Origin of the sequence: Erythrobacter sp. HI0063 (assembly GCF_001635685.1) — a bacterium.
In the GTDB taxonomy this organism is placed as follows: Bacteria; Pseudomonadota; Alphaproteobacteria; order Sphingomonadales; family Sphingomonadaceae; genus Qipengyuania.
In genome coordinates this window covers 1-54,395 of the sequence record NZ_LWFF01000002.1, presented here as the reverse complement: position 1 = coordinate 54,395, position 54,395 = coordinate 1, and the positions used below count along the sequence as shown (strand labels likewise).

Below are 54,395 nucleotides of genomic sequence, written 5' to 3'. Positions count from 1 at the left end.
TGGCGGCGAGCTCGATCCCAGCTTCACCGCGATCGAGGAAGATGCCGTCGCGCCGCCGCTCGAATGGACCGCTCCCCCGCCCGGAGCGCAGGAGATCGTTCTGATCGTGGAGGATGCGGACGCCCCAGCGGACAAGCCGCTTTTGCATTGGCTGGCATGGGGCTTCCCCGGCCAGCGCGGCAAGCTGTTCGAAGGCGAGGTGCCGCCGCGCGCTGGCAAGAATGCGCGCGGCAATTCCGAATGGCTGCTGCCCGATCCGCCGATCGGCAAGGAGCATCGCTATGTGTTCCAGCTGTTTGCGCTCGATCTGCCGATGACGCTGATGCCCGGCGCCAGCCGCGAAGACGTCGAAGCGTCGATCGAAGGCCATATCACCGCCTGCGCGGTGCTGACGGGGCGGTTCGAGGGGCACGAGCGCGAAAAACTCGATCTCGAAGAGGATCTCGGCATCGATCCGGACGATCTCGATCTCGACTGACCATTACCCAATGGTGCGCGCTCCGTGCCGGGGCCGCATCTCGATAATACAAGCCTGACAGGAAAGGACATATCATGGCTGGCAAGAACAACGCATTGCAGAAGCCGGTGAATCTCTCGCCGGAACTCGAAAACGTCGTGGGCAAGGGCCCGATGACGCGCGCTCAGGTCACTTCCAAAGTGTGGGACCACATCAAGGCGAACGATCTGCAGGATTCCAAGGATCGCCGCATGATCAATCCGGACGACAAGCTGGGCGCGGTGATCGGCAAGGAACAGATCTCGATGTTCAAGATGACCGGTGCCGTTTCCAAGCACATGAGCTGATTACAACCGCGTGATCAGTGTGGTCGGCGGCGGAACGGCCAGTCCGTTACGCCGCCGGCCCACAGCGCCCACCAGACGATGATCGGTTGTGCGATCATGCGCGGAACATGATAGGCCAGGCCTAGCCCCTGGTCGGGCCGCGCCATTTCGAGCGCGAAGTGATTGATATTGGCTGGGAAGACGCAGACGGCGTAGAGTCCGAGCCCGATCGCGCCCGCTTTCCGTAACGATGTCGACCACCCCTGCGCCAGCGCGGCAGCTCCAAGAATTTCGGCGATTCCGGTCAGGAAGACGATCTCGGTCGGGAAGGGAAGGCCGCCCGGCATGATCTCCAGAAACGGGCGCGGCGCAACCAGATGGAGCACCCCCGCAATCGCATAGAGCAGCGCGAGGACGAGGCGAAGGACGGTACGGATCATGTCCTCGCTCTCTTAAGACGTGCGAACGCTATCCGGTAGGGGCCTTGGCGTTCGCGAAGCGCTTGGTCCTTCCAGCGCAATCGTTATTCAGGATGGCCGCTCGTCTTTTTCGTCGATGACGGCAGGCTACAGGCGCTCCAACGTCAACGGGTCGCGTTCCCCGTCGTAAAACTGTTCGAGCGCCGCGATGAAAGCGTCCGCATCGGCCGCCGACGCTTCGAACAGGGTCATGGAACTGCGAAACTTCATCGCGTCGACCGTTCCGAGAATATCTTGCGCCGACAAAGTCCCGGCCCAGTCGAGCATGGCTTCGGTCGCCTGCTCCAGCCGGTCCCCCAGAACGGGGTGATCGGCGAAACGACGCGCCTCGCTTCGACCGGACAGGGCATACCGCGCCGCCATCGCGCTCGAACCGAGGCCAGCGATCTGGGGAAAGACGAACCACATCCAGTGGCCCTGTTTCCTGCCCGCCTGCAATTCTTCCAGAGCCGTGTCGAAAACATCGTCCTGTGCGGCGAGAAAATGGTCGAAGCGATCGGCGTCGGCCATGCCCGTCAGTCCGGTTTGAGCGGATCGTGGCCCCAATTCATCAGGCTGTACCGCCAATCCGTATCCTCGACATCGCCGTCCGGCCTCTGGGCGAGGTGGCGGTGAATATAGCCGACCACTTTGTCCATGTGGTCCCACTGGCTGTCGGTGAGATCCTCCTTGTTGGTGCGCTTGATCTCGACGATCCTTCGCCCGGATGTGTGGCCGGTGCTCTCGCCTCCATCACTATCGCCGACCGACTTGGATTCCTCGGTATCCAACCAGTCTTCCAGCTCCTTGGGCGCCATATTGACGCAGTCCCGAAATTCGGACCAGGTCTCTTCGCGATCGTCTTCGGTGTCGGAGGCCATCAGCTGTCGTCCTCATCGACATGCTCGGGCAGACCGTCCAGGTCGGTGGAGGCGTAGTCCTCCAGCTCCTCTTCGCTCATGCTGTCATACATCTGCTTGGAGGCGCCCTGAAGGTCGCCCACCTTGGTCTCGCCGCGCTTGGCCGACAAAGCGGCTCCAGCGGCTTTCTGCTGCGCCTTGCTCTGAGCGGGCATCAGTTCTTCGCCGACAATTCGCTGCCGCGCTTCAGCACCTCGTCACCGTCTTCCTGCTTGATCAGATAGGCGGGATTGTCTTCCGTGCCGTCCTTGGTGACTTCGCTACCCTTGAGGGTGCGCGTCACTTCGCGTTCGAAACGCTCCTTGATCTGGCCGCTCGCCGTGCCGTTGCCCCATTCCCATTCGACATACTGGTCGGTCTGGTAGCTATTGGAATTGCTCACGGAAATTCTCCTCGTACAATGTCGAGGAGTTCAATCCGTCAGAGCGAAGGGCGTTCCTGAAGCTGCGGCGGAGCGGGCCGTCAGTTTTCGACCGTTTGCAGCGGCGTGCCGTCTGTCGCGTCGTTGCCAGTGCCTTCGATATTGTCGGCATCGTCGATTTCGATGCCATCGATACCGGCCTCTTCGTCCTGCGCCTCAATCCGATCGGAAACGTTGACTTCGGATTCGACTTCGCCCTGCGAAGCCGCGCCGAAAATCCAGACGGCGGAAAGCAGGATGACGGCCAGCACGGTGCCGATGATCAGGACCCAGCGAACCACGCCTTCTTTCGAGCCGCCGCTGGCTTCGGTTTCGGAGACGTGGGTTTCGTTGCCTTCGCTACGCATGTGTCGCTTCTTCCCTTAAGATCAGGCGCGGTCGGTGTCGGATCGTTACCGCCTGCAGTCCCTAATGTTCCCTCTCGCGCGGCGCGTCAATCGCGCAGCAGCTCGTTGATGCCGGTCTTTTCGCGCGTTTGGGCATCCACCGTCTTCACGATCACCGCGCAGGCGAGCGAGGGGCCGCCGTTGGGATCGGGCAGAGTGCCGGGCACCACGACCGAAAACGGCGGAATTTCCCCACGCGTGACCTTGCCGCTCGCGCGCTCGACGATCTTGGTCGATTGGGTGATGAAGACGCCCATCGCCACCACCGATCCTTCGCCCACGATAACGCCTTCGACGATTTCGGAGCGGGCGCCGATGAAGCAATTGTCGCCGATGATCGTGGGATTGGCCTGCATCGGTTCCAGAACGCCGCCGATCCCGGCACCGGCCGAGATGTGGCAGTTCGCGCCGATCTGGGCGCAGCTGCCTATGCTGGCAAAAGTATCGACCATCGTGCCCTTGCCGACATAGGCGCCGATATTGACGAAGCTGGGCATAAGCACGCAGCCAGGCGCGATATAGGCACCTTCCCGCGCCACGGCGCCCGGCACCACGCGGAAGCCCGCCTCGTGAAAGCGCGCATCGTCCCATCCGGCAAACTTGCTCGGCACCTTGTCGAAAGCCGGATGGCCGGCGCTGCCGCCTTCCATCACGCGGTTGTCGTTGAGGCGGAAGCTAAGGAGAACGGCCTTTTTAAGCCACTGATTGACCTGCCAGCCGCCATTACCATCGGGCTGTGCCACGCGCGCCTCGCCGCTGTCGAGCATGGCGAGCGCGCGTTCGACGGCATCGCGCACGTCACGGCTGTCGGGCGTGACCGAGGCCCGGTCATCCCAGGCAGCTTCGATGGCTTGGGCGAGCTGTGCGGTCATTGAGACAATCCTTGAACGAGTGATCGAAACGAGTGGTCGAGGCGCTGTTAGTTATATGGGTGCGAACGGGCAAGCGCAGGGCGAAACAGCGTTAACAATCGCGACATCAGCTTGGTGTATGAAAGGCGGGCAAAGAGGGTTCGCCATGGCATCGAGAAACACGGTTCGCAATTATCGCCTCATGCTGCGCAGCGGCGCGGCGTCGGGTGCGCTCGCCCTGCTGGCCGCCTGCGGGGGAGGGGGCGGGGGAGGCCCCGTTATCAGCACGCCCACGCCGCAACCGGCTCCCGCACCGACACCCACGCCAACCCCGGCGCCTGCGCCTGCGCCCGCTCCGGCGCCTACACCCACACCTACTCCATCTTCATTCGACACGGCAGAGTTTCGCATGTCGGACGGGCCCGAACAGCATAAGGCGGTCAGCGCCTGGCAGCGTGGCGCCACCGGAACGGGCCGGACGATCGCGGTCATCGATACCGGCATCGACCTCGACAGCCCCGAATTTGCAGGCCGTATCCATCCCGATTCGCGCGATGTCGCAGGTGGCCGCAGCGTCGACGGCGAGGACGATCACGGTACGAACGTTTCGCTCGTCGCTGCGGCGGCGCGCAACAATCAGGGCATTCTCGGTATCGCGTTCGACGCGCGGGTTCTGGCCTTGCGTGCGGACAGGCCGGGTTCGTGCGGCAGCGACACGCCCGAGAACACCAATCTGACCTGCAGCTTCGGCGATGGCGATATTGCGCGCGGGATCGATCAGGCGGTCAGCTCGGGCGCGACGGTCATCAATCTCAGCCTTGGTGGAGGCGCCGCCGGACAGGCGACACTCGCCGCAGTTCGCCGCGCGGCAAGCGCTGGCGTGGTTATCGTCGTTGCCGCCGGCAATGGCGGCGACGGTAGCAAGGCCGATATCGATCCAAATCAACCGACACCGTTCGCGAGCAACATCCGCGACGCGGGCGGTGCCAATGTCATCATCGTCGGCTCGGTCGACGAGGGATCGCAGATTTCGAGCTTCAGCCAGCGGGCCGGAGCCCAGGCCAATTTCTTCCTGACGGCGCGCGGAGAACGGATCTGCTGCGTCTACGAAAACGGTCAAATCTTCGTCGGAACGGACGAGAGGGGCAGTTTCCGCCTGCTGTTTTCGGGCACCAGCTTCGCCGCGCCGCAAGTGTCCGGAGCCGTCGCCCTGATGGCTCAGGCCTTTCCCAATCTTACCGGCGCGCAGATCGTGCAGATCCTGCTCGAAACGGCGCGCGATCTCGGTGAGACAGGTATCGATACGACCTATGGGCGCGGCGTGCTCGACATCGCGGCGGCCTTCGCGCCGCGCGGTGCGACCACCGTGGCGGGCAGCACCAGCGTGATGCGGATCGGCGAGACGGCAGTGATCGGTTCCGCGCCGATGGGCGATGCGCTGGCGGGTTCGCAGGGACTGTCCGGTATTCTGCTCGACGAGTACAAGCGCGCTTACGAATACGATCTCACCAGCGGATCGCGCGGCGCGGTGCCCGAATATCGCCTCCACAATGCGCTTGCAGGTGGACAGCGCCAGATCGGCGGCGGCAGCGATGCGCTTTCGCTGGGCTTCACCGTTGGCGATGCGCGGTTCGCGGCGCAGACCACGGTCGAAGGCGCGATGGCGCGCCAGATGCAGCTCACGACGCACGAAGCCGACGGGGCCGAGGTGCTGGCCGCAAGGATGATCGCGCGCATCGCACCCGACATGAAGATCGGCTTCGCCATGCGCGAGGACGCATTCGGGCTCGCCAGCCGGATGCAGGCACAGGATCGCCCGGCTTTCCTCATTGCAAGCGATGCGGGCGGCGATGTCGGCTTCGCGCGCAGCACCGATGCGAGCGTGGCCGTAAGGCGAGAGTTCGGCAGTCTCGGCCTCACCGCCAGCGCCGAAAGCGGCGAGGCCTGGATCGGCAATCGCCGCCAGGGCGAAGATGTGTTCAGAGGCGTGCGCGACCGGCGCAAGACGCACAGTTTCGCGCTCGCCGCCGATCGCCGCTTCGGCGCGCTCGATACCACGCTCGGCCTGTCCTGGTTGCAGGAGGAGGAGACGATCCTCGGCGCCTATCTGGCGCAGGGTTTCGGTGCGGGCGGGGCGGATACGCTGTTTGTCGATGCATCCGGCCGGTGGGATATCGCACGCGGCTGGGCACTGGGTGCCGCCTATCGCCATGGCTTCAGTCGCGCCGATGCGAGCGGACTTATTTCGAGCGGATCGCGTTTCGAAAGCCAGGCTTGGTCGCTCGATCTGACGCGCGCGGGCGTGTTCGGAAATGCGGATACGCTCGGTTTCAGAGTGTCGCAGCCGCTGCGCGTCACGCGCGGCGGGATCGATCTGACGCTGCCTGTGAGCTACGATTATGCAAGCGAGACCGCCGGCTTTGCCACGCGCCGCCTCTCGCTTGCGCCATCCGGCCGTGAGACCGTGGGCGAGATCGCGTGGCGCGGTCCGCTGGCAAAGGGCTGGGCCTCGGCCAGTCTCTATTACCGCACCGATCCGGGGCATTACGCACAGGCACCAGCAGATGCGGGCGTGGCGGTGACGTGGAGCCGCGGCTTTTAGTCGGCCGCGGCGTCCAGATCAGGCAGGCATCCCCGCATCCAGCGCGAACTGGTGGGCGCGCTGGACCAGCGGGACCACGCGCTCGCTCATCGCCTTGGCGTGGGCGGAGCTGGCCGTACCGTCGATCACGCGCTTCTTGATGCCCTGCATGATCCCGGCGAGCCGGAACAGATTATAGGCGAAATACCAGTCCATCGGCGGGACCGGATAGCCGGTGCGCGCGACATAGCGTTCGACTGCCTCGTCCTGCGACGGGATGCCCAGCTCCTCGAGATCGAGCCCAAGCAGGCCCGCGCGCCCGTCCGCCGGATTGTGCCAGTTGAGCATGAGATAGGCGAAATCCGCGACCGGATCGCCGAGTGTGGAAAGCTCCCAATCGAGCACGGCGAGGACACGATTGGCGTCCTTTTCGAAGATCAGATTGTCGAGCCGGTAATCGCCGTGGACGACCGAGCTTTCGTGCTGCGGCGGGATCGTCTCGGGCAGCCATTCGATCAGCCGGTCCATTTCCGGAATCGTCTCGGTTTCGGACAGGCGGTATTGCTTGGTCCAGCGCGCGATCTGGCGGGCGCAGTAATCCTGCGGCTTGCCGAAATCGTCCATGCCGATCTTTGCCGGGTTCGTCGTGTGGAGATCGGCCATCGTATCGATCATCGCGTGATAGATCGCGCGGCGATCCTCCTTCGCGATGCCGGGGAGGGCCCCGTTCCACAGGGACCGCCCATCGGCGAGGCCCATGACGAAGAACATCGATCCGATGACGTCCGTATCCTCGCACAGGCCGTAGGTCTTCGGCACCGGAAACCCCGTCGGCCCCAGCGCCGACATCGCCTTGTATTCGCGGTCCACCGCATGCGCGCTGGGCAGCAATTTGCCGAAGGGCTGGCGGCGCAGGACATAGCTGCGAAAAGGTGTGTCGATCCTATAGGTCGGGTTGGACTGGCCGCCCTTGAACTTCGAATAGGAAATCGGCCCTTGGAAGCCTTCGACATTGGCTTCGAACCATGTCGTCAGCCGGTCGAGGTCGAGCGTGTCGGCATCCGGCACTGCGACCGTGCCGACCATCTCCTTGTCGAAATCGATCGTTTCGTCCGCCATCAGTCGAACACCACCACGCTGCGGGCGGAATGGCCATCGCGCATCGTATCGAAGCCCTTGTTGATGTCTTCCAGCGGAATACGCTCGGCAATGATGGTGTCGAGATCGAGCAGACCGCGCATATAGAAATCGACGAGGCGGGGGAGATCGACCGGGAAGTGGTTCATCCCCATGATCGCGCCCTGAAGCTTCTTGCCCGAAAGCAGGTCCATCGCGCCAAGGCCCACTTTGCAGTCCAGCGGCATCATACCGAGGATCGTGGCGGTCCCGCCGCGGCGCAGCAGCTTGACCGCGAGCTTGGCCGAGGCGTCGCGCCCCACCGCCTCGATCGCATGATGGACGCCGCCGCCGGTGATTTTCATCACCTGTTCGACAGCATCGTCCGCCATCGCGTCCACCGTGTGCGTGGCGCCGAGCGCTTCGGCGAGATCGCGTTTCTCCTTCAGCGGATCGATCGCAATGACCTTGCCCGCGCCCGCGATTTTGGCCGCGTTGACCACGGCAAGGCCGACCCCGCCGCAGCCGACGACCGCGACCGCTTCGCCCGGCACGACCGAGCAGGCGTTGAACACCGCGCCCGCACCCGTCGTCACCGCGCAGCCGATGATGGCGGCGCGATCCAGCGGCATGTCCTTGTCGATGGCGACGCAGGCGTGTTCGTGGATCAGCATCTGTTCGCAGAAGGCCGAAAGGTTCAGCATCTGCGCGACAGGGGCGCTGCCGTCGGCGCGCATGATGCGGGGATCGGCGGTCTGCGGGCGGCGGGTATCCGCCCCCATGCACAGCGCCATTCGTCCGGTGACGCAAAATTCGCAATGGCCGCAAAAGGCGGAAAGGCAGGTGACGACGTGATCGCCCGGCTTCACCGTCTTCACTTCGGAGCCGACCGCGCGCACCACGCCCGCCGCCTCGTGCCCCGGAATGGCGGGCATGGGGTGGGGGTAGGTGCCGTCGATGAAGTGAAGGTCGGAATGGCACAGGCCACACGCCTTGGTGTCGATCAGGACTTCGTGCGGCAGCGGATCGGCGAGTTTTACCTCGCCGATCGTGAGACTACCGGTCTGTTCGAGAATTGCGGCCTTTGCCATCAGCGCGAAGCTCCCACGTCACCGCTGCTCATGCCCGCGCTGGCTCCGGCGCTTCCCGCGCTTGCGGAATGAGCGTTGCCGCCCCGCAGCGCGTTCGACCCCGGCCCTTCATTGGGCGCGTGCTTGGCGAATTCCATGCGCGCGATGGAGCGGGCATGGACCTCGTCCGGACCGTCCGCCAGGCGAAGCGTGCGCTGGTGGGCATAGGCGTTTGCGAGCCCGTAATCGTTGGACACGCCGCCGCCGCCATGGGCCTGGATCGCATCGTCGATGATCTTGAGCGCCATGTTGGGCGCCTGCACCTTGATCATGGCGATTTCCTGCTTTGCGGACTTGTTACCGACCTTGTCCATCATGTCCGCCGCCTTGAGGCAGAGCAGGCGCGTCATATCAATGTCGATCCGGGCGCGTGCCACGCGCTCTTCCCAGACCGAATGCTTGTAGATCGGCTTGCCGAACGCTTCGCGCTCCTGAAGACGGCGGCACATCTTTTCGAGCGATTCCTCGGCGACGCCGATGGTGCGCATGCAGTGGTGGATACGGCCCGGGCCGAGGCGGCCCTGCGCGATCTCGAAGCCGCGCCCTTCGCCCAGAAGCATGTTCGAGGCGGGCACGCGCACGTCCTTCAATTCGACTTCCATGTGCCCGTGCGGCGCATCGTCATAGCCGAATACGGGCAGATGGCGCAGCACCGTCACGCCCTCTGCGTCGAGCGGCATCAGGATCATCGATTGCTGCGCGTGGCGCTGAGCGGAAAAGTCCGTCTTGCCCATCACGATCGCCACCTTGCAGCGCGGATCGCCCACGCCGGAAGACCACCATTTGCGACCGTTGATGACGTATTCGTCGCCATCCTTTTCGATCCGCGTCTCGATATTGGTGGCGTCCGAACTGGCGGTGTAGGGCTCGGTCATGAGGAAGGCGGAGCGGATCTCGCCATTCATCAGCGGATTGAGCCACTGGTCCTTCTGCTCGCGCGTGCCGTAGCGATGGAAGACTTCCATATTGCCGGTATCGGGCGCGGAGCAGTTGAAGACTTCGCTGGCGAAGCCGATGCGGCCCATTTCTTCCGCGCACATGGCGTATTCGAGATTGGTGAGGCCGGGGCCTTCGAATTCGAAGCTTTCATCGACATGATGATGGCTGTCATTGCGCGGCGGCATGAAGAGGTTCCAAAGGCCTTGTGCCTTGGCCTTGGCCTTCAGCTCCTCGACCACCGGGATCACCTTCCAGCGTTCCCCTTCCGCATCCTGTTCGAGATAGGTCGGCACGGCGGGGCGGATGTGATCGGCGATGAAGCTTTTCACGCGATCGCGCCAATAGGCCTGCCGTTCGGTGGGTTCGAAATCCATGTCTGAAGGTCCTCTCTCTCGTCTCGTTCAATCGGTTCGCGGCGCGAAACTGGCAGAGCAAAATAGCCGCGCCAACCCCTATTCGCCGCGCAATATTCAGGGTGGGGTGATCTGTGCGTCGCGATCGGCGCGTGCCGTAGCGTCGAGCGCGGCAAGCCTCGCTTCATGTTCGGCACGCGTAATCGGAAACCGAGCCAGCCAGAACGCCGCAATGGCCGCCAGAGCCGCCGAAAGCCCGCCGAACAGCAGCACCATCGTCGCGATGACGTCGCTCGCGATGGCCCCCTGAACGGCATCGTTGGGCAGGTCGGACAAAGCGATGACCTGACCGGTCACGAGGATGCCCGCGCCGGTTGCACATTTCTGGACGAACCAATTGCCGGAATAAAAAGTCGCTTCCGCCCGGCGTCCGGTTCGCTCTTCGAAGGCCTCTACTATTTCCGCAATCATCGAACTGGCCGAAATCAGCGCGACGATCCCGAACGCGTTCGCGACCAGGATAAAGGCGTAGAAGCCAGCGGTGGAGGCGATGCCGCCGACCTGCGGCCATGCTCCCAGCAGGAACAAGACATATGGCGCGAAGCCCAATGCGAAGGACCCCAGCATACCGATCGCCGCCGATTTCGGTTTGCCCCAGCGGGCATGCATCGGGCCGACGATGAAGAACATCAGCACAACGCTCGCGAACAAAACCACGGGATAAAGGATCAGGGCCAGACGATCGAACTGCCATACGAACAGGTTCAGATAATTGCTGATCGAGAAGGTCATGCCCTGCGAGACATAGGCCGCGAGCGCGCCTGCCGCGAAGATCAGGAAGGCACGCTCTCGAAACGCTTCTGCGATCTCGGCGAAGGCCAGCCGCAACGCAAAGGGCGCAGGCTTTGTCTCGGGCAGATGGGCGACCAGACGGTGCTGGCCGATTGCCGAACCGACCACCGAGACAAAGATGAGACACGCCCCGAAGATGCCGAACAGGCTGTAGCCGCCGGGCTCCAACATCCCTTCGGGGCCGGGCATAAAGACCGTGTAGGCAAGGAACATCATCGCGATCCCGCCGACCCAGCCGAACAAATAGCGATAACGGAATAGCGTGGTGCGCTCGTCGTAATCCTGCGTAATCTCGGGCAGCAGGCTGACAGAGGGCACCTCGCAGGCGGACAACAGGACGCGCACGACGATCGCGATGCCGAGCAATTCCCAGAAAGTGGGCGGGCCGTCGGTCGCCGGGTTCCAGAGCACTGCCCATGCCAAGGCCAAAGGCAACGCGGCGGCATAGAGCCAGGGGAGGCGGCGGCCCCAGCGCGTGTAGGTGCGATCGGACAGATAGCCGAGGATCGGATCGATAACCGCATCGACCAGCAGCGCGCAGGCGAGCGCCGCACTGACGAGCGCCGCATTCATGCCCAGAACCTGATTGTAGAAGATCAGCAGGAAGAAACTGAACCCGCTATCTTTCACGCCGAAGGCGACCGCACCGAACCCATGCACGATCTTGAGGCGCTGCGGCAGCGGGCCGGTGGTGAACGCCGTCAAGACGACACCCCGGAACCGCGACGAATTCGCGCATTGGTGGCCATTTCTCGCTCCTCTTTCCCGGCTTCGAGCCTAGGCTTGCAGCCACCGGCGTCAATCGAAACCGCTCGACGCTACGGCATGGCGGCTCGGCGCGATGGCCCTTGCGGAAGGGGTGCGAATCGACTTAACGTTTACGTCAACACGAAGAGTCGAAAACGAGAGAGAGGCCCGAAAATGTCCGATCCGGAAAGCTTCCGCGCCGAAGTGCGCGACTGGCTCGAAGCCAACTGCCCGCCCGAAATGCGCCAGCCCGTGCGGGACGAGGAAGACGTCTATTGGGGTGGCCGCAACGCCAGCTTCAAAAACGATGCGCAGAAGGCATGGTTCGAAGCGTGTCGCGACAAGGGTTACACCGTGCCCGAATGGCCCAAGGAATATGGCGGCGCGGGCCTGACGCCTGCGGAAGGCAAGATCCTGCGCCAGGAAATGGCCAGCATCGGGGCACGCCCGCCGCTGTCGAGCTTCGGCATCTGGATGCTTGGCCCGGCGCTGCTCCATTTCGGGACCGAAGGGCAGAAGCGGCGCTTCCTCAACGAAATCGCGCGGGGCGAAATCCGCTGGTGCCAGGGCTATTCCGAGCCGGGCAGCGGGTCGGACCTCGTCTCGATGCAGACCTATGGCGAAGACAAGGGCGATCATTGGATCGTCAACGGCCAGAAGATCTGGACCAGCTATGCCGACGAGGCGGACTGGATCTTCTGCCTGGTCCGCACCGACAAGCAGAACAAGTATCAGGGCATCACCTTCATGCTGTTCGACATGGCGAATGAGGGCGTTTCGACCAAGCCGATCAAGCTGATCAGCGGCAACAGCCCGTTCTGCGAAACCTTTATGGACGATGTGAAGGTGCCGAAAAGCTATGGCGAGGACATCCCCGGCTATGTCGGCGAGATCAATCGCGGCTGGGACGTCGCCAAATATCTGCTCGGCCACGAGCGTGAGATGATCTCGGCGACGGGCGGCGGCGATCGCGCCTCCTCGCTCGGTGCGGCGACCAGCCGTCAGGGCGAACTCGATCCGGTGCTGCGCGCGGAAATGGCGATGTTCGATGTCGATGCGCTGTCTTTCACCGCGATGAGCGAGAAGTTCATGGACGAGCTCAAGGTCAATAAGGGCCATCCCGCACAGCCGAACATGCTCAAATATGCCGGGACCGAGCTCAACAAGCGTCGTCACGAATTGCTGATGGCGGCAGGCGGCAGCCGCGCTCTGGAATGGGAGAGCGAAGAGACGAGCGGCGGCAAGACTGCCCGCAGCTGGCTGCGCACCAAGGCGAACAGCATCGAAGGCGGCACCAGCGAAGTGATGCTGAACGTCATTTCGAAGCGCATCCTCGACCTGCCGGGGGCCTGAGACTTCTTTTCAATCGCGTCGCCCCGGCGAAGGCCGGGGCGTTGTCGGCATCGCCCGACATGCCCGCACCCGATCCCGGTCTGCACCGGGATGACGATATAAAAGGCTGAATTATGCCCCTTTATCACGACGAAGATCAGGCGATGCTTGCCGAAACCGCCGAACAGTTCATGGCCGAACAGGGCGGCATCCAGAAACAATTGCGCCATTGGCGCGATCGCAATTGCAAGGACGGTTTCGGCCACGAATTGTGGAAGCAGTTCGCCGAAATGGGCTTCACCGGCATTCTGGTGGGCGAAGATCACGGCGGGCTCGACATGGGCCATGTCGAAGCCGGGATCGTGCTCGAAGAGATCGGCCGCAATCTGACGCCGTCGCCCTTCCTGTCCTCTTCCGTGCTCGCTGCAACGGCACTGCAACACGGTAGCGACGACGTCAAAACCCGCTGGTTGCCCGACATGGTCGCCGGCGAAAAGGTCTATGCCGTCGCCATAGACGAAGGCCCCAAGCACCGCCCCGAACGGATCGCCTGCAAGGCCGAAAAATCGGGCAACGGCTTCCGCCTGTCGGGCAAGAAGGATTTCGTGGTCTACGGTGCCAGCGCCGAGATGATCGTAGTCGCCGCCCGCACTTCGGGCAGCGATAGCGACGAGGACGGCGTGACGCTGTTCGCCGTTCCGCAGGACGCCAACGGCATGAGCCATGACAGCGTGCGCCTGGTCGACAGCTCGATGGCCAGCCACATCACGTTCGATGGCGTCGAACTGGACGGCGATGCGGTGATCGGCGAGGTCGATGGCGGGCGTTCGGTCCTGAACGCCATGCTCACTGCCGGTCGCGTCGGCGCGGCGGCCGAAGGCGTCGGCGTGGCGCGCGGGGCGATGGACATGACCGTCGATTATCTGAAGCAGCGCAAGCAGTTCGGCAAATTGATCGGCGAGTTCCAGGCGCTTCAGCACCGGGCCGCGCATCTCTATTCCGAAGTCGAGATCGCCCGCGCGGTGACGATCAAGGCGGCGCAGCTGCTCGACGGCGAAAGCGAAAAGGCCGAGCTGATGGCCAGCGTCGCCAAGGCCAAGGTCGCCAAGGCGGCGGGCCTTGCCGTGCGCGAAGGCGTGCAGATGCATGGCGGCATCGGCATGACCGACGAATACGATATCGGCCTCTATATGAAGCGCGACCGCGCGCTGCAGGAGTTCCTCGGCGACCAGTATTACCACGCCAACCGCGTGGCGGAACTGAGCGGATACTAAGAGACAGGCCCCGCCCGACGGGGCAAGGAGACAAGACATGACCCTCGAAGACCTATTCAGCCTCAAGGGGCGCGTCGCGCTCGTGACCGGCGGGAGCCGCGGGATCGGCCGCATGATCGTCGAAGGCTTCCTCGCCGCCGGTATCGACCGCGTCTACATCACCGCGCGCAAGGGCGGCGAATTGCATGAAACGGCCGAGGAACTGGGCGACCGGGTCGTCCCGATCCAGGGCGACATCTCGACCATGGAAGGCATTGAGGAACTGGTTTCCGAGCTGTCCGGCAAGGAAGACAAGCTCGATATCCTCGTCAACAATGCCGGGGCCGCCTGGGGTGCGGACTATACCGATTTCCCCGAAGCGGGCTGGGACAAGGTGATGGACCTGAACGTCAAGACGCCGTTCTTCCTGACCCAGAAGCTTCACACGCTCCTCACCGCCGCCGCCAGCGCGGATCGGCCAGCCAAGGTCATCAACATCACCTCGGTCGATGGGCAGCGCGTCAATCCGTGGGAAACCTACAGCTACCAGGCTTCGAAGGCCGCGCTGATCCATCTGACCCGGCGCATGGCCGCGCGTCTGGTGGACGATCACATCTACGTGACCAGCCTTGCTCCCGGCGCCTTCCCGTCGAACATGAACAAGGTCGCGCGCGACATGGAAGAGGAAAGCGCCAAGCGCATTCCGAACAAGCGCGTGGGCGACAAGTTCGATATGGGCGGCACCGCGGTCTACCTCGCCAGCCGGGCGGGCGACTACACGATCGGCGAAACGGTCACCGTGGATGGCGGCATCGTCAACGCCCATCTGCCGACCCATTTCGCGGATCCGGCTGCCGGACGCTGATCGAGAACTGCAACGGGCCGGGACGATCCCGGCCCGTTTCATTCAAACGATAAACTTGCGCGCCCGCATGCTGGTGATGGCGTCCTTGCCGATGATCAGATGATCCTCCAGCGCGATCCCCAGGCTGGCGGCGAACTGGTTCAACCGTCTGGTGCTGGCGATATCGCTGTCGCTCGGCTCGGCCGAGCCGGACGGATGGTTGTGCGCCAGCACCATCCGCCGCGCATCGCGGGATAGCGCCTTGGTGAAAATCTGCCGCAGCGACAGGCGCAGACCGGTGTGATCCCCTTCCGCCACCAATTCGTGCGCCAGCATGCGACCGTGGGTATCGGCGAAGATGGCGACCATCCGTTCGGTGTGCATGTCGCGCATGGCCAGCAGCAGCCCATCGGGTATAGAAATCCCGGTCATAGGTCGTCTCCGCGAAGTAGGTGCCTGCTTGCGACTGCGGCGAAGGAGAGTGCGGGCGCGAACCGTCGCTGCGGCCCAGCCACCCGCCGTCACGCCGCCACCGTTCGGGGTTTGGTCCGGATCGGGCCGCAGAGCGGTCACCGATCCGTAGGGAGCAAGCAGCTTGCGCGCAGCGGAAGCGGGATCGGGATGCTTGCCCCGAAGCCGAAAGATCAGTTCCGCGAGGCGATCCGTTCCCTGCGGGCGTGCAAGTACGTTCCCAGACCCGTAATAACCGTCGCGATCATAAAGGGCCACCGCTCCATAATTGCGTAAACGAGAGGCGGTATCTCCGCGTGGACGATCCGCAGCAGATGGGCGAGAACGGAAAGGAGCAGAACGGACCCTACCCATAGCGGCCACCATCGATCGGCGCGAAGAGCGATCGCAAGAACGATTGCGAAAGCCACGACATCGATCGCAACGCGGAACCACGGAATATCGTCATATTGAGTCCAGTGCCCTCGGATGAGCGCTTGGCCGATGACGGCGGCCAACATTCCAAAAAGTACGATCGCAACATGGCGCTCAGGTCTCCCTCCCTTTTTCAGGGCAAAAAAGACGACGAGGAACACAATGGTCACTTGGATAGCAAATCGTACCATCCCGGAACGCTGGATGATCCCGCCGCCGAAAGCAATCAGGCGACTTGCGACGCGCTCGCGGTCGTAAAGATTTCCTGGTCGGGGCAAGTCGGTTCGTCGGGTGCGTTCACCACACGCGACACGTCACGCAGCTGTCCGTGGACGCGCAGCGTATCGCCCTGGGCGGACACGAGGCCTTCGACCATCTTGCTCATCCGCTGCATCGCGGCCTGCGTCTTGGCGACGGGTGCGGCCACATCGCGCTGCGCGATGGCGGCGGTGTGCATCAGGCCGAGCGCTTCGATCAGCGCGTTCGAAACGGCGCTTTCGGTCGATTTCATCTGGCGCACGAGGCGTGCGGTGGCGGAATGGCTATCGAGCATGCTGGGTCTCCCACAGGCGGTTGAAGCGCCGGGGAGCAGGCCAGCCTAACTGAGCAGATCGATCAGAACATTGCCCGAAGCAGCGACCAGCACGAAAGCCGCCGCCACCAGGAACGCTCCGGCCACGACGAACAGTAAACGTCCGCCAACACCCAGATCGGAAGGTTTGACACCCCGGTGCAGCCATCCGGTCTGGCGATCCCATTCGGAAGACCGCTCGAAGATGAGAGCGTCGTCGAACGGGAGCGTTTCGCCCTCCGGCTGCGGTTCCAGTGATGCCGTGTCGGGAGCGGGGTGGGTGAGGGGGGATCGATCACCGGTGATCGGTTCACCGGTCCGATCGCTCCATGCGCGGTAGTCGCGCACGATCTGGCTGCGCGGCCGGGCGTCGAGCCGGCCTCGCACCGCATCGATGCGTTTGTCGACCGAATGCGGCGAGATATCGAGTTCGCGGGCGATTTCCTTGGACGTGAGGCCATCGGCAGCAAGCGCCATGGCTTGGCGTTGCTTCGCAGTGAGCGTTTCGAAGACAGAGGCTGTGGCTGCGTCGATCATCGGCGCAAGCCTAGGTTCGAATCGCGACACGCGCAAACGGGATGGGCGCATCGGGCCGGACCAAGGGGGTTCCTACCAAGTTTTAATCCGCTGGGCACTTGCCACGAGGCGGGGCCGAATTTCCAGGGCAGGCGAACTCAAAGGACTGCGGGCCGCAGACGGAATGTCCGCGGCCCGCATTTTCTTATCGGAGGAAAGCCTCAGCGGATGAAATAGCCCACCACGCTCCAGCGACCGTTTTCCTTGTGCATCACCACAGTCTCGACGCGCTCGGGCGAGGCGGAATAGGCAGTGTCGAAGGAAATCATGCGATAATCGCCAGCCGGCGCGCCGGGCAGGTCGCTACGGGCTTCGATCGATTTCTCCGTTCGGCTGACGAGCGATCCCAGCGGTTCGCGGATCGGTGCGACCTGCGCCGCCCAGCTGTCGGCGGTTACCGCCTGTTTGAACATCGATCCCGCTTCCGACCAGCTTTCGGTATATTCGCCCGCATCGATCAGGCGCACCCAATTGCGGGCGGCTTCGGTCGCGACGGCGTTTTCCTGAACGACGTTTTCCATCGTCTCTTCCCCCTTTTCGGAAGCGACCTGACCGGGTGCGATGGGATCGGACGGGGTGCTGGCGGTGAAAGCGAGAGTTGCGGCGATAAGGGCGGCTAGCATTGCGAAAGCTCCTATGATCCAGGGGCGATAGGATCGCGGTCCCGGGGTTGCTGATGGCTTCGCATGATCGCCGAGCGGTGCGGTCTCGCCCATCCCGGTTTGTTCGGGTGCGCTCTTTTGGGGGGCGGCGCTCTCCTTATCCCCCAAGATTCGTGCGGCCTCCCGGCTGCTCGACACCCCTAATTTCTTGCGGGCTTCGCGCAGGTAATCGTTGATCGTGTGGACCGACAGATCGAGCTCGGACGCGGCGGACTTCGCAGTGTGGCCTGCGAGCAGGAGGCGCAACACCTCCCTTTCGCGCTCGGTCAGATCCTGGACCCCCTCCGCCACCGGATCAGCTCATCAATTCGCGCACGAAGGGGATGAGGCCGGTCTGCCGCTGGCGCTTCATCCGCTCGGCATGGAGGATTTCACGCACCTTGGCGAAGCAGGCTTCGACATCGTCATTGATGACGACATAGTCGTAGGCGTCCCAGTGGCTGATCTCGCTGCGCGCGCGATCCATCCGAGCGTTGATCGTATCGGCATCGTCCGTCGCGCGGCCTTCCAGCCTGCGGCGCAGTTCGGCGATGCTGGGGGGAAGGATGAAGACGCGCACCACATCCTGCTGGTCTTTCTGATAAAGCTGCTGGGTGCCCTGCCAGTCGATGTCGAACAGGAAATCCTGCCCGTCCTTCAACGCGTTGCGGATCCTGCCCTTGGGCGTGCCGTAGCGGTTGCCGAAGACGGGGGCCCATTCGTAGAAATCGTCCTCTTCGATCATCGCGTCGAATTCGGCATCGCTGACGAAGTGGTAGTGAACGCCCTCGATCTCGCCGGGGCGCGGATGGCGGGTCGTCACGCTGACCGAGAGGCGGATTTCCTCATCCGCGTCGAGCAGCATGCGGCTGATCGTCGTCTTGCCCGCCCCGCTGGGGGAGGACAGGATGAACATCAAACCACGGCGATGGAGATTGGTGTCGGCGTCGGACGACGGGGTGGGAGAAGATTCGGCCATGCGGGCCTATGGGACGGCCCGCGGCTGCGAATCAAGTCCGCAGCCTATCGATCGGGTGACACGCCTGCCGGCTATCAGTCCTCGCCGCGGGCCTGTTCGATCAGTTCGCGATCGCCCTCGCGGCGTTGTCCGCCACGGCTCTTGCGGCGATCGTAAAGGGTTTTGACCAGCGCGCCGCCGCCTACGATGACGGCGCCGGGCAGGTTCTTCGTCGCGAGCTTGGCGAGGCCGAAGCTGACGAGCGACTGGCCCAGCGTCTTGCTCTGCACGATATCCTTCGCGACATCCTTGCCGTAGCGGCCTCGCAATATGCCTTTTTCGATCGCGCGGCGGGCGACATAGGAACCGGCGCGGATCACCACGTCGGCCATCATGAGATTGGTTGCGGGATTGTCGGTAGGGCCGGGCATGCCGTCGGTCCGGCCCGGCGTTTTCGTTCGCGCCTTCGCGATTGCCTTCGCGCCGTAAGTGCTGACGTGTTTTACCATGATACTGCCCCTGTCCGGCGCAGCGATGCTGCGCCTATTTCTTGCGACCGAAATCGACCGTGACGACGTTCGATCCGTCTTCGCTCTTCTCAACGAGCGGCGCATCGCCCTGTTCCGCGCCATCGTTTTCCGGATCTTCGGTCTCGGTCGGGTCCATATCCTCGACCGTCGCCTGGAACTGCAGGCCGAAATCGACTGCCGGATCCACAAATTGGGTGATCGCGGCATAGGGAATCACCAGTTCGGCGGGAATCTGGTTGAAGCTGAGGCCCACGCTGAAATGGTCCTCTTCCACCTTCAGATCCCAGAACTTGTTCTGGAGCACGATCGTCATCTCGTCGGGGAAACGTTCGCGCAGGGACGGCGGAACGCTGACACCCGCAGCATGCGTCTTGAACGTGATGTAGAAGTGGTGGGCCCCGGGCAATTCGCTGCCCCCGGCGACGATTTCGCCGAGGACGCGGCCGACCACGGCGCGCAGGGCTTCCTGCACGATGGCGTCATAGGGGATCAGGCTGTCGGGCGTTTCGTCGCTCATGGCCCGCTAGGTGGAGCGGCCTCGCGCGCCGGTCAAGCCGGAATGCTTGCGAAGCCGTGCACAGCTTCTATAGCGCGCCCCATGCGCACCGGCCGGATAGAGCGGAATACCGCGGAAACGAAAATCCTCGTCGAGGTCGATCTCGACGGGACGGGCAGTTACGACATCGCGACGGGAATCGGCTTTCTCGACCATATGGTCGAACAGTTCAGCCGCCATTCGCTGATCGACGTGACGTTGAAAGTGGATGGCGATCTCCATGTCGACCAGCACCATACGACCGAGGACAGCGCGCTGGCGCTGGGCCAGGCGCTCAGTCAGGCACTGGGCGACAAGGGTGGGATCGCGCGGTACGGCACGGCCTATTCGCCCATGGACGAGACGCTGGCGCGCGTGGCGCTCGATATTTCGGGCCGTCCGTGGCTGGTCTGGAAAGCCGGTTTCACCCAGACCAAACTGGGCGAGTGGGATACCGAGCTGATCGAACACTGGTTCCACTCGGTCGCGCAGACGGCAGGCATCACGCTGCATTGCGAGTTGATCTACGGCAGCAACAATCACCATATCTGCGAAGCGATGTACAAGGGCTTCGCACGCGCCATGCGCCAGGCGGTCGAGATCGATCCGCGCAAGGGCGGCGCGATCCCGAGCACGAAAGGCCAGCTCGGTGGGTAATTTCCAGACATCGGCTGCGCAGCAGCCGCAAGGCCGGAAGCGCAGTCTAAGACGCAGCTGGCCGAAGGCCACCTGCAGGGCCGCCCGCAGCGCCGCAAGGCGCGAGGATTTCGCGCGCCCGGATTGGCGTGCGGAGACGAAAAATGGCTGAAAGCGTCGCGCTCGTCGATTACGGCGCGGGCAATCTTCATTCGGTCGAGAATGCTCTGCGCAAGGTCGGGGCGGAGGTGGCCGTCACCGCCGATCCGGACGTGTTGCGCAGCGCCGACCGGATCGTGCTGCCCGGCGTCGGCTCGTTCCGTGCCTGCGCCGAAGGCTTGCGGGCGCAGACTGGCGCTGTCGAGGCGATGACCGAACGGGTTCGCGTCGGCGGCGCGCCCTTTCTCGGCATCTGCGTCGGCATGCAATTGCTCGCGACGCGCGGACTCGAACACGGGACCACGCCCGGCCTCGACTGGATCGCGGGCGAAGTGCGCGCGATCAAACCGATCGATGCGAGCGTAAAGGTGCCGCATATGGGGTGGAACGACGTTGCGCTGACCCCGCATGCCCAAAGCGATCCGGTGATCGAGATGGGCGAGGCCTATTTCCTCCATTCCTACCATTTCCACGTAGATAACGGGCGCGACGTGATCGCCATGACCGATCATGGTGGCGGTCTCGTTGCGGCGGTCGGGCGGGACAATCTGCTCGGCGTCCAGTTCCATCCCGAAAAGAGCCAAGCCTACGGGCTGGCATTGCTCGAAAGGTTTCTCGCATGGCGGCCCTGACCCGATGATCGTCTTTCCTGCCATCGATTTGAAGAACGGCCAGGTGGTACGCCTCGCCGAAGGCGATATGGATCGCGCGACCGTCTATGGCGACGATCCCGCCGCGCAGGCGCTGCTGTTCGCCGAGGCGGGGGCCGAGCACCTGCATGTGGTCGATCTCGACGGAGCCTTCGCGGGCGAGAGCCGCAATCGCGCGGCGGTGGAGCGGATCGTCGAGGCGTTTCCCGGCCATGTCCAATTGGGCGGAGGCATTCGCAAACCCGCCGATGTCGAGGGCTGGTTCGCGCTTGGCGTATCGCGACTGGTGATCGGATCGGCGGCCCTGAAAGACCCGCAATTCGTCAAGGACATGGCAAAGGAATGGGAGAACGGCATCGTCGTCGCAGTGGATGCGCGCGACGGGATGGTGGCGACCGAGGGCTGGGCGGAAGTGTCCGACGTGCCCGTCCATGACATGGCCCGCCGGTTCGAGGATGCGGGCGTCGCCTCGCTCCTGTTCACCGATATCGGGCGCGACGGGCTGCTGAAGGGCTGCAATATCGACGCCACGCTCGACCTTGCGCGCCGCACCGATATGCCGGTGATCGCAAGCGGCGGAGTGAAGGGGCTGGACGATATCCATGTCCTGTCGTTGCACGCTCACGAGGGGATCGAGGGCGTAATCACCGGGCGGGCGCTGTATGACGGGCGGCTGGATCTGGCGGCGGCACTGGCGATGGCGCGAAAATGACCGTCCGCGTCCGCGTGATCCCCTGTCTCGACGTGGCGAATGGCCGCGTGGTCAAGGGCGTCAATTTCGTCGACTTGAAGGACGCGGGCGACCCGGTCGAGCAGGCGCAGGCCTACGATGCGGCGGGCGCCGACGAATTGTGCTTCCTCGATATCTCCGCCAGCCACGAAGGGCGCGGGACGCTGCTCGACATCGTCCGGCGCACTGCCGCGGTCTGCTTCATGCCGCTGACCGTGGGTGGCGGCGTGCGCAGCGCCGAGGATGCGCGCGCGCTGCTGCTGGCAGGCGCGGACAAGGTCGCTGTCAACAGCGCGGCGGTCGAACGGCCCGAACTGGTCGCCGAGATCGCCCAGCGTTTCGGCAGCCAGTGCGTCGTGGCGAGCGTGGATGCCCGCCGCTCGGGAGATGGGTGGGAGATCTTCACCCATGGCGGGCGCCGCGCGACCGGGATCGATGCGGTCGAACACGCCGTCCGGCTCGCCGAACTGGGCGCGGGCGAATTGCTGGTGACCTCCATGGACGGAGATGGGACGAAAGCGGGCTACGACCTCGCTCTGACGCGCACCATCGCCGATGCCGTGCGCGTCCCGGTGATCGCCAGCGGCGGCGTCGGCACGCTCGATCATCTCGTCGAAGGCGTGACCGAGGGCCATGCGAGCGCCGTGCTCGCCGCCTCGATTTTCCATTTCGGCCAGCATTCGATTGCCGAGGCGCACGACGCGCTGCGCGCAGCGGGCCTGCCGGTGCGCGTCTAGAAACTGCAATTAGCCTGTCGAAGCCGTCTCGCCTGGAGACAGCGCGTGCGCGATGCCGCTTGCGCCCGATGTCGTGAATTAAAGGCCACCCATGACGAATCACCTTGCCGCTCTCGCTTCCCAGGTCGCGGACTTGCCGTTGGTGCATGCTATGTCGCAAGCCGTCGGCGAGCCGAGCGCACTTGCCGTGATCCTGACTGCGTCCGGCGCCTTGGTGGCCGGGCGCCTGATCGGTATCCGTTCGGGCACGCCGAGCGAGGATTGAGGCGACATCCGCGCGCGATGTTGATTTCGAAACCGTCGCGCCGCATGGATGCGCGGCCATGGAAACTCTCGCTCGCCTAGAAGCCACGATCGCCGACCGCCGCCGGGCGGACCCCGACACCAGCTATGTCGCCAGCCTCGCGGCGCGCGGCCTGCCGGTGATCGCGCGCAAATTCGGCGAGGAAGCGGTCGAGGCGGTCGTCGCCGCGTTGGCGCAAGACCGCGAGGAACTGGTCGGTGAAGCGGCCGACGTGCTGTTCCATCTGCTGGTCATGCTGGCGGAAAAGAACGTGACCTTGACCGAGGTGATGGCCGAACTCGATCGCCGCGAAGGCGTTTCCGGGCTCGAGGAAAAAGCGAACAGGAGCCGTTGATGCCGATCGATGCGACCCAGCCCTATGACGACGACAATGTCTTCGCCAAGATCCTGCGCGGCGAGATCCCTTCGACCAAGGCCTATGAGGACGATTGGGCCTACGCCTTCGAGGATATCAACGCGCAGGCCGAAATCCACACGCTGGTCGTGCCCAAGGGGCGCTATGTCAGCTGGGACGATTTCTCGGCCCGCGCTTCGGATGAAGAGATCGCGGGTTTCGTCCGCGCCGTGGGCACGGTGGCGCGGCAGAAGGGGCTGGTCGAGCCGGGCTATCGCCTGCTTGCGAATATCGGAGCGCATGGCGGGCAGGAAGTGCCGCATCTCCACGTCCACCTGTTCGGCGGCGAACCGCTGGGGCCGATGATCGCACGGCGCTAGGCCCTTCGTTTCGGGAGCCCGTCGTCCCGCACCAACGCTTCGTCGGTTTCGATTGCCGGGGGAGTCCGGTCTCGGCTAACGCGCCGCAATGGCTCGACCTTCCTTTCCCGATGGCACGATAGACGGCGCGTCGCATTTCTATGCGGTGCGCGTCTATTACGAGGATACGGACCTTTCGGGCATCACCTACCATGCCAATTACCTGCGCTGGTTCGAACGGGCTCGGTCGGACCTGTTGCGGCGCCTCGATATCGACCAGCGCGCCGCGATCGAGGCGGGGGTGGGGGCCTACGCCGTTTCCGAAGTGCGTCTGAAATATCTGCGCCCCGCTAAGCTCGACGATGACGTCATGATCGAAACGCGCTGCACCGAAATGCGCGCGGCGAGTTGCCGGATGCACCAGACTGCCCGCCGCGGCGACGAAGTGCTGGCGGAAGCGGAATTGCGGGTCGGCTTCGTCGCGCCCGATGGCCGCCCGCGCCGCCAGCCCGAAGAATGGCGCGACGCCTTTGCCCGTTTTATGGAAAACTCAGGACCGTAAATGACCACTATTTCCCTCCTTGCTGCCGCAGGGCCGACCCGGCTCGATCCGGTGGAACTGTTTCTTGACGCCGATATCGTCGTCCAGCTCGTTATGGCCGGGCTGCTGCTCGCCAGCATCTGGGTGTGGATGATCATCGTCGGCTTCGGCCTCAGGATGGGGCGGCTGAATGGTCAGACCAAATCCTACGAGGAGGATTTCTGGCAGGCGGAGAATTTCGACCGCTTCATGTCCGAACGCGGGCGCAAGGATCTTCCGCCCGCCCGCGTCGCCAATGCGGGCGTCGCCGAATGGCGCCGTTCGACACGCGACGGGGTTAAGGATCGCGACGGGGTGCGGCAGCGGCTCGCTTCGGCGATGGAAAGCCAGGTCGCGAACGAGGCGGATATTCTGGCGGACCGGCTGAACTTCCTCGCCACGGTCGGATCGGTCGCGCCCTTCGTGGGGCTGTTCGGGACGGTCTGGGGCATCATGAACAGCTTCTTCCAGATCGGCGCGCAGGAAAACTCCTCGCTGGCCGTGGTGGCGCCGGGTATTTCCGAAGCGCTCTTCGCCACCGCGATCGGGCTCTTCGCCGCCATCCCGGCGGTTATCGCCTATAACCGCTTCAGCCATTCGGTGAATCGCTACGAAGCGCGGCTGACGCGCTTTTCCGACCGCCTGCACTCCAGCTTCAGCCGCCAACTGGAGCTTAATTAATGGCGATGTCGCTCGGCTCGTCCTCCAGCCGGAGGCGGCGCGGCGGCTCGCGGCGCGCGCCCATGGCGGAGATCAACGTCACGCCCTTCGTCGACGTGATGCTGGTGCTGCTGATCATCTTCATGGTGACCGCGCCGCTGCTGAATTCGGGCGTCCCGCTCGACCTTCCCGACAGCCGCGCCAACGCCATGGATAACGAGGCGCAGTCGATCACGATCAGCCTGGATGCTGAGGGCAACGCCTTTATCGACGATACGCCCGTGCCTGCCGGCGGCTTCGCCGAGGCGCTCGAAGGAATTGACCAGAGCGCAGACGGTCCCGATGTCGTGCTGCGCGCCGATCGTGCGCTCGATTACGGCCGCGTTATGGCGATCATGGGCGAACTGAACCGCGCGGGGCTTAACCGCATCTCGCTGGTCACCGGTCGTTCATCGGACGCGCCATAGCCGCGTGATGATGGAGAGAACGGGTCTTGTAGGGGAAGAGCGCGTCGGCCTGTTCGTGGCCATCGCACTGCATGTCCTGCTGCTGATCGTGCTCCTGCTTCAGCCGACGAAGCGTGAGAGCGTGCAGCCGATCGAGCGGATGACGGTCAATCTGACGGACGAGGTCGGCCTGACGTCGACCGCGCCCGATCCGGTCAGCGAGAGCGCCGCGTCGACGGCGCCCGTCCTGAGCGACACACCCGCGCCACCGTCCGAGATCCTCCCACTACCGATCGAGCGACCGGTGGAACGGCCCGTCGAAAGACCGGTCGAGCGGCCCGTAACCCGTCCAGTGGAACGCCCGGCACCGCGTGCGGCAGAGCGCCCCACGCCCCGCCGGACGGAACGTGCGCGCACGCCCGCACCTGCGCCTGCCCCGTCGCGCCGTGCCGAGGCGCCTACCCGCACTGCCGAACGCCCGGCGCAACCCGCTGCCCGGACCGGAGGCGCTTCGCGCATCGGCGACAATTTCCTCGCCGGAGCAGGCGACAGCGCCACCAGCACCGAAACCCGCACGCCCGCCTCGCAGATCGGGGCAAGCGCCAAGGCCTCGATCGCGTCCGCCGTCGCGCGCCAGATCAAGCCGCACTGGCAGCCGCCGAACGGCCCGGAGGTCGAGAAGATCGTCACCTATGTGCGCTTCCAGCTCGACACGGACGGCAAATTGCGCGGGCGCCCCACCGTGGCGCGTCAGACCGGCGTCAACGACACCAACCGCGCCCAGGCCGACCGCCACGCCGAACAGGCGATCCGCGCCGTGCAACTGGCCGCGCCGTTCGACCTGCCGGAAGAATATTACGAGGCCTGGAAGACCATCACCGCCAACCTCGACTGGAGGCTCGCCCAATGATTTCGCGTATTCTCGCCCCGCTGCTGGCCACCGCAGCGCTCATCGCCACGCCGCTCAGCGCCCAAAATCAGGATTTGGGTGAAGCGCCTCCCGAAGGTGGGGTGATCGAAACCGTGGACGAGGGCGAAGGCCTGAATGTCTCGGTCAGCTACGAAGGCCGGCTCGACGATCTCGGCATCGCCATTCCCGCCTTCGCGACCGACCGCAACGTGCCGACGCCTGCGAACCAGTCGGGCACGTCCGCGCTCGGGATCGAGCTGGCGCGCGTCATTACATCGGACCTGCGCAATAACGGCCTGTTCAAGCCGACCGGCCCGGATTCGCTCCCGACGCCCAGCTATGCCGAGATCACCGCGCCCGCCTGGGCCACGTGGGACAATCGCCGCGCCGAAATGTTGGTGCATGGCTATGTGCGCGGGCGCAGCGACGGCAGGCTGACGGTCGGCTGCTATCTCTACGACATGGCTTTGCGTGACGAGCTGGTGCGCGAAGGCTGGGTGGTTCCGGCCGCCGACTGGCGCCGCGCCGCTCACAAATGCGCCGATCTCGTCTATTCGCGTCTGACCGGGGAAAGCCCGTTCTTCGACAGCCGCATCGCTTACATCGCTGAAACCGGCCCCAAGGATAACCGCACCAAGCGGCTCGCCATTATGGACAGCGACGGGGCGAACCATCGCTTCATCACCACCGGCCGCTCGACTGCGCTGACCCCTCGCTATTCCCCCGATTATCGTCAGCTCGTCTATCTGAGCTATGTCGACGGCAATCCGCGCATCTACGTCTACGACGTGGGCACGGGCAGCCAGACGCTGGTGACCGAAAGCGCCAATCCCACCTTCGCCCCGCGCTGGAGCCCGGACGGGCGCTACATCCTCTATTCTATGGCCGTGGGCGGCAATACCGACATCTATCGCGTGCCCGTGACAGGCGGCCAGAGTACGCGGCTGACCGACGCGCCGGGGATCGATATCGGTGGATCCTTCTCGCCCGATGGCCGCCAGATCGTGTTCGAAAGCGACCGGTCGGGCAATCAGCAATGCTATGTCATGAATGCCGACGGCACGAACCAGCGCCGGATCAGCTTCGGCGGATCGCGCTGCGCGACGCCCGAATGGAGCCCGCGCGGCGACCAGATCGCTTTCACCAATGCCAGCAATTTCAACATCTACGTCATGACGCCGAGCGGCGGGAATGCGCGCCGCCTGACCAGCGGATGGCAGGACGAAGCGCCCACCTGGTCGCCCAATGGCCGCATCGTCCAGTTTTTCCGCACCGAGCGCAATTCGGGCAACACCGGGTTGTGGCAGGTCGATCTGACGGGCGAGAACGAGCGCCAGTTGCCGACGCCGGTCGACGGATCGGACCCCGCCTGGGGACCGATCCTGCCGTAGGATCATTGGTTTGAGTATTGCATCTGCCGGGTCGCACACCGGTTTTGGAACAGTCGAAAAGGATCGGCCGCTATGAACACTCGCCTGACCGCCACCGTCTGCCTCGCCAGCGCGCTCGCGCTCGCCGCCTGTAAGAAGCAGCCGCCCGAAGAGCTGCCGCCTCCTCCGCAGCAGACTACGCCGACGACTACCCCCACGCCGACCGGACCGGGCGTGGCCGCTCCCGGCACGCAGCGCCATTTCACGGAAACTGTCGGCGCGGCGAACACGGTCGTCTATTTCGACACCGATCGCTACAATATCGATGCGGAGGACACGCGCCGCCTTCAGGTCCAGGCGCAGTATTTCAGCCAGTATCCGCAGATCACCTTCACCGTTGAAGGCCATGCGGACGAGCGCGGCACGCGCGAATACAACCTGGCTCTGGGTGAGCGGCGTGCGAATGCGGCGAAGAATTATCTCGTCAGCCTCGGCATTCCGGCGACACGCATCCGCACCGTCAGCTACGGCAAGGAACGCCCGGTTGCGCTCGGCAGCAATGAAAGCGCCTGGGCGCAGAACCGCCGCGCTGCGAGCGTCGTGATCAACTGATCCGATTGCGGGGCGGGGGAGCGTTCCTGTTACAGGACGCTCTCTCGCCTCTGCGACATTGGCATTGCGGGCGCGAGAGCCTAGGTTACTGGAGATGCCCGATTTCAAAGTGACTCATTTCGATGCCTAAGCCCCGTCGTTCCAACGATTGGGGCTTTCCCCGCTGGCGCGGCTATGAAAGCGAACGCGCGGCGGCGAACGTCAAATTGTGCGATCGCCATGGCTGCGAGGAAGTGGGCGATTGCCCCGCGCCCAAGGCGCCCAACAGCCGCGATCGCTGGTATTTCTGCCAGCGCCACGCCGCCGAATACAATCAGAAATGGGATTATTTCGAAGGCCTCGACAAGGCCGAGAAGGCTGCGCGCGCCAAGGCCGAGACGGCAGAGAATGCAGGCTATGCCGAAGCGCAGCATTATGGCTGGGGCGGCAGCGGCGATGGCTCGCGCACGCAGGACGAGATGCGCGCATTGGACGCGCTCGGCCTCGAGAGCGATGCCGACTTCCCCGCGATCAAGAAAGCCTGGCGCGAAAAGGCGAAAACTGTCCATCCCGACGTGAAGCCCAACGATGCCGAAGCGGCGCAGGAATTCCAGAAATTGCAGGTCGCCTACGAAGTGCTGAAAGCCGCCGAGGAACGGCGCGAGTGGAAGGGCTAGGCGAGCCGATCCGGCAGTAAAAACGAGGATATGCGGAGATGATCGGACTTTTGTCGGCTTTGCTCGGATCCGCCGCATCGGCGATCCCGCCGGAACCGCCCGTGGCCACGGTCGGAGTACCGATCGCTTCCTCGTCGCACGGTTTGTCGGGCCAGAGATTGGTCAGCTGGATGCCCGGTCCGGTCCGCTGTGAAAATGGCGAGGTCGCCTCGGTCGTTGAGGGACGCAGGCCCTACAATACGCTGTGGTCCGGGCGCGGGTCGGAGCCGCCGGCGATGAGTTTCGATTTCGCCATCGACGCGACGGGGCGGCCTGTCTCGATCACGCGGACGTCGCCCTCGCATTCCAATCATGGCTCCGGCGCCGCCGCAATGGTGTCGAGCCGGTTCGCGGCCAATGCCGCGCTTGATGGATGCTCCATTACCTATCGGCCTGTGATGCGCCCGATAGAAGAGGCGGAGCCGGTCGAGCTGGTATCCTACGTCATGACCGGCCAGACCCCGCGCCTTTCGAGGGAAGCTTACGATCGGCTTCATGCCGACGACGAGTGCCGCGCGGGCACGCAGCCGATCCTGCGGGCCTATCCGAATTTCGACCAGATCCCCGCGACGCCCGGTGTTCGCGACTGGACGGCGATCGGGTTCGACGTGGAGCCTTCGGGTGAAACGTCCAATGTTCGCCACCTTTACGGAACCGGCAACGAACCGCTCGATGGGGCGGCGGAAGAGGCGGTTGAGACCAGCCGTTTCAACGAAGGTCCGATGCGGCATAATTGCAGCTATCGGTATTGGCGCAATGCGGCGGTCTTGCCGGCACCGCCCGCGCCGCCGCGCGGGGCCGATTGGTCCGATCCCTGCGAAGCCCTGGAATGGGACCGCGCCCCACAGCTCGTTTTTCCCGAAGCCTACCGCTCGCGTTCGATCGAGGGGTGGGCCGATATCGCCTACGATGTCGCGCCTTGGGGCGAGATCGGCAATGTCCGCATCCTGCGCGCCGAACCGATCGACGATTTCGGCGAAGCGGCGAAGCGGATGATAGAGCGGTCGAGCAAGCAGGAGGGGCAGGCCATCACCGGCTGCGAAACCCGCGTCTTCTATCGCATGGAAGGAAACGCCGCATCTGCCCGTGATAGCGAGAGCAGCTAGGCCGACCGCTCCAGACGGCTCAGTACCGCCTTTGCCAACCGCTCGCCGAGGTCGGGCCCCTGTTCGGGATAGAGATAGGGCTCGATCATTTCCGCCTCCATCACTGCCAGTTCGCCCGACGGAAGCCGTGCCATGTCGATGCGGGCATACAGGGGGTCTTTGAAGGGCAGGGCGGAAATCACCGCACGGGCGCTGGCGAGATCGGTAGTGCTCGGCGCGAACACGCTTTCCTTCCCGCCATAGAGAGACTGGATGCGATAGTCGCCCGCAGCCGCCTGTTTCAGGACGCCGTGGCTGAACTCTCCGTCGATGAACACGAAGGTGAATTCGCCCTCCTCGACCACGCTCGCGAGGAAGGGCTGGATCAGGCAGGCATGGCCCATGCGCCAGTCCGTGTCGGGCAGGGCTTCGCGCGAAAAGCTGTGCTGGCCCAGCGCGCCCGCGCCGACGCGACGTTTGACCACCACGCGGTCGGTCTCGAACCGGTCGAGCGCGTCGGCGATGTCCGCGCGCCCCGCATCGTCGTGCCAGATAGTCGGAATGACTGGTACATCGCGCTCGGACAGGTCCAGCAGATAGCCCTTGTCGGCGTTCCAGCGGACGATTTCCGGCGGATTGCAGACGGTAATCCCCCGTGCTGCCAGCACGTCGAGCTTCGCGAGGAAATCTTGCGGATAGTCCTGATAGTCCCATGCCGTACCGAGAAGGACCAGCGCGGCTCCATCGAAAGCTTCGAGCGGCTCGCGCCAGTCGATCTCGAGCAGATCGAGTCCGGCGGTTTCGAAAGCGGGCCTCAAGGCGGCGATTTCGAGATCATGCTCGAACGCATCGCCGCGTCGGGGGCCGGGGCCCGGAAGCGTATCGGCGCAGGCGAGGAAGGCGATGCGGATCATATGAAAAGCCTCACGCCACCCCGGCTCGAGTCCGGGGTGGCGATATCCGTCGGGAGCCGCTCAGACCTGTTCGAGGGCCTGTTCGAAATCGGCGATCAGATCGTCCGCATCCTCGATCCCGATCGAGATGCGCACCAGATTGTCCGAAATGCCCAGTTCCGTGCGGCGTCCTTCGGCAACCGAGAGGTGAGTCATCGAAGCGGGATGGCTCGCCAGCGTCTCCGTCCCGCCGAGGCTGACGGCAAGCTTGGCGATCTTGAGCGCGTCGAGAAAGCGGAAGCATTCAGCCTCGCCGCCCTTCAGCAGCAGCGAGAAGGTCGATCCTGCACCGAGGCAATGGCGGTCGTAAATGTCCTGCTGACGCGCGCCTTCGATCATGCCGAGATAGCCGAGCCCTTCGACCTTCTCATGCTTGCTGAGATAGTCGCAGACCTTGGCCGCATTCTCGCCCGCGCGCTGCATGCGCAGTTCCACGGTCTCCAAGGACCGCAGCAGCATCCAGGCCGTGTTGGGATCGCAGATGCCGCCCATCGTGTTGCGCAAGCTGCGCACCGGATCCATCCACTTCTTAGCGCCGGCGATCGAGCCTGCCACGAGGTCCGAATGGCCGCCGACATATTTGGTCAGCGAATAGACCACGATGTCCGCGCCATGATCTAGCGGGCGCTGCCATAGCGGGCCAAGGAATGTGTTGTCGATCGCGATCGGGCAATCCCAGTCGAGCGCCGCGTCGCGCGCTTCCTTGACCGCCTCGATGTCGACCAGCGCATTGGTCGGATTGCCGGGGCTTTCGAGATAGATCATGCAGACCTTCCCGCCCTGATCGGATGCCTGCGCCTTCGCTTTTTCCAGCACCGCGTCGATCTCCTCGCGCGTGGCGCTGGCGGGGAAATCGACATAGGTGACGCCGAATTTCGCCAGCACCTTGGCTACGAAGCCCTCGGACGCGGCATAGAGCGGGCCGGAATGGACGATCACGTCGCCCTGGCTGGCATAGGCCAGCATCAGCACGCAGATCGCGGTCATGCCGCTGGAAAAGCTCAGCGCGTCTTCCGCCCCGTCCCAGATCGACAGGCGATCTTCGAGGATTTCCTGGTTCGGCGCGTTGAAGCGCGAATAGACCAGCCCGTCCGCGCCGCCGGGGCGCTTGCCGGTGATGCCTTCGAAGTGGCGCTTGCCGTCAGCCGCGCTGGGGAAAGCGAAGGTGCTGGTGAGGAAGATCGGCGGTTTCAGGCTGCCTTCCGACAGAGTCGGATCATAGCCATGGCCCATCATCAAGGTTGCAGGCTTCAGCGCGCGTCCGTCGATCTTGGTGACTTCCGGCTTGGGGTTTTTGCGCGGCGTGGTGGGGTCGATGATGTCGGTTTCGCTCACGGGTTGGAGCTCCTGAATGAAATGTCGAACCCCCAGGAAGGCGGGGGATCGCAAATGTCCTGGCAGCTGCGGGGCACCCGTTCCTAACCTCCGCAGGAACGCTTCTCCGCCACAGACTGTGATGGAAGCGGAGTAGAAGCGGCGCGGCAAGCGATCAACCCACGGCGAAGCTTGCCGGTTGGTTTACGAGACTTTCAGGATCGTTTCACGGGCGATGCGATAGATGGCGGTATGACTCGCTTTTTCTCCCGCTCCGCCTTCGGTTCCTCCAGCCGCGGATTGACCGCCGCGCTGGCTCTGGGAGCGGCCGCCACTGTCGCCGCTCCCGTTCTCGCGGAAGTTCCGCCGGCGCGCGCCTGGGAAATCGGCCCCATCATCAAAGGCCGCAATTATTCCGTCGGCATGCCATTGCAGCCAGAGGACACGCGCGAGGGCATCACCTTCGACATACCGAATATCCGTGAACGCTATGGCCACGTCCATTACGTCACGTTCGATCCGGGCAGCTTGCGCGGGGCGCGGTCTATCACGATGCGCTATCGCGTCGATGCCGCGCCTGGCACGCGGTTCGTCCCTCAGGAATCTACTGAGGAGCAGGCTTACATGTCGCTGTTCTTCCAGCGCCGTGGCGATAGCTGGAACGCAAAGGGACCCTACGAACATTTCCGCTGGTATTCGCCTTCGGACAGGAAGATTCCGCTACGGGCCGGGACGCACACTGTAACGATCCCGCTGGGGGGCGACTGGATATCGGTTTACGGTAAACCTTCGAGTCAGAACCCGGAAGCGTTCCGCGCGGCGCTTGCTCAAGCGGCCCGGATCGGGTTCACCTTCGGATCGGACAGCGGTCGGGGCCATGGAGTCTATGCGACCGGTCGGGCCAGCTTCACTCTGCTCGATTTCGAGATCGAATGAAGCGCGCCTCGGTTAGGGCCTAACCGACAGATCGAACTGCTCGATGTGCCAGCGCCTCTGCTCGGCGCTTGATCCTGGAACATCGTTGACCCGGCGCAAGACGATCGGGCCTTCCAGACGTATCCGCCTGCCGTCGGGATCGGTTGCGGCGATCTCTGCCTGACTTGTGTAATAGCTGGACCCGGCAGCGCCTTCCATGCGTCCCGATGGGACGGAGACGGTTATATCACGTAGGCCTGCAAACAAAGCGTCGAACCGTTTCTCGCTCCAGCGCGTCTTTGCGGTGTCGTTGAAAAATCGCCAAGCCTGATCATATTCGCGCAATTCGACGGCGCGGGCGAAATTGACGAGCACGTTGCGTGCGCCGGTTTCCCCGCGCTCGGCTTCGGGCGTGAGGACAGGGGGCGAGAGATCGGGGTAGCCATCGTCGATGCCTGACCCATCGGTATAGCCAGAAGGCGGCGTTGCGGAGCCCTGCGTGTCGACGCTCGGCGGAGGTGAGGCTTGCCCGGCGGGCACGGGCGGTTCCGACGTGCCGAGTTGGGCGGGACCGCTGCGTTCGGTCACCACGGTTTCGTCGGCATCCGAACAGCCGCCGAGTACGAGCGCGCCGGCGAAGCCGAAAAACATGAGGGTTCGTCGGAGAGGATGGGCCATGCCGCCTCAACCAGGGGCGGCCAGCGCCGTTCCCCCGGTCTTGAGCGGAAATGGACGCGCCTTATTTGGGCGCGAGCACCATCAGCATCTGGCGACCTTCGAGGCGCGGGAAGCTTTCGACCTTGGCGATTTCCTCGACATCGTCGCGGACCCGGTTGAGCAGGTCCATGCCGAGCTGCTGGTGCGCCATTTCGCGGCCGCGGAAGCGCAGGGTGCACTTCACCTTGTCACCGTTTTCGATGAACTTGACCACGTTGCGCATCTTCACGTCGTAATCGTGCGTGTCGATGTTCGGGCGCATCTTGACCTCTTTGATATCCTGGGTCTTCTGCGTCTTGCGCGCGAGGTTCGCCTTTTTCTGCGCCTCGTAGCGATGCTTGCCGACATCGAGGAACTTGCACACCGGCGGGTCCGCATTGGGGGACACTTCGACGAGGTTCAGACCCTTTTCGTTGGCCTGCTCGATCGCTTCGCGGGTGAACATGACGCCCAAATTCTCTCCCTCGTCATCGATGACGCGGACCTTGGGCGATTGGATGAAATTGTCGTAGCGAGGGCCGCTCTTGACTGGCGGCTGCATGGAACGACGGGGTGGACGGGCTATGGGGCTATCTCCTGTATCATTGCCTTGGATCGCCCCATGTAGGCATTCTCGCACGGATTCGGAAGTGGATAGTGCGGATTAGCCGTATCGGGCGTGATGGCGACGTCACGCGCGCCCGTCCCGACTATCCCGCCCGCCAAAGGGGGAAGCGCGCCAGGCGCCCCTTGGCAGGCACCACCGCATCGATCGCATTGGCGGGCTGGAGCGCCTTGAGAATGGCCGGATCGGCGGCGTTCATCCCGCCCGTATAGGCGCCGAAGGCTGGCAGGATCATGCGGCCCGAAGGCTTGCCGTCCACGCTGTCATTGGCGCTGATCACCGCGCAGGGGCGGCGGATATGGCGGCGCTGGACGGTCAATTGCACGCGCGGGTGATAATGGCCGGACAATTCGGGCCGGGTTTCGCCGGGAAGGGCGCGGTGGCGCAGGATCGTGCCGCCGATCTCCAGTTCCTCCACCAGCGTGCCGCCGCACCGCGCTTCCATGTCGGGATCGTGGTTTCCCGTGATCCACACCCAGTCGACCGCCTTGGTCAGCGCCTCCAGCATGCCGCAGGCATGCGGTTCCAGGCGCGTGCTGCCGTCCGAATCGTGAAAATTATCCCCCAGGGTAATCACCCGGCGCGCGCCGGTCTCGCGGATGGCCAGCGCCACCCGCTCCAGCGTTTCGCGGCTGTCATAGGGTGGTATCGGCTGGCCGTGGCCCGCGAAGAAGCTGCCTTTTTCCAGATGCAGGTCGGCCACCAGCAAGGCCTGCTCGCGCGGCCAGTAGAGTGCGCGTCCTGTGGTGAGCAGCCATTCCTGATCGGCGAACGAAAGGGGAACCATGGCCCGCTATTGCCCTTGTGGATTCGGCTTGGCAAGGGGGCAGGATGACCGACTGGACCCAGCAGACAGAAACCGCCCGCACCTGGTTCGAAACCTTGCGGGACCGCATCTGCGCCGAATTCGAAGCGATCGAGCGCGAGGCGGGATCCGACGCTGCCTTCGAATATCTGCCCTGGCAGCGACACGAAGAGGGCAATCCCGATCCCGGCGGCGGCACGCGCGGGCTGATGAAGGGCGAGGTGTTCGAAAAGGTCGGGGTCAACGTGTCCACCGTGCGCGGACGGTTCGAATCCGAATTCGCCAAGACGATGAACGGCGTCGACCCCGACGATCCGCGCTTCGTCGCCACCGGTATCAGCCTGGTGGCGCATATGAAGAACCCGCACGTTCCGGCAGTGCATATGAACACGCGTTTCCTGGTGACGGGCAGGGCGTGGTTCGGAGGCGGCGCGGATCTGAATCCGCCGATCCCCTATCCGCAAGACACCGAAGACTTCCACGCCCGGTTCCGCGCCGCCTGCGCCGCGCACAATCCGACCTATTACGAGCGGTTTTCGAAATGGGCGGACGAGTATTTCTACATCCCCCATCGCGGCGTCCATCGCGGGGTGGGCGGGATCTTCTACGACCATCTCGAATGTGAGGACGAGGACGCCTTCGCGCGCAATTTCGCCTTCACCAAGGATGTCGGCGAAGCCTTCCTCGACATCTTCCCTGAACTGGTGCGCCGCCGGATGGAAAGCGATTTCACCCCGGCCGACAAGCTGACCCAGCTCGAATGGCGGGGGCGCTACGCCGAATTCAATCTGGTGTACGACAGGGGCACTCTGTTCGGTCTCAAGACCGGCGGCAATATCGACGCGATCCTGATGAGCCTGCCGCCGGAAGCGGTCTGGACCTGATCAGTCGCGGTCGGCCCAGACGCGGACCCAGTCCACTTCCATCTGCACGCCGCCCGCCTTCACCGCGTCGACCGTGCTTTGCGGAATGCCGTAATAGGGCTTCTCGATCTTGTTGACCTTGCCCGGATAGACGCCGCCGATCGCGAAATTGAGGATCAGGTGCTTGGGCGTATCGAAGCGCCATTCGCCATAGCGTTCGATCTCTTCGCGCGTGACGGTATAGAATACGTCACCATCGACATCGAAGGCGATCTTCCGGTCGGTCCATTCCACGCCGTAGACGTGCCAGCCCATCGCGTTCTGCCCGGCGGGGAATTGCCGGCGTTCGACCAGCGGCGTCTCGCCCGAATAGCCGGGGCCATGGATTGCCACGGCGGTCCATTCAGGTTCGCCGACATATTCCATGATGTCGATCTCGCCCGTATAGGGCCATTGCCCGTTGCCGAGCAGCCAGAAGGCGGGCCAGGCGCCGCGTTCGCGCGGCATGCGGATGCGCGCTTCGGCGCGGCCATGCGTGAAATCGAACTTGCCGCGCGAATCGATCCGGCCCGAAATGAAATCGGCCTGGCGTTCCGTTTTGGTGTCGGCCCCCGGCTTCCACACCGGGCGCAGGATCAGCGCGCCGCCATCGGCGCCCGACACATCGTCGGAAAAAGCAATCGTTTCGGGGCTGTCGGTATAGGCCTGCTGTTCGTCGTTGACCCAGAAATCCATGCCTTCGACATTCCATTTGGCGCGGTCGAGCGCAGGCGCATCGAATTCGTCGGCAAAGATCAACTCGCGTTCGGCAGTTGCGGTTTGCACGGTGAGCGGCGCATCGGGCCGGTTCATCTGACTGGCTGGCTGGCATGCGGCGAGCGCGACCAGGCTTGCGAGCGCAAAACGGGTTTTCATCATCGACCTGCTCCCTGAATTTTCTTGTGAACGTTATCATGGAGGCATTGCGCGGCTTTGGCCAGCCCCGATGGCTGCCATCCAGTCAGCATCGCGAAAGCAGGGTTTGCGCATCGTGCCCGAAACTCGCAGAGCCTGCCTGCATTGACCGAACGAACAGATATTTTGCGGAGAAACCTTCATGCGTCGCATCGTCGCCCCTTTCGCCCTGCTGCTGGCCAGCACCGCCTGCACTTCGATGTCGGGTGAGATGCCCCTGTCCACCGCAACGCCCGAACCCATGGTTTCGCCCATTCTGACCGGGCCTGAAGCGCTCGATACGCTGACCTATGCGCAGCCGCAGATCGCGCGGGTCACGCATGTCGCGCTCGACCTGGCGCTCGATTTCGAAGGGCAGGGCATTGGCGGGACCGCGACGCTCGATGTGCTGGCCCGCGACGATGCGCGCGAGATCGTGCTCGATTCGAACGGGTTGCGCATCGCCAGCGTCACCGATGCTGCGGGCCGCGATCTGCCGTTCACCGTGGGTGAGGCGGTGGCCGAAGGCGGCAAGGGCGCGCCGCTGACCATCACGATGGGCGATGCGCGCACGATTCGCATCCGGTATGCCGCGCCCGAGGATGCCGAAGCGCTGCAATGGTTGAGCCCGGAACAGACCGCGGGCGGCGAATACCCGTTCCTCTTCAGCCAGGGCCAGGCGATCCTCAATCGCAGCTGGATCCCGACGCAAGACAGCCCCGGCATCCGCCAGACCTGGGAAGCGCGGATCACCGCGCCCAAGCCGCTCGACGTGGTGATGAGCGGGGTGCGCCAGGGCGAGCCGGAGGATCTGGGCGATGGACGCCGCGCCTTCCGCTTCGTGATGGACAAGCCGGTGCCGCCCTATCTGATCGCGATCGCGGCGGGCGATATCGATTTTCGCGCGCTCGGTCCGCGCAGCGGCGTCTGGGCCGAACCGTCGGTAATCGAACGGGCCGCGCGCGAAGTGGGCGATACCGAAGCGATGATCGCGGCGGCGGAAGACCTCTACGGCGAATATCGCTGGGGCCGTTACGACATGATCGTGCTGCCCCCCGCCTTTCCCTATGGCGGGATGGAAAACCCGGTGATGACCTTCCTCACCCCCACCTTCATCGCGGGCGACCGGTCGAACAACGGCCTCGTCGCGCACGAGCTGGCGCATAGCTGGTCGGGCAATCTGGTTACCAATGCGGTGTGGGGCGATGGCTGGCTGAACGAAGGCGTCACCAGCTATTTCGAAAACCGAATCGTGGAAGAAGTCTACGGCAAGAAGCGCGCCGAACAGGAAGCCGCGCTCGCCTTTGCGAATATCGAGGAGACGCTGGCCGAAGTCGGCCGGGATGCGCCGGGCACCGCGCTTCATAATGATGGCAGCGGCGAACTGATCGGCAGCGCCATCGCCTACGACAAGGGGCATTTCTTCATGCGCACGGTCGAACGGATCGTGGGTCGTGAACGCTTCGATGCGTGGCTGCGCCAGTGGTTCGACAACCACGCTTTCGAACCGGCGACCAGCGCGCTGCTGCTCGCCGACATGCAGGAAAACCTCGTCCGCTCTCCCGCCGAAGCGGAGCGCCTCATGCTGCGCGAATGGATTTTCGAGCCCGGCCTTCCGAGCAATGTCGCGCGTCCCGATCCGGCGGCCTTCGCCGCAGTGGATAGCGCGGTCGACACCTACGCAAGCAATGGCACGATCCCCGCTGGCTGGAACGGCTGGACTGCGGCGGAGCGGATGCGCTTCCTCGACAACATCCCCAAGGATCGCAGCGCGGCGCAGCTTGCCGAGCTGGACCGGCAGCTGAACCTGTCAGGGACTGGCAATAACGAGATCCGCTTCCTGTGGCTCGAACTGGCGCTCGCCAATCGGTACGAGCCGGCGGTGCCGCAGGCCGAAGAATTCCTCGCTCGCGTGGGCCGCGCGAAATTCGTGCGGCCGCTATTCGCAGTGCTGATGGGCGAGGGCGAATGGGGCCAGCCGATCGCGCGGCGGATCTACGCCCAAACGCGGGACAGCTATCATGCCGTGACGCGGGCCGGCGTCGATCGGGTGCTGGGGATCGCCGGATAAGCGGCCTTGTCCCGGCCCGGCGTCGAAAAGAGCCGATCGACGCCGGGCCACGGCAGGTTTTGCGTTGCAATAAACAGCCCGCCACCGCACATCTAGCGACGATGCTGCGCCAGTACGAACTTGTGGAACGGGTCAAGGAATACGACCCCGACGCCGATGAGGCGATGCTCAATCGCGCTTATGTCTATACCGTGCAGAAGCACGGTACCCAGACGCGGGCGAGCGGCGATCCGTATTTCAGCCATCCGGTCGAAGTCGCCGGACTGATGACCGATCTCAAGCTCGACCAGGAAACGATCGCTACCGCGCTTCTGCACGATACGGTGGAAGATACGCTCGCCACTATCGCCGATATCGAGCTGAACTTCGGCCCCAAGGTGGCGCGGCTGGTCGATGGCGTCACCAAGCTGTCGAAGATCGAACAGATGCCCGAAAACGAGCGGGCGGCGGAAAACCTCCGGAAATTCCTGCTCGCGATGAGCGAGGACATCCGCGTGCTGCTCGTCAAATTGGGCGACCGGCTGCACAATATGCGCACGCTCCATTTCATTAAGAATCCGGACAAGCGCCAGCGCATCGCGCGCGAGACGATGGATATCTACGCCCCTCTCGCGGAGCGGGTGGGGATGTATGAATATATGCGCGAGATGCAGCTGCTCGCCTTCGAACAGCTGGAGCCCGAAGCCTATCGCACCATCGAGAACCGTCTCGATCAACTGCGTGCGCTCGACACCGGGCAGGTCGACAAGATCGCACTCGATATCAAGCACGCGCTCGCCGAGGCGGGATTGAAGGTCGAAGTGACGGGCCGCGAGAAGCACCCTTATTCGATCTGGCGCAAGATGGCCGAACGCCATGTCAGCTTCGAACAGGTGACCGACATCATGGCCTTCCGCGTTATCACCGATGACGAGGCGGATTGCTACGCGGCCTTGGGCGTCCTCCACCGCACGTGGCAATTCCTGCCGGGCAAGTTCAAGGACTACATCTCGACGCCGAAGACCAACGGCTATCGCAGTCTTCACACCAGCCTGATGTACGAAAATTCGATGCGCGTCGAAGTGCAGATCCGCACGCGCGAAATGCATCGGCTGAACGAATTCGGCCTCGCCGCGCACTGGGCCTACAAGCAGGGTGGCGCGAGCGGTACGGTCAGGCCGGACGGGCAGGTCGGCTGGCTGCGCGATCTGATCGAGATCGTCGATACGAGCCACGATCCCGAAGAACTGCTCGAACATACCAAGCTCGCCATCTATCAGGATCGCATCTTCGCCTTCACGCCCAAGGGCGCGCTGTTCCAGCTTCCCAAAGGGGCGACGCCGGTCGATTTCGCCTTCGCGGTGCACAGCGATCTCGGCACGCAGACCGTGGGCGCGAAGATCAACGGCCGCCACGTTCCGCTGCGCACGCCGCTGGCGAATGGCGATGTGGTGGAGATCATCAAGGGCAAGGAGGCCGAGCCGCAATTGTCCTGGCTGGCCTTCGTCGTCACCGGCAAGGCGCGCGCCACCATCCGCCGCGCAGTGCGGCTGAAGGAGCGCGCCGAACTCGCCGAGATCGGCCAGAAACTCTATCAGGAAATCGCCGCCAAGGTTCCTGCCAAGATCGGCAAGAAGGCGCTCGGCGAAGCGCTCGAACGTCTCGAAATGGAAGAGCCCGAAGATCTTTATTTCGCGATCGGTTCGGCCAAGATCGAGGACAGGGAGGTGATGGAGGCGCTGCTGCCCGGCTGCACCACCGAATTGCCTGAGGGGCAGGACTGGACGCCGGGGAAGAAAGCGCTCTCGATCCGCGGTCTGACGCCGGGCGTCGGCTTCGACCTCGCGAAATGCTGCCATCCGGTTCCCGGCGACCGGATCGTCGGCACGCGGCGCACGGGCGAGAAGGTGGAGGTCCACACGATCGACTGCCACCGGCTGGCGAGCGGGATCGATTCAGACTGGATCGACCTCTCGTGGACGCGTCAGTCGGTCGGCGCGGTGGGGCGGCTGTGCGTGACGCTTTACGACCGGCCCGGAACCTTGGCCGAGATGGCGGGCATATTCGCCCAGAACAACGTCAACGTGACCTCGCTGGATCAGGTCCAGCTCGACCATCCCTTCACGACCTACGAGGTCGACCTGCAGGTGCAGGATCTGGCGCATCTGACGCGGATCCTGAGCGCCCTGAGAGCCAGCGACTCGGTCGCGCAGGCGGAGCGTATCTAGTCGCCTTCAGTCGGCAGGCGACGTCCTTACCGGCACGGGGATGTTGCAGATATCCGCGCCGCCCGCAGGCACGATGAAGAACGGATCGCGCCGATTGGCCCGCGCTTCGGCATAGCGGGCGAAGGTCTCGCTTTCGGTCGAGAGATATTCGAAACGGGGCTGTTCGGCGGCGGGCAGATCGCTCGCCACTCGGATCGAGCGGATCGGCGTGCGCTCGTCCGTTTCCTCGCTCGTATAGAAACCCAGAGCGCCCGATCCGCGCGGGAGCGAGGAGAGGTGCTCCATTCCCGAAACGATCCGGCCGACGAGCGCGATATTTCGGTCGAGATGGCGCGGCGCATGGCCGATCACCGTGTATAGCTCCGCGCCCGAGCCGGTGTCGGGCGACATCCCTCGTCCGACGCCGACCATGCCGTAGCAATGGACGGGCCAGACAACTTCCGAGCTTCCTTCTCCCGCCCCGGCTCCGAATGGCCAACCTTTGATCATCATTGTTTCTACAGCGTAACTATCCCCTTGTTGTCGTTCGATTATCTGCCGCACCTGCGGCAAGTCTGGCATGCCGCCCCGCTCAATGAGGTCCGCCACCGCCGACATCCGCTGAGTGGCAGTGACCGGATAAAGCGGCTGAATTTCGAAAGGAGCAACATAGTCGCTCTCCTCCATCACCCGCAGCCCCTCCGGCAAAGACTTCGCCGCACCCTCCGCCTCCGGATTGTCGTAATTGGGATCGCCCCACTGGACGACGTAATTGTCCTGCACTCGATTGACGCTGATCCCGTCATACCAGCCCGCGCGGGCGAGGGTGCGGATATTGGCGACCCAGCCTTGGCTGAAAGGTTCGGGCATCAGTTGGATCACGACCTTGCGCGGCTCCCCGTCCCGGTCCGGGGCCAGCATCATCACCAGAAGATCTTCGGCGGGAATCGCGCCCCATTCGTCCGCTGACGCCTCAGCGACGATTTGGTTTGGACTCGGCGCATCCTGAGCGATTGCGGGGATGGGCAGGGCTAGGGTGGCCAGGGCGGCGGTGAGGGTGCGGATCATGGCCGCCATCCTGCCACGCATATCCTTACTTGCAAGCGCGCATCGCCCGGCTAGGCTTGCAGGCGATGGAGCACACTCCCCGCATCGCGATCCTCGTCGCCCGCCTCACCGATGGGCCTGTATCCTGCCTCGCTTCGCTTAACGGCCAGCGCGGCTTTCACGAGGACGATCTGTTCCTCGCGACCGGGACCGATTGGGCCGAAACGCTGAACCGCGCGTGGGAGACCGCGATCGCGACGGAACGCGATTACGATGCGTTTCTGTGGATCGACGAAGATCTGATCCTCGATCACGGCGCGCTCGATCGCCTCTTCGCGGATGCGGTCATGGTCGCGAACCCGCACGAGCCGCTGGTGATGGCGGGCGCGGTGCTGGCCCCTTCGCGCGATCGCCCTGTCGGCGGCGCTTTCGTCCAGCGCGATCCGGCCCACCCGCTCGAACTCGATCTGATAAGGGCCGACCGCGTACCGCAAATGGCAGCGAGCGTTTCGGGCGAGGCTGTGCTGGTCACGCGCGCCGCTCATGCCGAACTCGGGATTCTGGACGCTGGGCTGGACGGGCCGCGCGCCGCGCTCGATTACGGGTTGCGCGCTTACGAAGCGGGCGTACCGGTGATGCTTGCGGGCGAACCGGTCGGCGTGCTCGCAAGCGAACGGAAACCCATCGTCTGGTCCGAAGATGCCGCGATCGCATCCCGGCATGCGCCCGGCCTGCTGGAAAGAGTGCGCAACGCCTTCGGTCTGTGACCCCGGATTTTCGGTCCCAAGCCAGGCCCGATCATCCCCCGCTTGCACACGCGGCATACGACCGCTAGAGCGCCGCCTTCCCGATCCCGGCGCATATTGTCGCGCCGACCCGGGAATGCGGAGCAGTGGCCGAGTGGTCGAAGGCGCACGCCTGGAAAGTGTGTATACGGTAACCCCGTATCGAGGGTTCGAATCCCTCCTGCTCCGCCACTCCTTTTGCGGATTTTGCTCAATGGCTGCTGATCGTTGCAGGCGCCGCTCGATGCCGCGCTCGCGATCATTGCGCGAGATAGGCGCGCCAGATTTGCTTCCCGATCCGATCGTAACGGACCATCGCCTCGATCAGGCTTTGCAAACCGTCGGAAGGACACAGCGCTTCGGGTAGAAGCGGATCGCGCGTGATCTGCCTGATGGCCCTGCGGCCGAGCTGCAACGTTTCCGCTGCGGCGGCGGGGAGCTCCATGCTCTCCACGACAATGGCGCTTCGATCGAGATGTTCGGCGAGCGAGAGGTGGGCCGCGCACAGCGCCTCGCCCTGCCAGAGCGATCGATAGCGTTCGACGCGATCCTTATCCACTTCGCGAGCCTCGATTACGAGCAACGAGGATACCGCTTCGAGACTGGCCAAGCGGCTTCGTGCGGCATCGGCCCCTGCGATGAGATTGTCCGGGCGCGCCCAGACATTGGTTTCGGCTTCGGCGAACCCTTCCAGCTCGAGCGCACGCAATGTCCGCCGCCAAGCTGTCCGGTCGGCCCGCTCCTGGGGGCCGGCAATGGCAAGCAGCCAATGCCCCTGCCATTCGACCCGGCTGCTCAATCGCGTGCGCCATCCGAGAATGCGCTGCTTGAGCGGCTCTGCCTTGGGACCGATCGCGTAACGTCCGCGAGCGATCGGGCGCACCCGCCCGTCGGCCTTCAATCGGGTCAGGGCCGTGCGGATGCCGGGCGCTTCGATACCGAGAGCTGCCCCTGCACGGACCAGCTCGGCGACCGAGAAATCGGCCGGATCGCCGGTATCGAAGAGGTCGAGGATCACGGTCCTTGCGCTCATCATCTCGGGGCCGGCCTTGTCAATTAGCATGTTGCGCGTTTCGTCCAAACGTGACAGGTTGTGAAACAACTTGATGGGAGGCAGGAATGGTGCCGCTTGAAGGCATAACGGTAATCGATCTCACCAGCGTTGTCGCGGGGCCGCTTGCTACCCAGATTCTCGCCCAGCAGGGTGCCCGCGTCTGGAAGGTCGAGCCGCCCGAAGGCGATCGTTCGCGGTTTCTGGGGGCGGTGGCATCTCCCGCTTTCAGTTCGACGCATGTCGCGCTCAACGCGGATAAGCAGTCGATCGCCATCGATCTGGGCTGTCCGGACGGAATTGCGATGCTGCGCCGACTGGTGCCCGAGGCGGATCTGTTGATTCACAATTTCCGGCCCGGCGTGATGGAGCGGATGGGGCTCGGCGTCGATGCTCTGCATGCGCTCCGTCAGGATCTCGTCATAGCCAGGATCAGCGGATTCGGACCGGAAGGCCCGATGAGCGCGGTGCGCGCCTACGATCCGATCGTGCAGGCGGAAGCCGGCATGGCGACATGGACCAGCGATGGTCCGATCCTCGCGCCACAGTGGATGTGCGACAAGAATGCAGGGCTTTATGCCGCACAGGCAGCCACCGCAGCGCTGTTTGCTCGCGAACGCAGCGGGAAGGGGGCGGTGATCGACATTTCCATGCTCGAAGCTGCAATCGCCTATGGGTGGATCGACCTGCATGGCGATCTCGCTTTCCCCGATAGCCCATCGCGTATGCCGGATATCGGCTCGGTCTATCGCCCATGGGCGACGAGGGACGGCTGGATCGTGGTGGTCATGCTGTCGCAGGACGAATTCGAAGGGTGGGCACGCGCGATCGAAGCCACGGATTTGCTCGAAAATCCTCTCTTCGCCGACATGACCAAGCGGTTTCTCAACTGGAACGAGCTGAGGGCGTCTTGTGCTCCGCGCATTGCCAGGCTTACGACCAAGGAAGCGGTCCGACGCCTCGCCGAAGAAGGGGTGCCGTCTGGGGTGGTCAATCGTTCCGGATCGCTGCCCGACCACGTGCAGGTGGCTCATGACCAATTCGTGACCGTCACCCACCATCCGCAGGCAGGCCGCGTCCGCCGAACGCGCCCCGTGGCGCGGTTCGATGGCGCGAGATGCGAACTCGATAGCCATGCGCCGCGAGTGGGAGAACACAGCCACAGTGTCCTCCAGGCGGTCGGGCTGAGCCCGGCGGAAATCTCCGCTGCCTTCGAAAGCGGCGCCGTGCACGCGCCCGGGGAGAAGAACTGATGGATTTCGAAACGCTGACTTACTCGGTGGATAATCGCATCGCGACGATCACGCTCGATCGCCCCGAACATTTCAATGCGATCGCGCATAAAATGCCGCGCGAGATCCGCGCCGCAGTCGAGCTGGCGGAAGCCGATCACGATGTCCATGTCATCATCGTGCGCGGCGCGGGGCCCGGCTTTTGCGCAGGTTACGACCTTAAACACTATGCGGAGCGCAAGGGTGCCATCAGCGGTTCGCAGGACGTGCCGTGGGATCCCACGCTCGACTTCCAGATGATGTGGCGCAACACGCAGGATTTCATGGCTCTCTGGCGCGCGACCAAGCCGACGATCGCGCGGGTTCACGGCGCGGCGGTCGCGGGTGGGTCCGACATCGCATTGTGCTGCGATTTCCTGATCATGGCCGAGGATGCGCGCATCGGATATCCGCCCGCGCGCGTCTGGGGTGTGCCCACGCCGGCGATGTGGGTTTACCGCCTGGGTCCGCAGATGGCGAAGCGGATGATGATGACCGGCGACCTGATCGACGGGCGCGAAGCGGTGCGTATCGGCCTCGCGCTGGAGGCCGTGCCGGAGGCGGCGCTCGACGATGCGGTCGATCGCCTTGCGGGCAGACTGCGCGGCGTTCCCAAAAATCAGCTGATGATGACCAAGACGGTCGTCAATCAGGCCTATGACAATATGGGTCTGAACACGACGCAGATGTTCGCCACTTTGTTCGATGGCGTCTCGCGCCATTCGCCGGAAGGTATCTGGTTTCGCGAACGCGCTCAGGAAGTCGGCTTCAAGCAAGCGGTAGCCGAACGCGACAGCGGCGATCCGATCGCGAGCCAGGTGTCGAAGCGCATGCCGAAAGAGGACTGAGAGACAAGGATGAAAACGCCGATACCGACAATCGAACGGCGCGACACGCACGAGGTGCTGAACCAACCGCCGCCCTTCGAGGACGTCAATCTGTTTACGAGCGATCGCGGCCTTGCCGAGGCCTTTTCGCACGCGGGGGGCGACACGGATGCGGCGCGTCTCGAAGCGCTTGGCGAACGCTGCGGATCGGCCGAAGTGATCGCATGGGGCGTCGAAGCCAATCGGAATCCGCCGGTTCTGGAAAGTTTCGACCGCTATGGACACCGCATCGACGAGGTGCGATTCCATCCCGCCTATCACGAATTGATGCGCCTCGGCCTCGATGCGGGGTTCGCGGCGTCGGCATGGTTGCCCGGCGAGAAAGGGCATGCGCTTCACGCGGCAATCCTGTTCCTGACCGGGCAGGCCGATTCCGGCACCAGTTGCCCGATGACGATGACCTATGCCGCTGTGCCTGCGCTGCGCGCCGAGGCCGCTGTCGCCGAGGCATGGCTGCCGCGTATTCTTGCAAGCCGCTACGATCCAGCCTTCCGCCCGCCGGAGGAAAAAGCGGGCGTCACGATCGGCATGGCGATGACGGAAAAGCAGGGCGGCAGCGACGTGCGGGCCAACACCACGCACGCCGTCCCTGTCGCAGAGGCGGGGTGGTACAGCCTCACAGGCCACAAATGGTTCTGCAGCGCGCCGATGTGCGATGCATTCCTGACGCTCGCCTATGCCGAGGGAGGCCTGACCTGCTTCCTCGTGCCGAGATGGCTTCCGGACGGGGAACGCAATGCGGGCTTCCGGATCATGCGCCTGAAGGACAAGCTGGGCGATCGATCCAACGCTTCGTCGGAGATCGAATATCATGGTGCGCTGGCGCAGCGTGTCGGCCCCGAAGGGCGCGGGGTCGCGACCATCATTCAGATGGTCCAGCACACGCGCCTCGATTGCGTGGTCGGATCGGCGCAACAGATGCGCGGCGCGCTTGCCCAGGCGCTCTGGCATACAGCGCACCGCTCCGCCTTCCAGAAGCGCCTGATCGACCAGCCGGCGATGGAAGCCTTGCTTGCAGACCTTGCCATCGAAAGCGAAGCGGCGACCGCATTGGGCTTCCGGCTTGCACAGGCTTTCGACGATAGCGATCCCTTGGCGCGCCTGTTGACCCCGATCGCCAAGTACTGGGTGTGCAAGCGGGCGCCCGGAATGGTCTACGAAGCGATGGAAGCGCATGGAGGCGCGGGTTATGTGGAAACAGGACCGATGCCGCGCCTGTTCCGGCAGTCTCCGCTGAACGCGATCTGGGAAGGCTCGGGCAATGTCATTGCGCTCGACGTGCTGCGCGCGATCAATCGCGAGCCTGACGGAGTGGAAGCGCTGCAGGCCTATCTGGCCAAGGCGCGCGGTCGCATTGCGGCCTACGATGCTTGGATCGACGGGATCGATTTGCGCGGCATAGGGGAAGGAACGGCGCGATTGCTGGTCGAAAGACTGGCCCTAGCAGCGCAGGCGGCGGTGCTGATCGGACAGGATAATCCGATCGCCGAAGCCTTCTGCCGTCTGCGGCTCGAGCCGCGCGGTCATGCCTTCGGTGCCTTCGATGCCGCAATCGATACGCGCGCAATCATCGACCGTGCGATGCCTTCGACATGAGCGTCCGGATTTCAGACGAAGGCGCGGTTCGTACCGTCACGATCGATCGGCCGGAATGCCGGAACGCCGTCGATCCCGAAACGGCCGTTGCATTGCGCCAGGCGTTCACCGAGTTCGAGGAAGACGACAGCCTGGCGGCAGCTGTCCTGACCGGGGCGGGCGGATATTTCTGTGCCGGCTTCGACTTGAGGGCTGTGGGCCGGGGTGACGACGCGTATGAGCCAGAAGGTGTCGGACCGATGGGGCCGACGCGAATGCTGGTGTCGAAACCGGTCATCGCCGCAGTCGAGGGTCATGCGGTCGCAGGGGGGCTTGAACTCGCCCTGTGGTGCGATCTGCGCGTCGCCTCGCGCAGTGCGGTGTTCGGCGTGTTCTGCCGCCGCTGGGGCGTCCCTTTGATCGACGGTGGTACGGTTCGCTTGCCGCGCATCGTGGGCCAGGGAAGGGCGCTCGATATGATCCTGACAGGGCGGCCGGTCGATGCCGATGAAGCTCTGGCGATGGGGCTTGCCAATCGCGTGGTCGACGAAGGCGGCGCGCTTGGCGCGGCGCAGGAACTGGCGGCGCAAATCGTGCGCTTTCCCGCAATGTGCATGCGGATCGATCGCATGTCCGTCTATCGCCAGTGGGATTTCGACCTCGCCGACGCGCTTCGCTTCGAAGGGCGCGAAGGGGCCAAGCCGTTGCGCGCCGAAGCGAGCGCTGGCGCGAGCCGGTTCACGAGCGGAGCAGGGCGCGGCGGCAAAGTGGAATAAGACTTCTCTCTCTCTCGCCACCACTCGCTCGCCAAGCGGATATATCAAGGAGCCAAGATCATGGCCCCGATAATACCCGATCGGGACCCAAGACGCGGTGCGACGATTGTGTGCCGCGTCCCTCCCGGCAGATAGCCGGCATCGAGTTCGCGTGTCCGCGCAGCGATCCGTTCGCGCAGGTTCGGCGTTTCGAGAACACCGCCCCCCAGGACCACCGTTTCCACCGATGTCGACGCGAACAGCGTGTGGCAGGCCTGAGCGAGGTATCCCGCCACGCGGTCATGCGCGGGATGGGTAGGGGGCAGGTCCGACAGCGTCGCTCCCCAGCGCGCGGATATGGCCGGTCCTCCGGCAAGGCCTTCCAGGCAATCTCCGTGAAAAGGGCAGACCCCTTTAAACTCGACATCTTCTACGGGACGACGCGGGTAGTAATGGCCCATTTCGGGATGGGCGGCGCCATGGACGCAGCGTCCGTCTATGACCAGGCCCACACCGATCCCGGTGCCCACGGTCATATAGGCCAGCGAACCCGCTTCGTCCCGCGCCTGCGCCTCGGCGAGCGCGGCGGCGTTGACGTCGGTCTCGACCGCGACGGGGACGCTCAGACCCTCGGCAAGCGCACCGGCGAAATCGTACCGGCTCCAGCCCGGCTTGGGGGTGGCCAGGATATGACCATGGTCCGGCCGCTGCTGATCGAGCCCGACCGGGCCGAACGTCGCCAGGCCCAGCGCCGATATGGCGGGTTGCGAGGCAAACCAGTCGAGCGCGTCGGCGACCGTTTCGTCCGGGCCACGGGTGGGAATGGTGTGCGTGGCGGCGATCGAGTCCGGCGAAGGTCCGACCGCGAGGACGCACTTGGTGCCGCCCGCCTCTATTCCGCCGATCATCGCGCCTGCACCTCGCCAGCCAGGCTGACGGTTTCGCTATCGAAAGCAAGCTGCAGGAGCGGGGCAGGCGCACCGACGAATCCGTGCGCCCCCGGATCGTCGACGAAACTCGCCGCGATGCCTTCCGCACTCACGAACCAGCTATAGGCGCGGCGGGGATCGTCCGCCGGATTGGCGAGCACGAGGCCGCTGCCGTTGAGCGGAGCCCACGGCCCCGACAGCGAGTGTGAAGCCATGCCATACAGTCCGGTCGGTCCGGCATTCGCATCGGGCGCAAAGGTTGACGTCTGTGTCACCCAGAAAAGATAATACATTCCGTTGCGAAAAACGACATGGGCGCGTTCGAGCTCGTTGTTGACGCCATCCGCATGGACGAGCGGCGGCAAGAGCGACCATCCCGACCCGTCCCGCCGTGCTAACCCGACAGCGCCGTTGTAATCCGAACCGGTCGCGGCGAGCGATGCGGTGAAGACGAGATATTCCGCGCCATCCATCGGATCGCGGAAGAAGGCCGGATCGCGAAACGCCTTGATCCGGCCCGGCTCGCCGTGATGCTCGTCCGCCGCGCAATATTCGGGGGTCAGAGTCTCGATCGAGGGGCGGGGGGCAGACCATTCTCCGATCGCTCCATCATCTGAAACGGGCGCGCTCGCTTCGAACAGGCGCTGCTGATAGCCGCCGGACCGCCCGACGATACCGGCGCCGGTGAAGAACAGCGTCAGCCTACCTTCGTCGAACAGGGCGGAACCGGCCCATTCGCGTTCATAAGGCACGGAAAATCGTGGAAGGACGGCTCCCCTGTCCACCCATCCTTTTTGCTCGCGCACGAGCCAGCGGATGTCGGCTTCGAAATGTCGGGCCTCGGGATCGCCCCGATCGGGCGCCGACAGGGCCATCCACATCTCACGCGGCCCCAATCGGGCGATCGATCCGTCACGATTTTGGACCGGCCACATATCCCAATAATATCGGTCCTCGCTCCCCACCGGTCGCGGCGCGTTGCCGATTTTCGGGACTGACGGGCAGCTTTCGGGTGCGATCGCGGCCGCGTGGGCCCTGGTCCATGCAGTGGTCACGGTGCGTCCTCGGATTATCTCGAAACAAAGCGATGCTGGCCGGACCGATAAGCGAACCGGTCCGGCCAGCGGGGGGATCAGAAGTCGAACCGTACGGAAGCCGACAGCGTGCGCCCGTTGATCGAACGGGCACGGACGATCCCGTTCGCTGGAATCGCGCCTTCCTCCGCTTCGGTAAATCCTTCGACGTCGAAGACATTGTTGGCGTTCAGTGACAGGGTGATCCCGTCCGCCGGTCGCAGATTGACGAAGGCGTTGACGGCGGTGAAGCCGAGGAGGACGAGCTGGTTGCTGTCCTGCGCGTAGCTATCGCTGGTGCCTACCGCATTCACGCCCAGTCCGAACAGCTCGCTGTCATAGGCCGCGGTCGCCTGATAGATCCAGTCGGCCTGGCGGCGCGGCATGTTGCCGACATTGGCCGGGCTGATATTGTCGCGGTCGATCTCGGCATCGGTGTAAGTCGCACCGCCCGACAGGCTGAACGGACCCATCCGGTAAGAGCCTTCCAGCTCCACGCCGCGCGCCTTGTAGGCCCGGCTGAAGACGGTCTGGGTGGTCGCTTCGAAATTCTCCTCCTCGGTCCGCGCATCGAATGCCGTGGCGTAAAAGGACAGGCCGCCGGCGCGATATTTGACGCCGATTTCCGCCTGCTTGACGAAATCGACTGCTACGTCGCTATTGCGCAACTCGCCGGTAGCCGGATCGATATTGTTGGCGTTGAACAGGATGCGATCCGCATTGGCCCGGCCACCCCGGCTGTAGCGCCCGAAGATCGAGAAGGAGTCCGAGACGAGATAGTTCGCACCGACCGAGTAGGAGAGGTAATCCGTGTCGTAATCGACCAGGGCCGCGCCTGTGGTGGGCAGCACGCTGACCAGCGTTTCGGCCCGGTTGATGGCCCCGTTTCCGTTGATGTCACGAGTCGTCACCGGCCCGTCGCCGAAGGTACGACCCTTGGCCTCGCTGAAATCCCAGCGGATGCTGCCATCGAGAGACAGTCCGCCGAATTCCAAGCCCAGAGCGGCGAAGGGCGCCTTGGTCGTATATTCGAGATCGTAGGAGCGGCGGCAGCAATTGCCGAAGAACGCCGCGCTGTACCCGACCGTGCCGTTCTGGGTCTGCGGCACGCCTGCCGCATTGCGGACATCCAGCAACACGGCATCGCCATCGCCCTGGACGCTCATCAGATGCGAAGTCCACAGCCAGGCGGTGTCGATATCCTGCTGCGAATAATAGAAACCGCCCGTCAGGCTTGCCGAACCGCCGCCGACATCGAATTCGGTCGTCGCCCGCAGATCGTTGGTCAGATTGTCGAGGCTGTTGAGCCTCGTGTTGAAAGTGACGATGTTGGCCACCAGCCCGTTGCCGCCGAGCGATGCTGGATTGGCGACGATCTGGCCTGCCTGCGGGCCGGTGGCATAAAAGAGGCTCGAGCTCGGACCGCCGATCGCATCGGCGGCGGCCTGCGCTCCGGTCACGCTACCCGGGAAGGGCGAGACGAACGCGCCGCTGATGTCGGCATAGCGGAAGCGATTGGTCACCGTAAAACCGCCGACATCGAACTCAGCTTCAAAGCCGCCGGCCAGCACTTTGGGGTGCATACCTTCATCGATGTTGTAGGTCTGGACCTGGTTCGCTTGATCGAGGGTCGTGATCGGCCTGAAATTGCGCGAATGGAGCGAATTCGAATTGATCGAGAAATTCGCGATGCTGGTATAGGTCGGGTCGGCATCGCTGCCGGTCACGAATACCGGGTTCGGCAGGTAGGCGACCGAGTGATCGTTCAGATACTTGCCGTAGACGCGCACATAGCCGTTTGCGAAATTGCGGGTGATATTGGCTTTGATCTGGCCGCCGCGTGACCCGTCATAACCGACATCGCGCGGACCGTCGCCGATATGGCTGAAACCGCCGATGTGGAAATCGGTGTTGTCATCGATGCTGCCGCCATAGTCGAAATCGGCGCGGAACTCGCGATAGTCCAGCCCGGCGGTCAGACCCAGCGATCCGCCTTCGCGCGTGCCGGTCTTGGAAATGAAATTGATGACGCCGCCGGGCGAATTTGACGCGAAGGTCGATGCGGACCCGCCGCGCACCGCTTCGACTCGAGCAACCGAATAGTCGGTACGAAGGAAGATGTCGGCATTGCCGAACGTGATGTCGCCGAATTCGAGGATCGGAAGACCGTCTTCCTGAAGCTGCAGGAACTTGGCACCGCCCGAAGCGACCGGCAGACCGCGCACGGCGATATTGGCATTCCCATCGCCGCCCGAGCTTTCCGAACGGATGCCCGGAATCTGGCGGATGAGTTCTGCCGAAGACCGCGGCGCGAGATCGACGAGCGCCTCGCTGTCGATCGAACTGACGGAAACCGAGCTGTCCAGCACGTTCTGACCGCGCGCGACTGCCGTGACGACGATCTCCGATGCGTCGATGACGGGCGGATCTTCTTCCGATGTGGCGGCATCCTGCGCCATGGCAGGCATGGCGAAAGCCGAAAGCGCAGCGCTCAGGGCAAGGGTGTGACGGATTTTCATGGCAGCTCTCCTCCTGCATTCGCGTCGATGGCGCGATTCGACCTTAGGACTACCTCTCCTGCAATCGTTTGCAACCGATTTGTTGCAAACGATTGCAAATCGTACTCCGTGCTGTCATCAAGTCGCTCAAGAGCTCCCATCGAGAGGGCCCCAGACGAGAGGATCCGCCATGAAAAACGCGGCAAAACCAAGGCTTTCCCTGCTTCGAATCGTCGAAATGAATATCGGCTTTTTCGGGCTGCAATTCAGTTTCGGGCTGCAACAGGCCAATATGGGGCCGATCTACGGTTTCCTGGGCGCGGACGAGGCCACCATGCCGCTTCTGTGGCTGGCGGGTCCGATGACCGGCCTGATCGTCCAGCCCATCGTTGGCGCATTGAGCGATCGTACGTCGAGCCGTTTGGGGCGTCGCACTCCTTATTTCCTGATCGGTGCGATCCTGTGTTCGCTGGCTCTGTTCGCCATGCCGTATTCGCCCACATTGTGGGTCGCGGCTTCGCTGCTGTGGATCCTCGATGCGGGCAACAATATCACGATGGAACCCTATCGCGCCTACGTTTCCGACCGCCTCGCGCCCGACCAGCGGCCCGTAGGGTTCCTCACGCAAAGCGCCTTCACCGGTCTCGCGCAGACGCTGAGCTATCTGGCGCCGACTCTGCTGACGGCGTTCTTCGCGAAGGACGTAATCGACGCGAACGGCGTTCCGGCGATCGTGAGAGTGGCTTTCATCATCGGAGCGATCCTGTCGATCAGCACGATCGTGTGGTCGATCTGGCGCGTGCCGGAATTGCCTCTGAGCGAAGCGGAACAGGCGGACCTCGCCGCGCGCCCGCTATCCGCGTCATCCGCCTTTTCGGACATCGCAACCGCCATTCGCGAGATGCCCAGGCCGATGCGCCAGCTTGCCTTTGCGATGCTGTGCCAGTGGTATGCAATGTTCGTGTACTGGCAGTACATAGCCTTTGCGATTGGTCGTTCGCTCTACGATACTGCCGATCCCCAAAGCGCGGCCTTTCGTGAAGCGACGCTCACCGCGCAGCAGATCGGTGCTTTCTACAATTTCATCGCCTTCGCTTCCGCCTTGGCCCTGATCCCGATCGTGCGCCGTCTGGGAGCGCGATCGGTCCATGCGGTTTGCCTTGCCGCGTCGGGCGCGGCGATGCTGTTGATACCGGGGATGGAAGCCAAGGCCGGACTGTTCGTGCTGATGCTG

At 63.9% G+C, this 54,395-nt stretch carries 60 protein-coding genes and 1 tRNA gene (1 of these 61 running past the window's edge); 31 read left to right on the top strand and 30 right to left on the bottom strand.

Features of this window, described 5'->3' with window-relative positions; all coding sequences use genetic code 11:
* Positions 1-478, top strand: partial view of a YbhB/YbcL family Raf kinase inhibitor-like protein gene (locus tag A3736_RS00430; protein ID WP_067677782.1) — the 3' portion only. The gene continues 137 nt to the left of window position 1, outside the view; only the last 478 of its 615 coding nucleotides appear in the window; its start codon lies off the left edge, out of view; it ends in the stop codon at positions 476-478.
* Between the two features lie 74 nt (positions 479-552).
* Positions 553-804: an SWIB/MDM2 domain-containing protein gene (locus A3736_RS00425; protein ID WP_006833160.1), complete on the top strand. Its 252-nt coding sequence runs from the start codon at positions 553-555 to the stop codon at positions 802-804.
* 14 nt (positions 805-818) lie between these two features.
* Here the strand turns inward: A3736_RS00425 and A3736_RS00420 are convergent, their stop codons facing one another.
* From A3736_RS00420 to dapD, 7 genes are all read right to left on the bottom strand, one after another.
* The gene (locus tag A3736_RS00420; RefSeq protein ID WP_067677779.1) at positions 819-1,223 is read right to left on the bottom strand and encodes a DoxX family protein; all 405 of its coding nucleotides are present in this window, start codon (positions 1,221-1,223) and stop codon (positions 819-821) included.
* A gap of 126 nt (positions 1,224-1,349) precedes the next feature.
* Entirely contained in the window at positions 1,350-1,772 is a 423-nt protein-coding gene (locus A3736_RS00415; protein WP_067677776.1) for a DUF1810 domain-containing protein, read from the bottom strand.
* A 5-nt stretch (positions 1,773-1,777) separates the two neighbouring features.
* Complete coding sequence (locus tag A3736_RS00410; RefSeq protein WP_067677773.1) at positions 1,778-2,122, bottom strand: DUF3140 domain-containing protein; 345 nt, start codon at positions 2,120-2,122, stop codon at positions 1,778-1,780.
* Positions 2,122-2,316, bottom strand: a complete 195-nt coding sequence (locus tag A3736_RS00405) for a DUF3008 family protein (protein ID WP_067677770.1) — start codon at positions 2,314-2,316, stop codon at positions 2,122-2,124. The genes A3736_RS00410 and A3736_RS00405 overlap by 1 nt, the downstream gene beginning before the upstream one ends.
* Entirely contained in the window at positions 2,316-2,543 is a 228-nt protein-coding gene (locus A3736_RS00400; protein ID WP_067677767.1) for a DUF2945 domain-containing protein, read from the bottom strand. Before A3736_RS00400 ends, A3736_RS00405 begins: the two co-directional genes overlap by 1 nt.
* A gap of 80 nt (positions 2,544-2,623) precedes the next feature.
* Entirely contained in the window at positions 2,624-2,929 is a 306-nt protein-coding gene (locus A3736_RS00395) for a hypothetical protein (protein ID WP_067677760.1), read from the bottom strand.
* 86 nt (positions 2,930-3,015) lie between these two features.
* Positions 3,016-3,840: a 2,3,4,5-tetrahydropyridine-2,6-dicarboxylate N-succinyltransferase gene (gene dapD / locus A3736_RS00390; RefSeq protein ID WP_067677758.1), complete on the bottom strand. Its 825-nt coding sequence runs from the start codon at positions 3,838-3,840 to the stop codon at positions 3,016-3,018.
* 145 nt (positions 3,841-3,985) lie between these two features.
* Here dapD and A3736_RS00385 point away from each other — a divergent pair, with 145 nt between their 5' ends.
* The gene (locus tag A3736_RS00385) at positions 3,986-6,421 is read left to right on the top strand and encodes a S8 family peptidase (protein WP_233999125.1); all 2,436 of its coding nucleotides are present in this window, start codon (positions 3,986-3,988) and stop codon (positions 6,419-6,421) included.
* Positions 6,422-6,439: 18 nt separating this feature from the next.
* Here A3736_RS00385 and A3736_RS00380 read toward each other — a convergent pair whose 3' ends face one another.
* From A3736_RS00380 to A3736_RS00365, 4 genes are all read right to left on the bottom strand, one after another.
* Entirely contained in the window at positions 6,440-7,519 is a 1,080-nt protein-coding gene (locus A3736_RS00380; RefSeq protein ID WP_067677756.1) for a phosphotransferase family protein, read from the bottom strand.
* Entirely contained in the window at positions 7,519-8,607 is a 1,089-nt protein-coding gene (locus A3736_RS00375) for a Zn-dependent alcohol dehydrogenase (protein ID WP_067677754.1), read from the bottom strand. The genes A3736_RS00380 and A3736_RS00375 overlap by 1 nt, the downstream gene beginning before the upstream one ends.
* Positions 8,607-9,959 carry an acyl-CoA dehydrogenase family protein gene (locus A3736_RS00370; RefSeq protein ID WP_067677751.1) on the bottom strand — a complete coding sequence of 451 codons (1,353 nt, stop codon included), beginning with the start codon at positions 9,957-9,959 and terminating at the stop codon, positions 8,607-8,609. The genes A3736_RS00375 and A3736_RS00370 overlap by 1 nt, the downstream gene beginning before the upstream one ends.
* 96 nt (positions 9,960-10,055) lie before the next feature.
* Positions 10,056-11,495, bottom strand: coding sequence for an MFS transporter (locus A3736_RS00365; protein WP_082851215.1), 1,440 nt, complete (start codon positions 11,493-11,495; stop codon positions 10,056-10,058).
* A 216-nt stretch (positions 11,496-11,711) separates the two neighbouring features.
* Between A3736_RS00365 and A3736_RS00360 the strand changes: the two genes are divergently transcribed.
* From A3736_RS00360 to A3736_RS00350, 3 genes are all read left to right on the top strand, one after another.
* Positions 11,712-12,890, top strand: a complete 1,179-nt coding sequence (locus A3736_RS00360) for an acyl-CoA dehydrogenase family protein (protein WP_067677748.1) — start codon at positions 11,712-11,714, stop codon at positions 12,888-12,890.
* 113 nt (positions 12,891-13,003) lie between these two features.
* Complete coding sequence (locus A3736_RS00355; protein ID WP_067677745.1) at positions 13,004-14,143, top strand: acyl-CoA dehydrogenase family protein; 1,140 nt, start codon at positions 13,004-13,006, stop codon at positions 14,141-14,143.
* A 37-nt stretch (positions 14,144-14,180) separates the two neighbouring features.
* Positions 14,181-14,987 carry an SDR family oxidoreductase gene (locus tag A3736_RS00350; RefSeq protein WP_067677742.1) on the top strand — a complete coding sequence of 269 codons (807 nt, stop codon included), beginning with the start codon at positions 14,181-14,183 and terminating at the stop codon, positions 14,985-14,987.
* 42 nt (positions 14,988-15,029) lie between these two features.
* Here the strand turns inward: A3736_RS00350 and A3736_RS17255 are convergent, their stop codons facing one another.
* From A3736_RS17255 to A3736_RS00310, 8 genes are all read right to left on the bottom strand, one after another.
* Positions 15,030-15,398 carry a JAB domain-containing protein gene (locus A3736_RS17255; protein ID WP_067677740.1) on the bottom strand — a complete coding sequence of 123 codons (369 nt, stop codon included), beginning with the start codon at positions 15,396-15,398 and terminating at the stop codon, positions 15,030-15,032.
* 212 nt (positions 15,399-15,610) lie between these two features.
* Positions 15,611-16,129 (bottom strand): hypothetical protein, encoded by a 519-nt coding sequence (locus tag A3736_RS17250; RefSeq protein WP_197465416.1) that lies wholly within the window; start codon positions 16,127-16,129, stop codon positions 15,611-15,613.
* A complete protein-coding gene (locus A3736_RS00335; protein ID WP_067677734.1) occupies positions 16,078-16,404 on the bottom strand; it encodes a hypothetical protein in 327 nt (108 codons plus the stop codon). Before A3736_RS00335 ends, A3736_RS17250 begins: the two co-directional genes overlap by 52 nt.
* Before the next feature lie 45 nt (positions 16,405-16,449).
* On the bottom strand, positions 16,450-16,959 hold the full coding sequence (locus tag A3736_RS00330; RefSeq protein ID WP_067677731.1) for a helix-turn-helix transcriptional regulator: 510 nt from the start codon (positions 16,957-16,959) through the stop codon (positions 16,450-16,452).
* Between the two features lie 200 nt (positions 16,960-17,159).
* Entirely contained in the window at positions 17,160-17,951 is a 792-nt protein-coding gene (locus A3736_RS00325; RefSeq protein WP_067677728.1) for a DUF4019 domain-containing protein, read from the bottom strand.
* A 4-nt stretch (positions 17,952-17,955) separates the two neighbouring features.
* Positions 17,956-18,618, bottom strand: coding sequence for a guanylate kinase (gene gmk / locus A3736_RS00320; protein ID WP_067677724.1), 663 nt, complete (start codon positions 18,616-18,618; stop codon positions 17,956-17,958).
* Positions 18,619-18,692: 74 nt separating this feature from the next.
* Positions 18,693-19,106, bottom strand: coding sequence for a hypothetical protein (locus tag A3736_RS00315; protein WP_067677721.1), 414 nt, complete (start codon positions 19,104-19,106; stop codon positions 18,693-18,695).
* Between the two features lie 34 nt (positions 19,107-19,140).
* Entirely contained in the window at positions 19,141-19,644 is a 504-nt protein-coding gene (locus A3736_RS00310; RefSeq protein ID WP_067677718.1) for an SspB family protein, read from the bottom strand.
* Between the two features lie 81 nt (positions 19,645-19,725).
* On the opposite strand from A3736_RS00310, the gene hisB reads away from it, so the two are divergent.
* From hisB to A3736_RS00240, 14 genes are all read left to right on the top strand, one after another.
* On the top strand, positions 19,726-20,319 hold the full coding sequence (gene hisB / locus A3736_RS00305) for an imidazoleglycerol-phosphate dehydratase HisB (protein ID WP_067677715.1): 594 nt from the start codon (positions 19,726-19,728) through the stop codon (positions 20,317-20,319).
* A 143-nt stretch (positions 20,320-20,462) separates the two neighbouring features.
* Positions 20,463-21,089: an imidazole glycerol phosphate synthase subunit HisH gene (hisH, locus tag A3736_RS00300; RefSeq protein ID WP_067677712.1), complete on the top strand. Its 627-nt coding sequence runs from the start codon at positions 20,463-20,465 to the stop codon at positions 21,087-21,089.
* Positions 21,090-21,093: 4 nt separating this feature from the next.
* Positions 21,094-21,819, top strand: a complete 726-nt coding sequence (gene hisA / locus A3736_RS00295; RefSeq protein WP_067677709.1) for a 1-(5-phosphoribosyl)-5-[(5-phosphoribosylamino)methylideneamino]imidazole-4-carboxamide isomerase — start codon at positions 21,094-21,096, stop codon at positions 21,817-21,819.
* Entirely contained in the window at positions 21,816-22,574 is a 759-nt protein-coding gene (hisF, locus tag A3736_RS00290) for an imidazole glycerol phosphate synthase subunit HisF (RefSeq protein WP_067677706.1), read from the top strand. Before hisA ends, hisF begins: the two co-directional genes overlap by 4 nt.
* A gap of 323 nt (positions 22,575-22,897) precedes the next feature.
* The gene (locus A3736_RS00285) at positions 22,898-23,212 is read left to right on the top strand and encodes a phosphoribosyl-ATP diphosphatase (protein WP_067677702.1); all 315 of its coding nucleotides are present in this window, start codon (positions 22,898-22,900) and stop codon (positions 23,210-23,212) included.
* Positions 23,212-23,592 (top strand): histidine triad nucleotide-binding protein, encoded by a 381-nt coding sequence (locus A3736_RS00280; RefSeq protein WP_067677700.1) that lies wholly within the window; start codon positions 23,212-23,214, stop codon positions 23,590-23,592. The genes A3736_RS00285 and A3736_RS00280 overlap by 1 nt, the downstream gene beginning before the upstream one ends.
* 88 nt (positions 23,593-23,680) lie before the next feature.
* Complete coding sequence (locus tag A3736_RS00275) at positions 23,681-24,133, top strand: YbgC/FadM family acyl-CoA thioesterase (protein WP_067677696.1); 453 nt, start codon at positions 23,681-23,683, stop codon at positions 24,131-24,133.
* Positions 24,134-24,832, top strand: coding sequence for a protein TolQ (gene tolQ / locus A3736_RS00270; protein ID WP_067677693.1), 699 nt, complete (start codon positions 24,134-24,136; stop codon positions 24,830-24,832).
* A complete protein-coding gene (locus tag A3736_RS00265; RefSeq protein ID WP_067677690.1) occupies positions 24,832-25,278 on the top strand; it encodes an ExbD/TolR family protein in 447 nt (148 codons plus the stop codon). Before tolQ ends, A3736_RS00265 begins: the two co-directional genes overlap by 1 nt.
* Before the next feature lie 7 nt (positions 25,279-25,285).
* Complete coding sequence (locus tag A3736_RS00260) at positions 25,286-26,167, top strand: energy transducer TonB (RefSeq protein WP_233999123.1); 882 nt, start codon at positions 25,286-25,288, stop codon at positions 26,165-26,167.
* Positions 26,164-27,558, top strand: a complete 1,395-nt coding sequence (tolB, locus tag A3736_RS00255; protein WP_067677683.1) for a Tol-Pal system beta propeller repeat protein TolB — start codon at positions 26,164-26,166, stop codon at positions 27,556-27,558. The genes A3736_RS00260 and tolB overlap by 4 nt, the downstream gene beginning before the upstream one ends.
* 72 nt (positions 27,559-27,630) lie before the next feature.
* The gene (gene pal, locus A3736_RS00250; RefSeq protein ID WP_067677680.1) at positions 27,631-28,149 is read left to right on the top strand and encodes a peptidoglycan-associated lipoprotein Pal; all 519 of its coding nucleotides are present in this window, start codon (positions 27,631-27,633) and stop codon (positions 28,147-28,149) included.
* Positions 28,150-28,271: 122 nt separating this feature from the next.
* On the top strand, positions 28,272-28,805 hold the full coding sequence (locus A3736_RS00245) for a J domain-containing protein (protein WP_067677677.1): 534 nt from the start codon (positions 28,272-28,274) through the stop codon (positions 28,803-28,805).
* A gap of 38 nt (positions 28,806-28,843) precedes the next feature.
* Entirely contained in the window at positions 28,844-29,950 is a 1,107-nt protein-coding gene (locus A3736_RS00240; protein WP_067677674.1) for an energy transducer TonB, read from the top strand.
* On the opposite strand, the gene A3736_RS00235 is transcribed toward A3736_RS00240, so the two are convergent.
* Positions 29,947-30,843, bottom strand: coding sequence for a RimK family alpha-L-glutamate ligase (locus tag A3736_RS00235; RefSeq protein WP_067677671.1), 897 nt, complete (start codon positions 30,841-30,843; stop codon positions 29,947-29,949). The genes A3736_RS00240 and A3736_RS00235 overlap by 4 nt on opposite strands.
* A 60-nt stretch (positions 30,844-30,903) precedes the next feature.
* Positions 30,904-32,217 (bottom strand): cystathionine gamma-synthase family protein, encoded by a 1,314-nt coding sequence (locus A3736_RS00230; protein ID WP_067677667.1) that lies wholly within the window; start codon positions 32,215-32,217, stop codon positions 30,904-30,906.
* Between the two features lie 231 nt (positions 32,218-32,448).
* Between A3736_RS00230 and A3736_RS00225 the strand changes: the two genes are divergently transcribed.
* Positions 32,449-33,132 carry a hypothetical protein gene (locus tag A3736_RS00225; RefSeq protein ID WP_233999120.1) on the top strand — a complete coding sequence of 228 codons (684 nt, stop codon included), beginning with the start codon at positions 32,449-32,451 and terminating at the stop codon, positions 33,130-33,132.
* Between the two features lie 12 nt (positions 33,133-33,144).
* On the opposite strand, the gene A3736_RS00220 is transcribed toward A3736_RS00225, so the two are convergent.
* From A3736_RS00220 to pdeM, 3 genes are all read right to left on the bottom strand, one after another.
* Entirely contained in the window at positions 33,145-33,762 is a 618-nt protein-coding gene (locus A3736_RS00220; protein ID WP_067677664.1) for a hypothetical protein, read from the bottom strand.
* Positions 33,763-33,850: 88 nt separating this feature from the next.
* Complete coding sequence (gene infC / locus A3736_RS00215) at positions 33,851-34,369, bottom strand: translation initiation factor IF-3 (protein WP_067677661.1); 519 nt, start codon at positions 34,367-34,369, stop codon at positions 33,851-33,853.
* A 148-nt stretch (positions 34,370-34,517) separates the two neighbouring features.
* A complete protein-coding gene (pdeM, locus tag A3736_RS00210) occupies positions 34,518-35,219 on the bottom strand; it encodes a ligase-associated DNA damage response endonuclease PdeM (RefSeq protein WP_067677658.1) in 702 nt (233 codons plus the stop codon).
* 44 nt (positions 35,220-35,263) lie between these two features.
* Between pdeM and hemF the strand changes: the two genes are divergently transcribed.
* Positions 35,264-36,121 carry an oxygen-dependent coproporphyrinogen oxidase gene (gene hemF / locus A3736_RS00205; protein ID WP_067677655.1) on the top strand — a complete coding sequence of 286 codons (858 nt, stop codon included), beginning with the start codon at positions 35,264-35,266 and terminating at the stop codon, positions 36,119-36,121.
* Here the strand turns inward: hemF and A3736_RS00200 are convergent, their stop codons facing one another.
* Positions 36,122-37,018, bottom strand: a complete 897-nt coding sequence (locus A3736_RS00200; protein WP_067677652.1) for a family 16 glycosylhydrolase — start codon at positions 37,016-37,018, stop codon at positions 36,122-36,124.
* A 178-nt stretch (positions 37,019-37,196) separates the two neighbouring features.
* Between A3736_RS00200 and A3736_RS00195 the strand changes: the two genes are divergently transcribed.
* Both A3736_RS00195 and A3736_RS00190 read left to right on the top strand, forming a co-directional pair.
* On the top strand, positions 37,197-39,104 hold the full coding sequence (locus tag A3736_RS00195) for a M1 family metallopeptidase (protein ID WP_067677649.1): 1,908 nt from the start codon (positions 37,197-37,199) through the stop codon (positions 39,102-39,104).
* Positions 39,105-39,205: 101 nt separating this feature from the next.
* Positions 39,206-41,311, top strand: a complete 2,106-nt coding sequence (locus tag A3736_RS00190) for a bifunctional (p)ppGpp synthetase/guanosine-3',5'-bis(diphosphate) 3'-pyrophosphohydrolase (RefSeq protein WP_067677646.1) — start codon at positions 39,206-39,208, stop codon at positions 41,309-41,311.
* A gap of 6 nt (positions 41,312-41,317) precedes the next feature.
* Here the strand turns inward: A3736_RS00190 and A3736_RS00185 are convergent, their stop codons facing one another.
* On the bottom strand, positions 41,318-42,358 hold the full coding sequence (locus A3736_RS00185) for a peptidylprolyl isomerase (RefSeq protein WP_067677875.1): 1,041 nt from the start codon (positions 42,356-42,358) through the stop codon (positions 41,318-41,320).
* A 65-nt stretch (positions 42,359-42,423) separates the two neighbouring features.
* On the opposite strand from A3736_RS00185, the gene A3736_RS00180 reads away from it, so the two are divergent.
* Both A3736_RS00180 and A3736_RS00175 read left to right on the top strand, forming a co-directional pair.
* On the top strand, positions 42,424-43,104 hold the full coding sequence (locus tag A3736_RS00180) for a hypothetical protein (RefSeq protein WP_067677644.1): 681 nt from the start codon (positions 42,424-42,426) through the stop codon (positions 43,102-43,104).
* A 119-nt stretch (positions 43,105-43,223) separates the two neighbouring features.
* Positions 43,224-43,314: transfer RNA gene (locus A3736_RS00175), tRNA-Ser, on the top strand.
* A gap of 67 nt (positions 43,315-43,381) precedes the next feature.
* Here the strand turns inward: A3736_RS00175 and A3736_RS00170 are convergent.
* A complete protein-coding gene (locus tag A3736_RS00170) occupies positions 43,382-44,155 on the bottom strand; it encodes a hypothetical protein (protein ID WP_082851222.1) in 774 nt (257 codons plus the stop codon).
* An 86-nt stretch (positions 44,156-44,241) separates the two neighbouring features.
* Between A3736_RS00170 and A3736_RS00165 the strand changes: the two genes are divergently transcribed.
* The 4 genes from A3736_RS00165 to A3736_RS00150 are packed head-to-tail and all read left to right on the top strand — an operon-like array spanning position 44,242 to position 48,682.
* Positions 44,242-45,426 carry a CaiB/BaiF CoA-transferase family protein gene (locus A3736_RS00165; protein ID WP_067677638.1) on the top strand — a complete coding sequence of 395 codons (1,185 nt, stop codon included), beginning with the start codon at positions 44,242-44,244 and terminating at the stop codon, positions 45,424-45,426.
* Entirely contained in the window at positions 45,426-46,292 is an 867-nt protein-coding gene (locus A3736_RS00160; protein ID WP_067677635.1) for a crotonase/enoyl-CoA hydratase family protein, read from the top strand. Before A3736_RS00165 ends, A3736_RS00160 begins: the two co-directional genes overlap by 1 nt.
* 9 nt (positions 46,293-46,301) lie before the next feature.
* Complete coding sequence (locus tag A3736_RS00155; protein WP_067677632.1) at positions 46,302-47,927, top strand: acyl-CoA dehydrogenase family protein; 1,626 nt, start codon at positions 46,302-46,304, stop codon at positions 47,925-47,927.
* Positions 47,924-48,682 carry a crotonase/enoyl-CoA hydratase family protein gene (locus A3736_RS00150; RefSeq protein ID WP_067677630.1) on the top strand — a complete coding sequence of 253 codons (759 nt, stop codon included), beginning with the start codon at positions 47,924-47,926 and terminating at the stop codon, positions 48,680-48,682. Before A3736_RS00155 ends, A3736_RS00150 begins: the two co-directional genes overlap by 4 nt.
* A gap of 44 nt (positions 48,683-48,726) precedes the next feature.
* Here A3736_RS00150 and A3736_RS00145 read toward each other — a convergent pair whose 3' ends face one another.
* From A3736_RS00145 to A3736_RS00135, 3 genes are all read right to left on the bottom strand, one after another.
* On the bottom strand, positions 48,727-49,569 hold the full coding sequence (locus A3736_RS00145) for an ROK family protein (protein WP_067677625.1): 843 nt from the start codon (positions 49,567-49,569) through the stop codon (positions 48,727-48,729).
* Positions 49,566-50,645 carry a glycoside hydrolase family 68 protein gene (locus tag A3736_RS00140; RefSeq protein ID WP_067677622.1) on the bottom strand — a complete coding sequence of 360 codons (1,080 nt, stop codon included), beginning with the start codon at positions 50,643-50,645 and terminating at the stop codon, positions 49,566-49,568. The genes A3736_RS00145 and A3736_RS00140 overlap by 4 nt, the downstream gene beginning before the upstream one ends.
* A 77-nt stretch (positions 50,646-50,722) precedes the next feature.
* Positions 50,723-53,182, bottom strand: a complete 2,460-nt coding sequence (locus A3736_RS00135) for a TonB-dependent receptor domain-containing protein (protein ID WP_067677619.1) — start codon at positions 53,180-53,182, stop codon at positions 50,723-50,725.
* 169 nt (positions 53,183-53,351) lie between these two features.
* Between A3736_RS00135 and A3736_RS00130 the strand changes: the two genes are divergently transcribed.
* Positions 53,352-54,395 (top strand): MFS transporter (locus A3736_RS00130; protein WP_067677873.1); only part of this gene is annotated, 1,044 nt, incomplete at its 3' end.

What these genes read in the sequence shown, in the direction of transcription:
- A3736_RS00330 (WP_067677731.1), bottom strand. Translation starts at nt 16,959, where the DNA reads ATGATCGACGCAGCCACAGCCTCTGTCTTCGAAACGCTCACTGCGAAG.
- A3736_RS00165 (WP_067677638.1), top strand. Translation starts at nt 44,242, where the DNA reads ATGGTGCCGCTTGAAGGCATAACGGTAATCGATCTCACCAGCGTTGTC.
- infC (WP_067677661.1), bottom strand. Translation starts at nt 34,369, where the DNA reads ATGCAGCCGCCAGTCAAGAGCGGCCCTCGCTACGACAATTTCATCCAA.
- A3736_RS00355 (WP_067677745.1), top strand. Translation starts at nt 13,004, where the DNA reads ATGCCCCTTTATCACGACGAAGATCAGGCGATGCTTGCCGAAACCGCC.
- pdeM (WP_067677658.1), bottom strand. Translation starts at nt 35,219, where the DNA reads ATGGTTCCCCTTTCGTTCGCCGATCAGGAATGGCTGCTCACCACAGGA.
- hisF (WP_067677706.1), top strand. Translation starts at nt 21,816, where the DNA reads ATGACCGTCCGCGTCCGCGTGATCCCCTGTCTCGACGTGGCGAATGGC.
- A3736_RS00315 (WP_067677721.1), bottom strand. Translation starts at nt 19,106, where the DNA reads ATGGTAAAACACGTCAGCACTTACGGCGCGAAGGCAATCGCGAAGGCG.
- tolB (WP_067677683.1), top strand. Translation starts at nt 26,164, where the DNA reads ATGATTTCGCGTATTCTCGCCCCGCTGCTGGCCACCGCAGCGCTCATC.
- A3736_RS00225 (WP_233999120.1), top strand. Translation starts at nt 32,449, where the DNA reads ATGACTCGCTTTTTCTCCCGCTCCGCCTTCGGTTCCTCCAGCCGCGGA.
- A3736_RS00395 (WP_067677760.1), bottom strand. Translation starts at nt 2,929, where the DNA reads ATGCGTAGCGAAGGCAACGAAACCCACGTCTCCGAAACCGAAGCCAGC.
- hisB (WP_067677715.1), top strand. Translation starts at nt 19,726, where the DNA reads ATGCGCACCGGCCGGATAGAGCGGAATACCGCGGAAACGAAAATCCTC.
- A3736_RS00235 (WP_067677671.1), bottom strand. Translation starts at nt 30,843, where the DNA reads ATGATCCGCATCGCCTTCCTCGCCTGCGCCGATACGCTTCCGGGCCCC.
- A3736_RS00155 (WP_067677632.1), top strand. Translation starts at nt 46,302, where the DNA reads ATGAAAACGCCGATACCGACAATCGAACGGCGCGACACGCACGAGGTG.
- A3736_RS00170 (WP_082851222.1), bottom strand. Translation starts at nt 44,155, where the DNA reads ATGAGCGCAAGGACCGTGATCCTCGACCTCTTCGATACCGGCGATCCG.
- A3736_RS00285 (WP_067677702.1), top strand. Translation starts at nt 22,898, where the DNA reads ATGGAAACTCTCGCTCGCCTAGAAGCCACGATCGCCGACCGCCGCCGG.
- A3736_RS00415 (WP_067677776.1), bottom strand. Translation starts at nt 1,772, where the DNA reads ATGGCCGACGCCGATCGCTTCGACCATTTTCTCGCCGCACAGGACGAT.
- A3736_RS00350 (WP_067677742.1), top strand. Translation starts at nt 14,181, where the DNA reads ATGACCCTCGAAGACCTATTCAGCCTCAAGGGGCGCGTCGCGCTCGTG.
- A3736_RS00160 (WP_067677635.1), top strand. Translation starts at nt 45,426, where the DNA reads ATGGATTTCGAAACGCTGACTTACTCGGTGGATAATCGCATCGCGACG.
- hisA (WP_067677709.1), top strand. Translation starts at nt 21,094, where the DNA reads ATGATCGTCTTTCCTGCCATCGATTTGAAGAACGGCCAGGTGGTACGC.
- A3736_RS00380 (WP_067677756.1), bottom strand. Translation starts at nt 7,519, where the DNA reads ATGGCGGACGAAACGATCGATTTCGACAAGGAGATGGTCGGCACGGTC.
- A3736_RS00245 (WP_067677677.1), top strand. Translation starts at nt 28,272, where the DNA reads ATGCCTAAGCCCCGTCGTTCCAACGATTGGGGCTTTCCCCGCTGGCGC.
- A3736_RS00405 (WP_067677770.1), bottom strand. Translation starts at nt 2,316, where the DNA reads ATGCCCGCTCAGAGCAAGGCGCAGCAGAAAGCCGCTGGAGCCGCTTTG.
- tolQ (WP_067677693.1), top strand. Translation starts at nt 24,134, where the DNA reads ATGACCACTATTTCCCTCCTTGCTGCCGCAGGGCCGACCCGGCTCGAT.
- A3736_RS00135 (WP_067677619.1), bottom strand. Translation starts at nt 53,182, where the DNA reads ATGAAAATCCGTCACACCCTTGCCCTGAGCGCTGCGCTTTCGGCTTTC.
- A3736_RS17255 (WP_067677740.1), bottom strand. Translation starts at nt 15,398, where the DNA reads ATGACCGGGATTTCTATACCCGATGGGCTGCTGCTGGCCATGCGCGAC.
- A3736_RS00275 (WP_067677696.1), top strand. Translation starts at nt 23,681, where the DNA reads ATGGCTCGACCTTCCTTTCCCGATGGCACGATAGACGGCGCGTCGCAT.
- pal (WP_067677680.1), top strand. Translation starts at nt 27,631, where the DNA reads ATGAACACTCGCCTGACCGCCACCGTCTGCCTCGCCAGCGCGCTCGCG.
- A3736_RS00145 (WP_067677625.1), bottom strand. Translation starts at nt 49,569, where the DNA reads ATGATCGGCGGAATAGAGGCGGGCGGCACCAAGTGCGTCCTCGCGGTC.
- A3736_RS00280 (WP_067677700.1), top strand. Translation starts at nt 23,212, where the DNA reads ATGCCGATCGATGCGACCCAGCCCTATGACGACGACAATGTCTTCGCC.
- A3736_RS00195 (WP_067677649.1), top strand. Translation starts at nt 37,197, where the DNA reads ATGCGTCGCATCGTCGCCCCTTTCGCCCTGCTGCTGGCCAGCACCGCC.
- hemF (WP_067677655.1), top strand. Translation starts at nt 35,264, where the DNA reads ATGACCGACTGGACCCAGCAGACAGAAACCGCCCGCACCTGGTTCGAA.
- A3736_RS00335 (WP_067677734.1), bottom strand. Translation starts at nt 16,404, where the DNA reads ATGCTCGATAGCCATTCCGCCACCGCACGCCTCGTGCGCCAGATGAAA.
- A3736_RS00190 (WP_067677646.1), top strand. Translation starts at nt 39,206, where the DNA reads ATGCTGCGCCAGTACGAACTTGTGGAACGGGTCAAGGAATACGACCCC.
- A3736_RS00260 (WP_233999123.1), top strand. Translation starts at nt 25,286, where the DNA reads ATGATGGAGAGAACGGGTCTTGTAGGGGAAGAGCGCGTCGGCCTGTTC.
- A3736_RS00150 (WP_067677630.1), top strand. Translation starts at nt 47,924, where the DNA reads ATGAGCGTCCGGATTTCAGACGAAGGCGCGGTTCGTACCGTCACGATC.
- A3736_RS00220 (WP_067677664.1), bottom strand. Translation starts at nt 33,762, where the DNA reads ATGTTTTTCGGCTTCGCCGGCGCGCTCGTACTCGGCGGCTGTTCGGAT.
- A3736_RS00370 (WP_067677751.1), bottom strand. Translation starts at nt 9,959, where the DNA reads ATGGATTTCGAACCCACCGAACGGCAGGCCTATTGGCGCGATCGCGTG.
- A3736_RS00200 (WP_067677652.1), bottom strand. Translation starts at nt 37,018, where the DNA reads ATGATGAAAACCCGTTTTGCGCTCGCAAGCCTGGTCGCGCTCGCCGCA.
- A3736_RS00310 (WP_067677718.1), bottom strand. Translation starts at nt 19,644, where the DNA reads ATGAGCGACGAAACGCCCGACAGCCTGATCCCCTATGACGCCATCGTG.
- A3736_RS00360 (WP_067677748.1), top strand. Translation starts at nt 11,712, where the DNA reads ATGTCCGATCCGGAAAGCTTCCGCGCCGAAGTGCGCGACTGGCTCGAA.
- A3736_RS00185 (WP_067677875.1), bottom strand. Translation starts at nt 42,358, where the DNA reads ATGATCCGCACCCTCACCGCCGCCCTGGCCACCCTAGCCCTGCCCATC.
- hisH (WP_067677712.1), top strand. Translation starts at nt 20,463, where the DNA reads ATGGCTGAAAGCGTCGCGCTCGTCGATTACGGCGCGGGCAATCTTCAT.
- A3736_RS00385 (WP_233999125.1), top strand. Translation starts at nt 3,986, where the DNA reads ATGGCATCGAGAAACACGGTTCGCAATTATCGCCTCATGCTGCGCAGC.
- A3736_RS00265 (WP_067677690.1), top strand. Translation starts at nt 24,832, where the DNA reads ATGGCGATGTCGCTCGGCTCGTCCTCCAGCCGGAGGCGGCGCGGCGGC.
- A3736_RS00240 (WP_067677674.1), top strand. Translation starts at nt 28,844, where the DNA reads ATGATCGGACTTTTGTCGGCTTTGCTCGGATCCGCCGCATCGGCGATC.
- A3736_RS00420 (WP_067677779.1), bottom strand. Translation starts at nt 1,223, where the DNA reads ATGATCCGTACCGTCCTTCGCCTCGTCCTCGCGCTGCTCTATGCGATT.
- A3736_RS00425 (WP_006833160.1), top strand. Translation starts at nt 553, where the DNA reads ATGGCTGGCAAGAACAACGCATTGCAGAAGCCGGTGAATCTCTCGCCG.
- A3736_RS00180 (WP_067677644.1), top strand. Translation starts at nt 42,424, where the DNA reads ATGGAGCACACTCCCCGCATCGCGATCCTCGTCGCCCGCCTCACCGAT.
- dapD (WP_067677758.1), bottom strand. Translation starts at nt 3,840, where the DNA reads ATGACCGCACAGCTCGCCCAAGCCATCGAAGCTGCCTGGGATGACCGG.
- gmk (WP_067677724.1), bottom strand. Translation starts at nt 18,618, where the DNA reads ATGGCCGAATCTTCTCCCACCCCGTCGTCCGACGCCGACACCAATCTC.
- A3736_RS00410 (WP_067677773.1), bottom strand. Translation starts at nt 2,122, where the DNA reads ATGGCCTCCGACACCGAAGACGATCGCGAAGAGACCTGGTCCGAATTT.
- A3736_RS00375 (WP_067677754.1), bottom strand. Translation starts at nt 8,607, where the DNA reads ATGGCAAAGGCCGCAATTCTCGAACAGACCGGTAGTCTCACGATCGGC.